A 50,151-nucleotide genomic window follows, 5' to 3' on the forward strand; every position below is an offset into this window, starting at 1 on the left:
CGCGACCGCGGTCCTGCGGCCGATGATCGCGGCGCCGTCGGCGGTGGTTCGCTCCGGGTCCGCGCCGGCGATCACCGGCCTGGCCAATTCCGCCGCGAGGACCTCGGCCACCTCCGCCGGGCGCGCCGCCCCGCCGACCACCAGGACTCGATCGACATCGGCCATGGTGACGTCCGCGACCCGCAAACAGCGGTAGACCACTTCGAGAGACTCCCGGACGTGCCGGGCGCGCAGTTCTCCGGCGATCGTGTCGGCGACCGACTCGGAGACCGAGGACGAGGACAGGCCGGGTCCGGCGTGCTCGGCGATCAAGGCCCCGAACGCGCGTCCGCCGAATTCGGTCGAACGCAACGGAACGCCGACGATCGGATTGCGCGGACATCCCGCGCCCACCCGGACCAAGGTGACGTCGAGTCCGGCGCCGCCCAGGTCGTAGACCAGCGTGAGACCCGGCATCAGCGGACCGCGATCGGCTTCCAGCCAGGCAGCCGCCGCGACGGGTTCGGCGACCAGGGCGACCCGCGTGAGTTCGAGGCCGTCGAGCGCCGCCCGCAACGCGTCCACCTGCTCGTCGGCGTAGCGGGCGGGATAGGTCACCGCGATACCGAGGCCGGATCCACATTCCGGATGGTCCCGCACCGCCTCGTCGATCAGGCACTTGGCCACCGTGGCGACCAGGTCCGCCGGTGCGAGCGCACGGTTGCCCACCCGCGCCCACGTGCTGGAACGCTGCGTGAGATCGGCGAATTCGGTGACCGCGCGCCCGTGCCGGGGAATCATGCCGACTCTGGCCACGCCCGTGCTGTCGAAGGTCAGCGTGGTCCGGCGCGTGATGGGCTGCGCCCGCTGCTTTTTGCGTCGCCCCGGCGGAGCCTTGGCCGAACCTTCCTCCGCGAGAACAGAAACCGTGTTCACCGTACCGATGCTCAACCCGAGACCAACCGCCATCGCAATCCACCCGATCGCCGTGCCGATTTGCTTCGAACGTCGTTTAGGCAACCACCCCGCGATCTTCGTGCCAAGTCCGGACATCCGATTGTCCGCAAGCCGCCTGTGCTCGACCGGGCCGTTTCCGCGTTCGCCGACGCCCTCACCTGGCCGACCAGCGCTACACATTCCGTCCAGTCGGATTTCCTTGCGACACGCCGGGATAGGTCGTGCCCGGCGGAAGTTTGCCGGTTTCCGGTTCCCGCCCCGACCTTCCCCGGCGACACCTCTCCACATGGGGAGACTCCCCTTGACGAGTCCACACAGCGCGGTGCGGGCGATTAGCCGATGGAGTGGACATCGGAACCGCCGCCAGCCGTGGACACCACCATCGCGTGCTGAGCCCGACACACGCTCACCCCGCGACGACCGGCGTCGGGCCGCCCTCGACACCCGGGCGGGCCCACCGTGCCGCGCCCCGCGCGAAGAGAGCCGTCACCAATTGTCAGCGACTGCAGCAACTTCTCAGCACAGGTGACCGAAACCTCAGTGGGTGGGGAGTTCCGGAATCCGAGTGGCGCGAACGTAGACCGTCTCGCCGTCCGAGAGCCGCAGCGCTTCGGCGTCGCCGCGGGTGACCTGAGCGGAGAACAGGTCGCCGGTCGCGGCGTTGCGCAGCTCCACACGTACTTCGAACCCGAGATGGACCACACGCTCGACCGTCGCCCTGGTGACACCCGCCGAGTCCGCGGTGCCCTCGTGCTCGGCGAGCGCCATGCTGGGATCACGGCCGACGCGAATGTCGTGTGGCCGCACCAGATGTCCGTTGAGCCGGGCCACCGCGCCGAGGAACGACATGACGAACTCGTTGGCGGGCCGGTCGTACACGTCCTCCGGAGTGCCGATCTGCTCGATGCGGCCCTTGTTCATCACCGCGATCCGGTCGGCGACGTCGAGCGCCTCCTCCTGGTCGTGGGTGACCAGCACGGTGGTCACATGGACCTCCTCGTGCAGCCGGCGCAGCCAGGTCCGCAGGTCGGCACGGACTTTGGCGTCCAGCGCGCCGAACGGTTCGTCCAGCAGCAGCACCTGCGGATCGACGGCGAGCGCGCGGGCCAGCGCCATGCGCTGCCGCTGCCCGCCCGACAGCTGGGCCGGGTAGCGGTGCTGGAAGCCGTCCAATCCCACGATGCCGAGCAATTCGTCGACCCGCTTGCTGATCTCGTGCTTCGGGCGCTTGCGGATCTTCAGGCCGAACGCCACGTTGTCGCGCACCGTCATGTGCTTGAACGCCGCGTAGTGCTGGAAGACGAAACCGATGTCGCGCTTCTGCGGCGCCACCCGGGTGACGTCGCGTCCGGCGATGCTGACCACACCGGAGTCCAGCGATTCCAGTCCGGCGATCGAGCGCAGCAGCGTCGATTTGCCCGAGCCCGAAGGGCCGAGCAAGGCGGTGAGCTCGCCGGAGGGAATGTCGATGGTGACGTTGTCGAGGGCCGCGAACGTGCCGTAGTTCTTGTTCGCGTTGGTCACGGTGATCACTTGGTGCCCCGCTTACGTTCGAGGATGGTCATCAGCAGAAGGGTGACGAGGGCGATGCCCATCAGCAAAGTCGCGGCGGAGTAAGCGCCGAAGGTGTTGTGGTCGTTGATGTACCGGCCGTGCACGAGCAGCGTCAGCGTCTGCGACTTGCCCGGCAGCGCGGAGGACACCATGATCACGGCGCCGAACTCACCGAGCGCGCGGGCCACGGTGAGCACCACGCCGTAGGTAAGGCCCCACCGGATCGCGGGAAGTGTGATCCGCCAGAACGTCTGCCATTTCGACGCGCCCAGGGTGGCCGCGGCCTGCTCCTGGTCGTCGCCGATCTCGTGCAGCACCGGCTCTACCTCGCGCACCACGAACGGCAGCGTCACGAAGATGGTGGCGATCACCATGCCCGGCAGGTTGAAGATGACCTTGAAGCCCAGTTCTTCCAGGCCGCCGAACCACCCGCCCGCGCCCCACAGCAGGATCAGCGAGACGCCGACCACCACGGGCGAGACCGCGAACGGCAGGTCCACGATGCCCTGGACCAGGTTGCGGCCCGGGAACTTTCCCCGGACCAGCGCGAGCGCCGTCACGATGCCGAAGATCACGTTCACCGGGACGGTGATCGCGACGATCAGGATGGACAGCTGGAACGCCGAGATCGCCGCGGGCGTGCTGATCGAGTCGGCGAACGCGCCGATCCCGCGCTCGAATGTGCGCCACAAGATGATGACCAGCGGCAGCACCAGCAGCACCAATAGGTAGCCGAGCGCCACCGTCCGCAACGAGATGCGGGTCAACGGATGCAGATTCATCGGGCCGCCTGCTCCTTGCGCGCGCTGCGTTCGGCGAGCAGCCGCAGCACGAGCAGCGTCGCGAACGAGATGGCCAGCAGCGCGACCGACACGGCCGCCGCGTTCACCGGCCGATCGATCTCGATCTGCTTCTGGATGTACTGGGAGGCCATCTCGGTCTTGCGCGGGATGGCGCCGCCGATCAGCACCACCGAGCCGTATTCACCGATCGCGCGGGCGAAGGCCAGGCCGCCACCGCTGATGATCGCGGGCGTCAGGGCGGGCAGCACGATACTGCGGAACGTGGTCCAGTTGTTCGCGCCCAGGGAGAGCGCGGCCTGCTCGACCTCGCGGTCGGCCTCGATCAGCACCGGCTGCACCGAACGCACCACGAACGGCAGCGTCACGAACGCCAGCGCGACCACCAGGCCCGGCTGGGTGGCGTTCAGGTGGATGTCGATCGGACTCTGCGGACCGTACAGCGAGAGCAGCACGATGCTGGCCACGATCGTCGGCAGCGCGAACGGCAGGTCGATCAGCGCGTTGACGACACTTTTGCCGGGGAACTCGTCCCGGACCAGCACCCAGGCGATCAGCGTGCCCATCACCACATTGATCACCGCCACCACCACCGAGACCAGCACGGTGATGCGCAGCGAATCCAGCGCGGCAGGCGCGGTGACGGCGTCGTAGAAGCCGGACCACCCGTCCTCGAAGCTCGTCACGGTGAGCGCCGCCAGCGGCAGCAGCACAATGATGCTCAGCCACAGCACCGCGGTGGCGATGCCGAGCGGGCCCACCGAGCCGGTCACGCGCAGCCACGACCAGTGCCTGCCGCGGGCCGGGCGCGCGGGGTCGGAGACGCCGGGACCGGTCTGCGCGGTCCCGGCGTTACTGCTCTCTGTCACAGTCGTCCAGTATCCGGTGTAACGGGGGTCACCTGGTCACTTGGTCGCGTTGTCGTAGATCACGGCGACCGAACCGGTGTTCGGAGTGAACAGCTCCTTGTCCACGGTCTTCCAGCCGCCGAGGTCGGCGATCGTCCACAGCTTCTGCGGGGTCGGGAAGTCCGTGGCGTAGTCGGCGGCGATCTTCGGGTCGACCGGACGGAAACCGGCGGCGGCCCAGGCCTGCTGGCCCTCGGCGGTGAACAGGAAGTCGCGGAAGGCGACGGCCTTCTGCTGGTTCTTGCTGTTCTTCAGCACCGCGACCGGGTTCTCGATCTTGAACGTGACCGGCGGGACGATGTGCTCGATCGGGTCGCCGTTGCGCTCGGCGAAGATCGCCTCGTTCTCGTAGCTCAGCAGCACGTCACCGGTGCCCTGCAGGAAGGTCTCGGTCGCCTCGCGGCCGGACTTGGGCTGCACCTTCACGTGGTCCTTGGAGACCAGCTTGCTCAGGTAGTCCAGGCCCGCCTGCGGGTTCTTGCCGCCGTCACTCTTGGCCGCGTACGGCGCGAGCAGGTTCCACTTGGCCGAACCGGAGCTGAACGGGTTCGGGGTGACCACCTCGATACCCGGCTTCAGCAGATCGTCCCAGTCCTTGATGCCCTTCGGGTTGCCCTTGCGCACGACGATCGTGACCACCGAACCGAACGGGATGCCCTTGGTGGCGTCGGCGTTCCAGCTCGCGTCCACCAGGCCCGCGTCGACCAGACGGGTGACGTCCGGTTCGACCGAGAAGTTGACGACGTCGGCCTCGGCCCCGTCCTTCACCTTGCGGGACTGGTCGCCGGAGGCACCGTAGGACTGCTGGATCTGGACGCCCTTGCCCTGCTCGGTCTTGTTGAACTCGGGGATCACCTTGTCGAAGCCGGGCTTCGGCACGGCGTAGGCATAGAGGTTCAGCGTGCCGCCGCTGCCGTCCGCGCGGTCTCCTCCGGTCGTGTCGCTGGCTCCGCCGCCGCACGCGGTTAGCGCGACCGCCGCGAGTGCGGCGAGGGCAACGGCGCTGTAGCGTCGACGCGGCGAAAGCCAAGATTTGCGAGCCATCGAAGTGGACCTTTCCTGCGGACCGCCAGTTGTCCGGTAATACATCGGTGGCGGCGACCATCTGTTTGATTCAGCAGACCTGCCGATCGGGCGATACGGCAGCGGCGCGACTAGCGGCCACAACGGGCCGTTGGGGAAGGGCAGGCACATCTGCGCAAAGCGCGCCGGTCTACTGGGAAACGAGACGCGGACGTGCCCGGTTGCCGATCAGCGACAGTAGATGTCCGCGACCGCGAGATCACCGACAGCAATCAACGCCAATTCATGGCGGACCTGCGGCACGGCGCTCGAAGACACGGGCGAACTTTATCAGAGCCGACGACGGAGTTCGAATCGAAGAGTCCCAGCAAGAGGGCGGTTTCATCCCATGACCAACCGTCCCCGATCGTGTACGCACCCGGTTCCACGGCATCAGTACCCGCAGGTGGAGCGCCCTGCCGACCGCATCGCGCCGGTTACCTCGGGGTCACCGGGCAGGGTTGGACGTGGTGCTGCGCACACTGCCGGGATTGCGAGCCGACCTTCAGCGGGCGATCAACCAGGCGACGACGATGAGCACCAGCAGGGCGACGAGGGCGAGCTGAACCCGCGACCGAGGCATCAGCGCGCCCCGCTCTGCACCGGGGTGCGCTGCTCGGGCGCCTGCTCGGGTTCGAGCATCACCGGCGCGCCGGCCGGGGCCGGCCGCACCGGCGAAGGGTGGGCGCTGTACCGGCGATCCAGGATGCGCAGGACGGCGCGCAGCACGCGATCGAGCCCGTAGGCGATGGCGAAGCTGATCGGGACCATGCCGACGAGGACCACGAGGAACTGCGGAATGAACGGCAGCCCCGCGACCCACAGCTCGAAGCCGTCCCACCAACCTGCGATGCGATGCACGGCTCCAGCCTAGTCGGTTCGCCTGCCGGCTCCACGAGTCCGTCGGCCACGGCGGAGCGGCCGGGAATCCGCGCGGTGGACGCAGGATGCCCATCGGCCCGAAGATTGGGGTATGGCGTCCTCCGATGACCTCACCCTCAACGACTCCGACGGCTTGCCGACGAGCTTGGCCGAGCCGACGGGCGCGACCTACCCGCACCGCCACGGCGCCTACCCGCCGATCGACGACTACGCCTTCCTGTCCGACTGCGAGACCAGTTGCCTGGTCGCCAGCAACGGCGCGGTGGAATGGATGTGTGTGCCGCGGCCGGATTCGCCGAGCATCTTCGGGGCGATGCTGGACCGCAGCGCGGGTCACTTCCGGGTCGGTCCGTACGGCGTCAACGTGCCCGCCGCCCGCCGCTACCTGCCCGGCGGGATGATCCTGGAGACCACCTGGCAGACCGGCACCGGCTGGCTGGTAGTGCGCGACGCGCTGGTGCTCGGGCGCTGGCACAACAACGATCAGCGCAGCAAGACCCATCGGCGCACCCCGATGGACTGGGATGCCGAGCATCAGCTGCTGCGCACGGTGAAGTGCGTGAACGGCACCGTGGAACTCGAGATGAGTTGCGAGCCCGCGTTCGACTACCACCGGGCCACCGCCCGCTGGGAGTACACCGGCAAGGTGTACGAGGAGGCGACCGCGGTGCGCAGCGACGATCCGAGCGCCGGGCCCACGCTGGTGCTCACCACCGATCTACGCCTCGGACTCGAGGGCAGGGAGGCACGCGCCCGCACCAGGATGAAGGAGGGCGACGAGGTGTTCGTCGCGCTCACCTGGTCGGAGCTGCCCGCGCCGCGCACCTTCGAGGAGGCCGCCAACAAGATGTGGCAGACCACCGAGTGCTGGCGCCAGTGGATCACCCTCGGCAAGTTCCCCGATCACCCGTGGCGCAACTACCTGCAGCGCAGCGCGCTCACCCTCAAGGGCCTCACCTATGCCCCGACCGGCGCCCTGATGGCGGCACCGACCACATCCCTGCCGGAAACGCCTGGCGGAGAACGCAATTGGGATTACCGCTACACCTGGGTGCGGGATTCCAGTTTCGCGCTGTGGGGTCTGTACACCCTCGGTCTGGACCGGGAGGCCGACGACTTCTTCGCGTTCCTCAACGACGCGACCACCGGCGAGAACGGCGAGCCGGTCCCCCTCCAGGTGCTCTACGGCATCGGCGGCGAACGACAGCTCGACGAGATCATCCTCGATCACCTCGGCGGCTACGACCAGTCGCGGCCGGTGCGCATCGGCAACAACGCCTACCGGCAGGATCAGCACGACATCTGGGGCACCATGCTCGACGCGGTGTACCTGCACGTGAAGTCGCGCCAGCAGGTGCCGGAGACCTTGTGGCCGCTGCTGGTCCGGCAGGTGCACGCCGCCATCGAGAACTGGAAGGAGCCCGACCGGGGCATCTGGGAGGTGCGCGGCGAGCCGCAGCACTTCACCTCGTCCAAGGTGATGTGCTGGGTGGCGCTGGATCGCGGCGCGAAACTCGCCGAGCTGCACGGCCAGTACGAGCACGCCGAGGAGTGGTACGCGATCGCGGAGGAGATCAAGGCCGACGTCCTGGCCAACGGCGTCAACTCCGAAGGCGTGTTCACCCAGGTCTACGGCGGTGACACCCTGGACGCCTCGCTGCTGCTCGTGGTGCTCACCCGCTTCCTGCCGCCCGAGGACGACCGCGTGCGCGCCACCGTGCTGGCCATCGCCGACCGGCTCACCGAGAACGGCTTGGTGCTGCGGTACCGGACCGAGACCACCGACGACGGTTTGAGCGGCACCGAAGGAGCGTTCACCATCTGCTCCTTCTGGCTGGTCTCCGCGCTGGTCGAGATCGGGGAGATCCAGCGGGCCCGGCACCTGTGCGAGCGACTGCTCGGCTTCGCCAGCCCGCTGCGGTTGTACGCCGAGGAGATCGATCCGCGCAGCGGCCGTCACCTCGGCAACTTCCCGCAAGCCTTCACCCACCTGGCGCTGATCAACGCCGTCACCCACGTGATCCGCGCCGAGGATTCCCGGCACGCGGGCCGGTTCCAGCCCGCGCACACGCCCCAGGGGCATCCGGTCTGATATCGGGAGGCCTCGATACGACACCACAAGGCCACCCGGTCCCACCCGGCCGGGAACGGCCTACACGGAGACGAGTCCGTCGGCCTCCTCGCGCAGCGCGCGCAGTTTGCCCAGCCGCGCCTCGAGGTCGGCGATCCGTTCCGGCCTGCGGTCGCCGTACTTGCCGTAGTTCTCCTCGGCCGACCGCAGCGCGTCGTCCGCGGCGCGCGAGACCTCGGTCGCGATGTCGGTGAAGTGGTCGCGCAACACCCGCTGCATGGCGCGCAAGCGATTGCGCGACTCCTTGCCGACCTGGAAGATCACGTCGTCCATCAGGCGGGCGACCGCGACCTTCGCCTCGGCGCGGCGACGCAGCTTGCGGTTCTTGCGGTCGTCCCACAGGGCGTTGACGCCCAGCAGCACGCCCGCGCCGGCCGAGTACCAGTTCACCAGCGACATGCCCAGCAGGCTGGTGGCCAGACCGACCATCAGGATGCCGCCGTAGGAGCCGCGCAATCCGGTCAGGAACTGCTGGGTGACACCGGCTTTCGCGCTCTCCAGCGGCTCCAGCGGCTGCACCGCCTCGAGCACTTCCCCCGGGTTGGCCAAGCGCAGGTCCGGTAGCGGAGGGGTCCGGTTGTCGGCCGGGAACTTGGCGGCCACCTGCTCGCACAGCTCCATCGAGCGGTAATGCGCCACGGCGAAGTTCTCCTCGACCGCCTCGCAGATGCGCGCGTCCAGATCGGCGCCGAATTCCTTCCACCGGCGCGCCGGATCGGTCCGGGTGATCTCGGTCTCGGCGTCGCGGATCAGGCTGCGCAGCCGGTGGCGCAGGTCGTGCTCGATGTCGGCCATCAGCTCTGTCGCGCCGTCGACGAGCGCGACCTGCCAGTTCGCGGTGCGCTGGCGCAACTGGTCGGCCTCGTCGCGGGCGCGGGCCAGCTGATCGGTGATCTCGGACCGTCGCCGCGGGTCGCGCAGCGCCTCGGCCTCGGTGCGCAGCGTCAGCGCGAGGTGGTCGCAGACCAGGCGGATGTCCTGGACCGCCGCTTCCAACGCCACCGCGTCCGCGCGGGCCACCACGTAATCGCGTAGGTGATCGATCAGCTGCGGCACCCCGGATTCGATGTCGCGCTGGTAGTCACCGGTCAGCCCGGCCTGCCGGTGCAGCTCGGCGGAGACCGGCGCCACCGCGAAGCCGAGTCCCGCGGAATCCAGCAGTTCGCGGTTGCGCTGCTGGGTGCGCGACCAGTGCGGGAACACGTCGATCTTGTTCAGCACGCAGATCACGGTCGGGCAGATCTGCTGGATGCGCTCCAGTTCGGCGATCTGCTCCATGGTCAGCTCGGTACCGGCGTCGCCGACGTAGAGCACGGCGTCGGCCGCGGCGATCATCGACCAGGTGGTGCGGTTGTCGCCCAGCGCACCCGGTGCGTCCATGACGACGACACCGTCGGCGAGCAACGGGCTCGGCTGGGTGAACTCGGCGCGGACGACGCCCTGGGTGGCCAGCGCCGGACCGGGGTCCAGCGGGTCGACCGACTGGCGTTCGGTGCGGCCGTACTCGGTCTGCCGCACCAGCGTCGCGGTCGGCTCCGGCCCGTATTCGACGATCACCGGGACGCTCAGATCGCTGTTCGTCGCACTGACCGAGGCGCCGACCAGACTGTTGACCAGCGTGCTCATGCCGTTCTTCGGATGACCGACGACCACGAGCCGTACCCGGGGATCGCTCACCCTGGCGTGGACCATGCCCAATCGGCTGCCGAGGTCGTCGCGTCCCGCGGATCGGGCCGTCTCCCGCAGCTCGTCGAGTATTCGGATGAGCGGGGCCATCGCGTCCGGATGTTTCACGGTCGCAGCCTTCAGCCCGGCAGCGGCAGACAACCCTCCTCCTTACTCTCGGTGACTTTCGTTCTGGTACCCCCTGCGGTCCCTCCGCAGTCCTCGGATCCGCTCGCGGCCCGGCTACATCAATGAGATGTCCGACACATCCGACGCGTAGTGATGCGTTTCCGCCATGGCCGATTCCGGCAGCAAGGCGCTCGAGAGGCCGCCGCCCGAGGCCAGTGTCAGCGCGGAGTGATCGTAGGTGTGCTCGGCGACCGGGAAACCGGAATCCGGGTGGTCCACCGTCAGCGGCGCCGAGATGCCGTGCGGCTTCGGGTCGATCACCTGGGGCTTGATCGGCGCCTGGGTGGGCGCGGGAGCGTTGAAGGTCGGCGCCGGAGTGTACGGCTCGACGGTCGGAGCGTGCGCGGGGGCGCTATAGGTCGGCTGGTCCGGCGCGGTGTAGGTGGGCTGGTCCGGGGCCGTATAAGTCGGCTGCGCCGGCCTGCTGACGGTCGGTACGTCGTCGGTCGGCAGGTGGTTGGTCGGCGGGGTGTCGTGCGAGGTGCCGCCGGTGCTGGGGCGGCCGGTTGCACCGCCCGGTGTCGTCACGTCGTCGTCCGGAGTGGTCGGGGCATGCGGCGCCGGGGTCTGGGTGACCGTCGCGCCCGGGGTCTTGGTGGCCGGCCCGTCCGGCGCGGTGGTGATGCCGCCGTGCGGCGCGGTGGTCGCGCCGGGGAGCTTCGTGACGTCGATATCCGGCGTCTTCGGCGCGGACGGGGCGGTGACATCGCCTGGAACGCTGGGCGTCGGCGTGGTCTTCACGATCGTCGTCGGTAGTGTCACGGTCGACGCGGGCGGCTGGGTCGGATGAGTCGAATGGGACGGATGCGGGTCGGTCACCGGGGCGGGCTTCACCGCGGGCGTCGGCCGCACGGCGTCGAACAGCGCGGGGACGGCCGCCGCCGGAGCGGTCAGCACGGAAGGCCCTTCCGGCGCGGCGAACACATTCGCGATCGGGGTCGAGGCGACATCGGGCTGGATCGTGGTCTGCAGCGGAGTGGCCGCGACGACCGGAGCGGCGGCGACCGCGGCGGGCGCGGGCGCCGGGGCGACGGCAGGAGCCACCGACGCGGCAGGCGCGACCGTAGCGGCGGGAGCGACCGGCGCCGAGGCCGCGAGCGGCTGCGCGACGCCCGACGACTGCGCCGTGCCCGCCGAGGAGGACTGCGTGACGCCGGAGGCCGCCGACGACTGCGTCGCGGACGAGCCCGGTGACGTGAGCCCACCGAGCAGCCCGGGATGGCCGGGCCCATTCGGTTCGGTGACCGGGTGATCGATGCCGTCCGGCACGTGGATGCCGTCGGCCAGCCAGTCGGTGTACTCGTCGAGCTGATCGCCGACGTGACCGACCGCCATATCGACCTTCATCTCGGAGGTGAAGTAGATCCCGTTCGGGCCGAGCCCGAAGTCGACCTGCCACTGCGTGCCGACGAACGCCCCCAGATCGCTGCCCGCGCCGACGCCGTCGAACGGATCGGCCGGCGTCGGCGCCGCGCCGACGCCGCTGTTTCCGGGCAGGTCGAAGACGGTGGAGCCGGGCGCGACGAAGCCGTTCGAGCCGGGCAGGCCGAACCCGTGCCCGGCTTGGCCGAGTCCGTGGCCGGGCAGGCCGAACCCATGGCCGCCGGGTGCGTCGACATCGTTCGCTGCCTCGGACCGGACGCCGGGCAACGAGAAGCCGTGGGATGTGTTGCCCTCGGTCCCCGGAATGGTCGATCCGGATCCGGAACCGCCGTCCGTGCCAGGGATGCCGCCGAGCCCGGGGACACCGCCTCCGGAGTGCCCGGGCAGTTGCATCCCGTGTGCGCCGGACTCGCCGCCGGGCAGCGTCGGCAGCGGCATTCCGGCGTCGGTACCGCTGTAGTCGCCGAGCGAGGGCAGCGATCCCGCGGGGCTTGCGCCGGTGCCGGGCAATGTGAACCCGGGGGCCGGGTTGACCGGCCCTGCCGGATTTCCATGGGCGACCGGGCTGTTGGAGCCGTGCGAGGAGAACGGAGCGGGCTCGACGACCGGGTCCGGGAAGGTGATCACCGGGCTCGGCTGATCGGGATCGGGATCGGTGCTGTGTGCCCAGCCGGTGTGCCAGCTGTCGAGGCGGGATTCGCCCGGTTGCGCGGGGACGCCGCCGCCGTTGGCGGCCACCAAGGCGCCGCCGGTGACATAGGCGCCCGCTCGCGCGACCCGTGCGACGCCGGTGGCCACCCGGTAGGCGGTGTCGCCTGCGCGGTCGGCGCCTTCGGTGTCGTCGTCGAAGGGCAGATCACGCGTCATAGAAGCTCCACTCTCGATTGTCCAGCATCCTCACCGCGCCGGTCCGACCGAGTGAAGATCACCCCAACAGTATTTCGGGAATACTCGCCTGTCACATTCTCCAGGACTGGAGAGAATGCCACTGTGGTGAGCAACACCACCTTGCCATCCGAATTACCGGATCGGAAGCCCCATTTCCGATGGCCTTTCCGAACCGCGCGCAGTCTCCGATACGCACTCTCACCAGGGCCGATCGCATCGTTGCCTACGCGGCGGCGGACGCGCCGGAAAAAACTAATGGAACTCTAAGAGTTGCCGAAGGAGTGCTGAAGATCCGCTCCGTACCGTCGAATTCGATGAATCAGCCGTTCGGCAACCCGAACCCGCCATCTCAGACTGTGGGATTAGATTGACACCATGGCCGGACAACGAATCTTGGTCGTGGACGACGAGGTTCGCGTCCTCGCGTCGCTGCGGCGGGGACTGGAGCTCTCCGATTTCGAGGTCGTCACCGCGGCCGACGGCGCCGAGGCGCTGAGTATGGTCCGCGCCACCACGCCCGACGCGATGGTTTTGGACGTCAACATGCCCGAACTCGACGGTGTCGGCGTGGTCACCGCGCTGCGGGCGATGGGCAACGACATCCCGATCTGCGTGCTCAGCGCGCGCACCGCGGTCAGCGACCGGATCGCCTGCCTGGAGCGCGGCGCCGACGACTACCTCACCAAGCCGTTCGATCTGGGCGAGCTCGTCGCCCGGTTGAACGCGCTGCTGCGGCGCAGGCAGAAACCGGCGCCGCGGCCGGAGGGGGTGCGCACGGTCGGGCGGGTACGGATCGACCCGGCCGGGCACCGAGTGCTGGCCGGGGGCAAGCCGGTGGAGCTCACCAAGCGGGAATTCGAGGTGCTCGCTCTGCTCGCCGAGCACATCGGCGTCGTGCTCGGCCGCGAGCAGATCCTGTCCGCCGTGTGGGGATACGACTTCCCCACCGACACCAACGTCGTCGACGTGTTCGTCTCCTATCTGCGGCGCAAGCTGGAGGCGGACGGCGTGCCCCGGGTGCTGCACACCGTGCGCGGCGTCGGCTTCGTCCTCCGGGAGGAACCATGAGTGGGTCACCGTCGCTGCGCACCCGGGTAGCCGTCGTGTCGGGGGTGGTCGCGGCGCTGGTCACGCTCACCTTGACGATCACCTTCGCCACCCTGCTCGGCGCCACCGGCGAACGTCAGCTGGACCAGACCGTCTCGTCGATGGCGGTGCGGATCGCCGCGCCCCTCGAAGCGGCTCCCGCACCGCCGTCCGCGGCCACGCTGTCCCCCGAGCAGGCGCCGGCGGACGCGCGGCGGCCGGGCGTGCCCGCCGACGCCGCGATCACCCGGGTCGACGGGTTGCCCGGCGTGCTGGTCGCGCTCGATCCCGATCGCGACGTCGTGGAGGCGGCCATTCATCGCAGCCAGCGCATCGGGCTCGGCATCGGGGTGGCGGGCGCGTTGCTGGCCGCCCTGCTCGGCTGGTTCCTTGCCGGATTCGCCGCACGCCCGCTGCGCCGTCTGGCCGACGCCACCCACCGCATCGACACCTTGGAGGAACTGCCGCCGCTGTCCGGCCGCGGCGCACGGGAAGCCGAGGAACTCTCCGACGCGATCACCCGCATGCTCGCCCGGCTGGAAGCCGCCCACCGCGCCACCCAGCGAGCGCTGACCGGCGCACGCGACTTCGCCGCCGTCTGCGCGCACGAGTTGCGCACGCCGCTCACGGCTTTGCGCACCGACCTGCAGGTCCTGGCCACCATGGAGATTCCGGACCAGCAGCGCGGCGCGATCATGTCCGAGGTGCTCCTCGCCGAACAGCACATCGAGAACACGCTGACCGACCTGGAACGCCTCGCGGTCGGCGAACTCACCGGACCGGACGTCTTCGAACCGTTCGACCTCTGCGATGTGCTGGACCGGGCGGTGCACGACGCGCGGCGCAGGCACCCGGGGGTGCGGGTAGAGCTCACCGAATGCGCTCCGGTCACGGTGACCGGTTCGCCCGGCGGCGTCGGGCTCATCGTCACGAATGCCGTCGCGAACGCCGTGCAACACGGCCGGGCCGAAACCGTCACCGTCAGCGTCCGATCCGGCCCGGAGGACATCGTGGAGATCCGCGTCGACGACGACGGCCGCGGCATCCCCGAGGCGCTGCGCGCCGACGCCTTCGACCGCTTCGTCAAAGGCCCCGGCTCACCCGGCTCCGGACTCGGCCTGGCCCTGGTCCGTCAGCAAGCCGAATTGCATTCCGGCACTGCCGAACTCGGCGAAAGCCCGCTGGGCGGAGCGCGCCTGCGCGTCCGGCTGCGCGCGGCGGGTTAGCCGCCTACTTCTTGTCCTTCGGCTTGTCCGAAGCGGCGTCGGAGGACAGCGCGGCCACGAAGGCTTCCTGCGGGACCTCGACGCGGCCGATCGTCTTCATCCGCTTCTTGCCCTCCTTCTGCTTCTCCAGCAGCTTGCGCTTACGACTGATGTCACCGCCGTAGCACTTGGCCAGCACGTCCTTGCGGATGGCGCGGATGTTCTCGCGGGCGATGATCTTCGACCCGATCGCGGCCTGGATCGGCACCTCGAACTGCTGGCGGGGGATCAGCTCGCGCAACTTGGTGGTCATCTTGTGGCCGTAGGCCTGCGCCGCGTCGCGGTGCACGATCGCGCTGAACGCGTCCACCGCCTCGCCCTGCAACAGGATGTCCACCTTCACCAGCTGCGACTCCTGCTCGCCCGACTCCTCGTAGTCGAGGCTCGCGTAGCCGCGGGTGCGCGACTTCAACGAGTCGAAGAAGTCGAAGATGATCTCCGCCATCGGCATCGTGTAGCGCAGCTCGACGCGCGTCTCGGAGAGGTAGTCCATGCCGCCGAGCTCGCCGCGGCGGGACTGGCACAGCTCCATGATCGAACCGATGAACTCGCTCGGCGAGATGATGGTGCACTTCACGACCGGCTCGTACACCGTCTTGACCTTGCCCTCCGGCCAGTACGAGGGGTTGGTGACCACGTGCTCGGCGCCGTCCTCCATCTCCACCCGGTACACCACGTTCGGCGCGGTCGAGATGAGGTCCAGATCGAACTCGCGCTGCAGGCGCTCGCGCGTGATCTCCATGTGCAGCAGGCCGAGGAAGCCGCAGCGGAAACCGAAGCCCAGCGCCACCGACGTCTCCGGCGTGTAGGTCAGTGCGGCGTCGTTGAGCTGCAGTTTCTCCAGCGCGTCGCGGAGGTCCGGGTAGTCGGAGCCGTCCACCGGGTAGAGGCCGGAGTACACCATCGGGCGCGGCTCGCGATACCCGGTGAGCGGTTCGCTCGCGCCACCGCGCGCGCCGGTCACCGTGTCGCCGACCTTGGACTGACGCACGTCCTTCACGCCCGTGATCAGATAGCCGACCTCGCCGACGCCGAGACCCTGGGTCGGCTTCGGCTCGGGCGAGACGATGCCGATCTCCAGCAGCTCGTGGGTGGCGCCGGTGGACATCATCTTGATCTTCTCGCGCGGGGTCAGCTTGCCGTCCACCACGCGGACGTAGGTGACCACGCCGCGGTAGGTGTCGTAGACCGAGTCGAAGATCATCGCGCGGGCGGGCGCGTCGGCTTCGCCGACCGGCGGCGGGACCTGCGCGATCACCTGGTCGAGCAGATCGGTCACGCCCTCGCCGGTCTTGCCGGAGACGCGCAACACGTCCGACGGGTCGCAGCCGACGATGTGCGCCAGCTCGGCGGCGTAGCGGTCCGGGTCCGCGGCGGGCAGGTCGATCTTGTTCAGCACCGGGATGACCGTCAGGTCCTTGTCCAGCGCCAGGTACAGGTTGGCCAGCGTCTGCGCCTCGATCCCCTGCGCGGCGTCGACCAGCAGGATCGCGCCCTCACACGCCTCCAGGGCGCGCGACACCTCGTAGGTGAAGTCCACGTGGCCCGGTGTGTCGATGAGGTGCAGCACGAAATCGGTGCCCGCGTGCTCTCCGGTCCGGGGCTTCCAGGGCAGCCGCACGTTCTGGGCCTTGATGGTGATGCCGCGTTCGCGCTCGATATCCATCCGGTCCAGGTACTGCGCACGCATCTGCCGCTCCTCGACCACACCGGTCAGTTGCAGCATCCGGTCGGCCAGCGTCGACTTGCCGTGGTCGATGTGCGCGATGATGCAGAAGTTCCGGATCCGGGCGGGATCGGTGAACGTCGTGTCGGCGAAGCTGGCGGGCACTCCACTCCTCATGGGTATCGGCAAACTGCCGTCCATCGTCCCATGCTGCTGTGTTGGTTTTTGCAGCGCCTGCGGCGCTGCGTGTTCACGGCCCCGGGAAGAATGTGATCGAGCGGCGGGCTCTGCGTCGACCGGCCCGCATGGGAAGAGGCCACCGCCCTCGCCACCGCCGGGCGTTCCGTACTGTTCTCGGCAGCGATCCGCACTCGGCCTCGGCGCAATACTCCTCTTCCCCCGGACGGACGGCGGGCAGGAATTTGTCGACTCGGCCCCGGATCGGCGCCTGTGTCGGACTCCACGCGTGCTCGGTGACGAATGGCCCTGGCGACACAACGGGTCCCACGCGGGTGAGAAGCGGCGGGTGCGCCGTTATTCTCCAGGGATGGCCCGAAGTTGGAACACCCTCGGCAAGCAGATCGGTCTGATCGCCAAACAACAGGGTCCCAGGATCGTCAAGCAGCAGAGGCCCGGGTTGGTCGACCGGCTGGTGGGGTCTCTGGCCCAGCGGCGCGCGACCGGCGTCGCGGTGCGGCCCGCCGCCTCGCGGCCGGTTCCGACCGCGGAGCGGGCCCGGCAGATCGTCTACTCGCCGCAACTGGACGGACGTGCCGATCCCGGCGAGATCGTGTGGACCTGGGTGCCGTTCGAAGAGGATCCCGGCAACGGCAAGGACCGGCCCGTGCTGGTGGTCGGCCGCGACCGTCGCACGCTGCTCGGCCTCATGCTGTCGTCGAATCCGGAACGCGCCTACGACCGCAATTGGATCGGCATCGGCAGCGGGGCGTGGGACCACGACGGCCGCCCCAGTTGGGTGCGGCTCGACCGGGTGCTCGACGTGCCGGAGGCGGGCATCCGCCGGGAGGGCGCCATCTTGCCGCGCAAGACCTTCGACCTGGTCGCCCACCGGCTCTGCGCCGAATACGCCTGGCACTGAGCGCGAGCGACGCCTGCTTCGGCCCGGGTGGGTCAGGAGATCATCTCGCGGGAACGGCCGTACAGCAGGCCGTACAGCAGCGCACCGAGGGCGCCGCCGATCAGCGGGAAGACGATGAACGCCCAGACCTGCCCCATCGCACCGTCCTGATAGGGCGCCACGGCGAGACTGCGGGCCGGGTTGACCGAGGTGTTGTCCACCGGAATCGACACCAGGTGGATCACCGCCAGCGTGACGCCGATGGACAGCCCGGCCAGCGGCACGTCGGAGATCTGGTCGGTGGAGGACAGCACCACGAAGACCAGCAGCGCCGTCAGCATCACCTCCACGATGATCATGGCGGCCACCCCGTACCCGTTCTGCACCACCACCTCGCCGAGCGGTCCCCGGATCGCCGACGGACTGTGCTTGCCCCACCCGTTCGCGCCGAGCCCGTCGACCGGCCGATCGTAGGACGGCAGGTTCTTGGCCAATGCGAACAGCACGAGTCCGGCGAGGAGTCCGCCGATCAGTTGCGAGATCACATATCCCGCCGCGGACACGCCGCTGAGCCGGCCGAGCAGCAGATGCCCCACGGTCACCGCCGGGTTGACGTGGCAGCCGGAGATGGGCCCGATCGAATAGACCAGGAACATCAGCGACAGGCCGAAGCCGAGCGCGACGCCCAGCGGACCGACCTTCTCCCCCGCCAGCACCGCGGTGCCGACGCCACCGATCACCAGGACGAAGGTGCCGAGCGCCTCGGCGCCCCATTTCTTGCTCTCGGGAATCGGTTTGTTCTCGACAGCCTCTTCGACTACTTCCTGGGCCGTTGGAGACATCTGTCCACCTTCCGCGTTCCAGACCTGCGCTCGGACTAGTCGTGGTACCCGCTTCGACAACAGAGCCGCTCGAAGAGCAACGGTTGCTCTGAGGACGCTACGCGAGTCGAGTGATCTCTACAACGACTTCGGGGTCCGCCGAGCCGCCCCCGGAAAAGGGAGCCGTCAACAGCGGAACTTCGGCGTTGGTCGAGGGCGGTCTCAAGGAAAAATACTGGTTGCCAGGGGTGATGCTGCCGGTCGCGCCCGGCCGACACCGAAGTCTTGGCATCGCAGGGAGCGTGCCGGGCAACCGGGGTAGCCAGAAATACACCACGTCAGAGATACCATCTGCGCGGCAGCATGCCGGGCGCACGGCTGCGATACCTTCTGGAGCGCAGGTAGAGGCCTGCAGCACGAACCTGCGCAGAACGGAAACCCGATCGCCCGACCGGCGATTACCCGAGCGGCGGCCGTCCGACCGGTCGAGTGTCGATTTCGTGCGCAGGACGGCGACTGGTAACCTCGATCTTCGGCGCTGCGTTACCCGTCCACCTCGGGCATGTCGCGCGCTCGACGAACTTTCCCAGGACAGACCAACCAGACAGGAACACGAGGAACCGGCGTGGCCAACATCAAGTCCCAGCTGAAGCGGATCCGCACCAACGAGGCGGCGCGCAAGCGCAACCAGTCGGTCAAGTCCGCGTTGCGCACCGCCATCCGCAGCTTCCGCGAGGCCGCGGCCTCCGGCGACAAGGACGCCGCCGCCGAGCGCCTGCAGTTCGCCAGCCGGAAGCTGGACAAGGCCGCTTCGAAGGGCGTCATCCACGCCAACCAGGCCGCCAACAAGAAGTCGGCCCTGTCGCTGGCCTTCAACAAGCTCTGATCCACCCGGTACCGCACGCCGGTACCGCGCTCGTGCTGTGACGCAGCCGCCGTGGCCTCGACGACCACGGCGGCTTTTGTCGTGCCCCGATGGCAACAGCGCTCCCCGCCCTTTCTACCTGGGGTTTCGGGATTCGGCCCGCGCCTTGTCAGAGGTTCCAGCTACCATTCCGCGCATGGTAACCGTGTATGCCAATCAGACGGTCGTTCGCGCCGAGGATCTGCCGGATGTGATCCGCGCGGCCGAGGTGCTCGGCTTCGGACTGAAGATCGAGAATGTGCTCGTTCCCGACGACGACGGCGGTTACTCGTTGGAGTGGATCGTCACCCGCGACGAGGACGTGCCCGCCTACGAGGAGTGGGACGGCCGCTACGAGGACGCGGACGACGACGGTGAACTGATCCTGAGTTCCGCGGAATAGTCCCTGGTCACGGCGCGTCCAGAGCGGCGGCCAGCCGGTCCAGCGCCGCCTGGGAATCGGCGTCGACGGCGCGGTAGATGACGATCCGCTGGTCGGGATCCTGCACGGGCATCAGCACCTCGTAGCTGACGACCAGCGGACCCACCAGCGGATGCCGCAGCGGCTTGTTCCCCCGTCCCTGCACCCGCACGTCGTGGCGGGCCCACGCCTGCTCGAACTCCGGACTGTGCGCGGTGAACTCGGCGATCAGGTCTGCCAATGCGCGGTCGTCCGGGTGCGCGGCCCATGCCGCGCGCAGATCCGCGATGCCCTCACGAATGACGCGTTCGCGCTCGACATAGAAATCCCGCATGCTCGGGTCGAGCAGGCACAACCACATGGAGTTTCGCTGCCGCTCCGGTAGCGCGCCGAAATCGGTGATCAACGCCGCCATCTCCCGATTCCAGGCCAGGATGTCGTAGCGGTGGTTCACCAGCATCGCGGGCAGCGGCGACAGATCACGCACCAGCATGGCCAGGGCGGGCGCCGGGGCGGTGCTCGGCTTGCCGTGGTCCGGCTGCCGCTGGAGCGCCAGATCGAACAGATAGGCGCGCTCGTCGTCGTTCAGGCACAGTGCCCGCGCCAGCGCGTTGAGCACCTCCACCGACGGACGCAGGCCGCGCCCCTGCTCCAGCCGAACGATGTAGTCGGTGCTCACGCCCGCGAGTTCGGCGACCTCTTCCCGGCGCAGCCCCGGTGTCCGGCGGGCCTGCCTGCGCTGCGGCAAACCGAGATCCTCCGGCGTCAACCGCTCCCGGCGTGCCCGCAGGAAGGCGCCCATCTCCTGCACCCGATCCGCGCTGCCGCGACCTGCGCGGTTACCGGGAGTGCCGCCGGAGGCATCGCGGCGCCGAGTCGGATCCGCCGCGCTCTCGGGCTGTCCGTGACCACGTGGGCTGCCGCCGCCGGACCCGAGGTCGCGGCGCTGAGTCGAATCCGCGCCGTTCCCGGGGCCGCCTCGGGTACGCGAGCCTGCGCCGGGCCCGAGCTCGCGGCGCTGGGTGGAGTTCACCGTGCCAGTCATCACCGTCGATCCTACGGCTGCCTAGGACTGGCCTTCCCAGGATGAAGCTTCCCTTACTCGGCTTCGCGCGCCGTTGAAAACTGGCTATCGACAACACGGCATCGCGAACACAAGGAGCTGGACATGTCCGGAGCCCGCACCCTCGACACCTACCGGCTGCTCGGCCGCTCGGGACTTCGAGTTTCTCCGCTGTCCCTGGGAACCATGACCTTCGGCGCCGATTGGGGCTGGGGGGCGGACCGGGACGAAGCCCGCAAGATCTTCGACACCTACGTCGAGCGCGGTGGCAACTTCATCGACACGGCCAACCAGTACACCAACGGCACCTCCGAGCAACTGCTCGGCGAATTCACCGCGGACAATCGCGAAAGCCTGGTGCTGGCCACCAAATACACCATGCTGCGCCGACCGGGCGACCCGAACTCCGGTGGCAACCACCGCAAGAGCATGATCGGCTCGGTCGAGGCCAGCTTGCGCAGGCTGAACACCGACTACATCGACCTGCTCTACTTGCACGCCTGGGACTTCCTGACCCCCGTCGAGGAAATCCTGCGCGGCATGGACGATCTGGTGCGCTCGGGCAAAGTGCTCTACCTCGGCATCTCCGACGCGCCGGCCTGGCAGATCGCGCGGATGCAGACCATCGCGGACCTGCGCGGCTGGTCGCCGCTGATCGCGCTGCAGATCGAGTACAGCCTGATCGAACGGACCGTCGAGCGTGACCTCATCCCGATGGCGCGCGAACTGGGCCTCGGCGTGATCCCGTGGTCGCCGCTGGCCAGCGGCGTGCTCACCGGCAAGTACAGCCGGGCCGATCTCGCCCACGAGGCGGACGGTTCGCCCGAGGGCAGCCGCAAGAACGTGGCCGCCGCCAACGGCTCGCTCACCGAACGCGGGCTCGCCATCGCCGATGTCGTCAAGCAGGTCGCCGACGAAATCGGCAAGACGCCCTCGCAAGTCGCGCTGGCCTGGACGCTGCGCGACCCCGCGGTCACCTCGCCGCTCATCGGCGCCCGCACCGCGGCGCAACTGGAGGACAACCTCGGCGCGCTCGACGTGGAGTTCGACGCCGCCCAGCTCGCCCGGCTCGAACAGGCCAGCGCCGTGGACCTCGGCTTCCCGCACGAGTTCCTGAACCGCCCCATGACCCAGAGCGTCACCTTCGGCGACCTGAAGATCGAAGGGCGCGCCTGATCGTCGACACGTGCGGCGGTGCGGAACTGGACCCGCACCGCCGCACAGGGCTGTGACCTCGGCGTCGCGCAGACCTCGGCGTCGCGCACTTCCCGAGCACGCGTCGGTTTACGGCGCGTCGGTGCTCGTACCCGGGGCCGCTGACCTCATGACCTGCATCGCCCGGCCGAGGGGCAGCCGCGGTGTCTCGGCGTGTGATGGTCCCGGGCGTGTACTGGACGGACGAACGACGCCGCGAGCAGCGCGAACCCGCCCATCTCGCATGTGGATCGCCGCGACCGGGCGATCGTCTTACGTCCCCCGCCACTGGCGCGTCGCGCCCACGGGATTCCGCGCCGAGGCGATGCCGCAGAACCCGACAGCAGGGTCGCAAAGGACCTGTCCCCATCCGGGGAGCCGCGGCACCCCCGCGACCACGGCGACCACGGCGACCACGGCGACCACGGCGACCACGGCGACCACGGCGACCACGGCGACCACGGCGACCACGGCGACCACGGCGCAGTGTGCTCACCGATCCCGCTCAGACGCCCACGTGGCGGCTGATCCGACGGGGGTGACGAGTCTCACAGTCAGATCAGTTCGGGTGCGCCGCACCGTCCACATCGGTGACCGCAACTACCGAGGAGAGTGGCCATGGACCTGGACGAGATCACGATGTGGACGCGCGCCGAACGTCTCGCCATCGCCGACCTCCTCGACGACCTGGACGACCACGAATGGACCGCCGACTCACTGTGCTCCGGCTGGACCGTGCACGACGTCTCGGCTCACCTGACCCTGTCCAATCGGGTCACCCTCGGTGCGACGATCGCGGGAATCCTCCGGGCGCGAGGCGACTGGAACCGGATGACGGAGCGCATGGCACGCGACCGCGCGAGCCGCTACTCACCCGCCGAGCTGATCGCGCAACTGCGCGAAGGCGCCGCCTGGACTCGGCGGGCGCCGGGAGCCGGACCACTGGATCCTTTGATCGACACCATGATTCACGGGCAGGACATCGCCCGCCCTCTCGGCAGGCGACACCCCATGCCCCTCGAGCAGGCCGTCGTCGCAATGGAACACGTACTGCGCAGCCCGTTCTACGGCAGCAAGAAGCGTCTGCACGGTCTGCGCCTGGTTGCCACCGACGCGGAGTGGTCCTCCGGCACCGGCGCGGCGGAGATCGAGGGACCGCTGAGCGATCTGCTGCTCGTGGCGACCGGACGCGCGGCAGGGCTCGCCGGATTGACGGGCGCGGGTGTGGAAAGCCTCACCCGCGCGCTGTAGCGGTCGAGCCGGTCGGATGCTCAGACATGGATCACGAGGCCGTGCGCCGCACATTCCGGTGGTCGTCGGTGGCACCGTGCCTGGCGAATGGCTGACGGCTGGTAATCGCGAACAGCTCACCTGATCAAGACCTGCGGCCTGGTCGACGTGGTCGTTCGCACGTCCTCCGAACTCATGGTCGTCTCGATCCGCCGTGGTCACGACGTCGTCCTCCAACCGGCCGGAGCGAACTGGCACAGTTGTGACCGAGCACGCCCATTCTCAGCAAGCAGGATGCGGCGTGCCTCGCCGCAACTGCCCGCGACGACCACTTCCCGCCTCCGTATGGAGCGGGCCACTCGATCTCACGCGAGGCCGGCCGGATGACCGAACCGGCCCCGATCAGCCCGCGCCGTGCAGATCGAGTATTCGGGTGAGGGCGTGTTCCAGCGCGTAGCCCGCGTCGGCGGCGCCGCCCTTCACGTCGGCGTTGAGGGTCGCGACCACCTGGAGGGCGGAGCCGATGGTCGCGGGAGTCCAGTTGCGGGCCTGAGCTTGCGCCTTCTTCACCTTCCACGGCGGCATGCCGAGTTGCTGGGCCAGTTTGAACGGGTCACCGCGCCCGGCCGAGCCGACGCGCGCGATGGTGTGCACCGAGTCGGCGAGCGCGTCGGCGAGCAGGACGTGCGGCACGCCGCGATCGTTCGCCCAGCGCAGCGCCTCCATCGCGCCGGGGCGATCCCCCGCCACCGCCAGTTCGGCCACGTCGAAGCCGGAGACCTCGGCTTTGCCCGAGTAGTAGCGGCGCACGGCCGCCACATCGATCTTCCCACCGGTGTCCGAGGCCAGCTGCCCGCACGCCGCCGCCAGCTCACGCAGGTCCGAACCCACCGCCTCCAGCATCACTTGGACCACCTCGCCGGACACTCGCACGCCGGCGTTGCGGAACTCACCGCGGACGAATTCGACTCGCTCCGCGGCCTTGGTCAGCTTGGCGCAGTCGTGGGTGACCGCGCCGGCTTTCTGCAAAGCGGGCGCGAGCGCCTTGGCTCGCCCGCCACCGGAATGCACGATGACGAGCACCACACCCTCGGGCGGACTCTGCGCCGCCTCGGTGATCACCGCGACCGCGTCCTTACCCGCTTCGGCCGCGGCCTCGAGGATGATCACCCGGTCCTCGGCGAACAGCGACGGGCTCAGCAGTTCCGCGAGCTCCGCGGTGCTCGCGTCCCCTGCGCGCAAGCGATCGACCGGCACCGCGTCCGGGTCCGGGGCCAACGCCCGCACCTGCGCGGTCAGCGCCCCCAGCGCTCGCTCGATCAGCAGTTCCTCTTCCCCCAGCACCAGGTGCACCGACGCGGGCCGCTCGCTCACGACAGCGCCTCCTCGGTGCCGGAGGGCGTCGTGCCCCGAGGAACCGCCGCATTGCTCCATCCGCCGCGCTCGTCCACAGCCCGATCCTACGGTTCCCAACCGACACCTCGTGAACTCGTCACGCGTAGGTGTCCGCTGCTGCCGGACACCACGATGTCGCCTTCCCGATCCGTTCGGGACACCATGGCGCCGAGGGCGGACAGGTCCGCGAGGACGGCGGGGTTGGGATGGCCGAAGGTGTTGTCGGCGCCGACGCTGACGAGCACCAGGCGGGGCCGTACCGCGTCCAGGAATTCTTTGGTGGTTGTGCGTGATCCGTGGTGCGGGAGTTTGAGGATGTCCGCCTGGATGGGGATCCCGGCATGCATCAGAGCCCGCTGCGCGGACGCTTCGATGTCCCCGGTGAGCAGGATCCGGCCCGCGGGCGTGCGGGCGGTGACGACCACCGAACGGTCGTTGGCATCCTCGGTTTCGGCACCCCGGACGGGTCGCGGACCGCTTCTGGACGGCGCGAGCACTTCGAGTTCGATCGACCCGAAACTCAGCAGGTGCCCGGCCGACAACTCCAGCAGCGGCACTCCCGCGCTTCTGGCGATGACCGCGACCTGCGCGAGCCCCGAGGCAGGAGTACGGGCGTCACCCGATGGGCGCACCGGCCTTTTGCTCTCGAATGCGGCTGCATCACAACCGAGTTGCTCGCGCCTGCTCCCGTAGGAGGAGTGCTCGTAGATGTCCGGCAGCAGCCTTCGCGCGTCTGTCCGGCCGGTCGGAGGGGTGCGATGATTCTCCGCATCGCGCTTCGCGGCACGGATGAGCGCCGGTGCATTCGCGGCCGGTGCAGCGGTCGGCACGGAGCCGCAGCCGGGCTCGATTTCGGAAGTCGGCCGGCCGGGGCCGGGCGGAGTAGGCGGCGCAAGACCGTCGAGCTCGTGGATTCCGACGGCGATCGCGTCGACCGCACGCTCGTGCAGTGCGCCGGTGAGCCCGTCGATGTGGTCCGCGTGCGGATGGGTGAGGATCAGCAGCGGGATGCGCGAGATGCCCAACCGGTCCAGGCAAGTGCGGATCGGGCGGGGATCAGGTCCGACATCGATGACGATGGCGGCGCCGGGACCGACCGACAGGGCGAGGCCGTCGCCTTGGCCGACATCGCATGCCGCGAGAATCCAACCGCTCGGCGGCCAGCCCGGATGCCAGAGCCGCACCGGGACCAGCACCACCGCGACGCCGAGCACCATCGCGGCGGCGATCCGCCGCACGGCTCGGGCACGCACGCCCGCGATCGCGCCCGCCACGACGGCACCCGCGATCAGCCCGCCCGCCACACCACCCGGCACCGCGACGGATGCGCCGGGCAGCGCGGCCGCGTGGCGGGCCACCCACAGCAACCACCACAGCGGCGGCGTAGCGCAACGCAAGACCAGGTCGGCGAGCGGCGACCACAGGCTCGCGAGCACCGCACCACCCGCCCCGACGACGGTGATCGGCGCGATGACCGGGGCGACAAGGACATTCGCGAGCACCGCGACCAGGCTGAGCCGTCCGGTGAGCGCGATCACGATCGGCGTCGTGACCACGAACGCCCCGGCGGACACGGCGACTATCTCGGCGGGCACGCGCCACCATCCCCTGGCACGCAACCAGTCGCCCCAGCTCGGCGCCAGCAGGATGAGGCCACCCGTCGCGATCACCGACAGCGCGAACCCGGCGTTCACGGCGAGCCCGGGCCAGAGGGCGAGCAGCGCGATGATCGCGGCGCACAGCGCGGGCAGCGCCTGCTTACGACGACCCGTGAGCACGGCCAACAGGGTGATCGCGCCCATCGCACCGGCGCGCAGCACGCTCGGATCCGGCCGCGCGACGACGATGAACATGAGCAGCGCCGCCGCGGCGACGGCCACCGCGCCGCGCGGGCCGAGGGTCAGCACGCGCACGACGAACAACACGACGGAGAGCAAAATGGTGAAATTCGCGCCGCTGACCACGGTCAGGTGCTGTAGCCCGGCGATCTCGAAGTCCTCGCGCACCTGTCCGGACAGCGCCGAGGTTTCACCGACGACCAGCGCGGGCAGCAATCCTGCGGCGTCGGGCGGCAGTGCCCGCATGGCCGATGCCGCGAAATCGGTGCGCACCGAATCGGCGATGCGCTGCCACCAGGGCAGTGGCCCCGCGACGACCGGCGCTCCCTGTGCCTGCAGCATCACGACGGTGAGGTCGGGCCGCCGCGGCTGGTCCACCCGGGCCCGGAACTCGACCGGGCCGCCCGGCGACAAGTCGGCCCACTCCGGTCCGGAAGCCAGGACGACCACCGCGCCACCGGCCCGCACCGTCACACCCCCGCGCCGGTATTCGCGCAGATCCGCCCGGACCACCCATTGCCGGTCCGCACCGGCGACCTTGGCACGCAGTGGTTTCGGGTCGTCCGTCGGGGTGACCACCACGCGCAGCGACTGCCCCGCCGCCGCCCGCAACGGATGGCTCGCCACCCGATGTTCCCGCCATGCCGCGGCAGCCGCGAAGCCGGCCCCCAGGACGACAGCCGCGAGGGCCACCACCGCTACCGCTCGCCGGCGTTCGCCACGGTGCGCGATCGCCCACAGCAGCAGCACCCACAACCCGATGGCTGAAACCGTCAACGCGGCCGCAAGTCCCACCCCGGCTCGCCACCCCGCCGTCACAGCCACGATCGTTGCGCCCCAACAGGACAGCGCGGCCGGTAAGAGGCGGGCGTCCAGAACCTGGACAGTGCCGGGATCCTCCGCCGCGACGCCCTGCTGCGAACCTCGAACCCCTTCGCCCGTGCCGGCCACCGGCGACTGCGCAGGAGATCCCAGCCTCCGGCGGACCAGCTCGATCAAACCGCCGGCGGTCATACCCGGACCAGCTCCCGCAGCCGGGCCAGCCGGGCCGGGCCGATGCCGTCGACCTCGCCGAGTTGCTCGACGGACGTGAAGCGTCCGTTGGCCGCACGCCAGCTGACGATGGCGCGGGCGGTGACCGGCCCGACACCGGGAAGAGCGTCGAGGTCGGACTCGGAGGCCGTGTTCAGGTCGATCCGACCCGACGGGCCCGACGGGCGGCTCGGTGTGGCGGCGGATCCGGAGGACGGTCGCCCGCCCGCACCGATCGTGCCGCTGCTCTGCTGCGGCCCGCCGGAGCTCGGAGCGACCGGACCGACGAGCACTTGGTCGCCATCCGACAACCGCTGCGCGAGATTCAGGCCGGTGGTGTCCGCGCCCGCACTCGGGCCGCCCGCAGCGGCGAGCGCGTCGGCGACACGCGACCCTTCGGGGAGGCGGACCAAACCGGTGCGCTGGACCAGGCCGACCACGCTGATGACCAATTCGGCTGTCGGCGGGGGCGGGTCGACGCGCTCCCGTGGTGCCGCGACGGCGCTCGCCGAAGCGGCAGTACCCGGTGTTGCCAAGGCGACGGCCTGCCCGAGCGCCAACGGTGGCACCGGCTGGGCGATCGGGCGCTCGCGGAAAACGATCACGCCGGCGACGACCATCGCGGCGAGCCCGACGAACGCGAGCGCACGCACCCCGCGACGCCCCGGATCGAATCGGATGCCCCGCAATCGTTCGGGCACGAGGCGGTGCCGCCAGTCGGGCCCGGTCACCGGCTCCGCCAGCCAGCCGGGGGACCGAACGCGACCGACATCGTCTTCGGACTCCCGGTCGGGTGCCGGATGGCCGGGCAACCGCAGGAGATTCCATTTCCCCGCCCCAGCGGAGGTATCGTCCGGCCCTGGTTCACCCTGTTGCGTAATACCATCGGCGAAACCTTCTTCGTGTGTCGATCCGCGCCGGTCCTCGTCCTCCTCGGATCCGGTCGCCGGGGTTTCCGCCGCTGTCCCGCCAGAACGAGATGTGGACGGCGCTTCCCCAGCCACCGGCCGCGGGCGATCGACCTGCGGCGTGCGACTCGCCGATCCTGAAACCGCCGCAAGTGAGGAGGTTTCGCGGGAAAACGGCGAACGCGCCCCCGCACCGGACCGCCCCACGCGTTGGGCGGCTGCCCGGGCGGCACTCGACTCGCCCGCACGATCCGGCTGTCCGATCCTCCGTCCGGATTCGCCGCTGTAGGATCGCGCTATCGCCCGAATAGGCCCTGCCCGTTCGGCTTCCGGCGACGTCGTCTCGGCGGCCACACCGGCCGTTCTGCTCGCGCCGACCCGGGCGGTCAGTTCACCCAATCGCCGTCGTACCCGCTCGCGTTCGTCCTGTCGTGACATGGCGGCGACGGTAGTGCCGCCACACGGCCGAAAAATCGTACCGACCAGCGGATTCGACGAACCTGTTGATAACCGGAGCGCTGTGCACAACTCGCCCTCGAGCGGTCGGCGCATTCCTCTAACCCGTCAACGCCCACCATGCGGCGCCGCAACACGGCGAGCAGATGACCGGCCTCGCCGATGCCGACTCGGCCGACGGAGGATCAGAGGAATTCCCGGCTCAGCCCAGATCCTTGGCGAAGCAGTTCGACAAGGGCAGTACCTCGTACGGGGAGAAAATCGGAATACGGTGATAGCCGCTGCGCTCGTAGAAGCGAACGGCTTCCGGTTGCAGGTGACCGGTTTGCAGTATCAGGCGAGGTTGCGCGGCCGTGCGGGCGGCATCCTCGGCGGCGGCGAGCAGCACGGCCGCGGCGCCGGAGCCACGATGCGCGGGACGGACGAACATCCGCTTGACCTCGAGTTCCCCCGCGTTCCACCGCAGGGCGGCATGGCCGACCGGGCCGCCGGAGTAAGCGACGAAGGTGCTGTGCACGGTGGCCGGGTCGACGGCATTCGGATTCGTGGACAGCTGCTTTGCCAGGTGGGCATAGCGCGGCCCGACCTCGGCAGCCATCTCCGCGCGCAATGTCACCGCGTCGGGATGCTCCCAGTCCACCGAGGTCACGGTGAGCGGCGAACGGAGCGGCGGCCTCGACACACTCATGCCCCGACGCTAACCACAGGACGAACAGCCCGCCCCTATTCGGATCACCGAGATTGCTGTGTTCGGCGACGTTCAGTGGCACCCGCCCGGCACCACCAGCACACCCAGCGCCCCCAGCCCCAGGTGCACCGCCAGCGCGGGTCCGAATTCGGCGACGATGAGTTCTCTGATGCCGGGAACGAGTTCGCGCAACTGGCCCGCGACGGTCTGCGCGGCGTCCTCGGCGCCGAGGTGCTGCACGGCCACCGCGGCGCCGTCCTCGCCGGCCGCGTCGACCGCCGCGGCGACGAGTTTCGCGTACGCCTTGGAGCGCGTCCGTACCTTCTCGCGCAGTTCCAGCCGCCCTTCGACGATGTGCAGCAGTGGCTTGGTGACCAGCTCGCTGCCGAAGAACGTGGCCGCCGACGACAGCCTGCCGCCGCGGCGCAGCTGCTCGGTGCGATTGACCAGGATGAACGTGCGGGCACGCGCGGCGGCGGCGACCGCCGCGTCGTAGACCACGTCCAGCGGCGCCCCGCCCGAGGCTCGGCGCGCGGCGGCCAGGGCGGGCAGCCCGGTTGCCAGCCCCGCCCCCAGCGAGTCGACCAGGCGGACGCGGTCGGCGGCGTCCATGTCGCGCACGGCCTGTCGCCCGGCCTCCCAGGTCCCGGACAGCCGACGGGAAAGATGCACCGCGACAACGCCATCGCCGCCGCTGCGCTCCCAGGCCCGCTCGTAGACCTCGCGCAGCTCACCGGGTGAGGGGGCGGAGGTGGTCACGGTGTCGGAGGCATAGTCGATGTCGACGGGATCCACGCCTTCCCGCATCGCCCGGTCGCCGACCAGGACGTGCAGCGGGACAACGGCGATATCCAGTTCGTCGAGGTGTTCGGCAGGGAGGCCGGCGGACGAATCGGTGACGACCACGACTGCCACGGACTACCGAACCTCCTGCAGGGTCTTCACCATCGCGTTGGCCACCGCCGTGTGCCCGTCCCAGCCCCAGTGGATGCCGTCCGGGTTCGCCTCGCCGGAGAAGATGTTGTCGCGCACCGCTTCACCGAGGTCGACCAGCGGCACCGAGGTCCGGCCCGACCAGGCGCGCAGTGCCTCGACGGCCCGAGGCCTACCGGAGTGCACGCGACCGTAGGCCGCGCAGTCGTGCACCGACGGCAGTACCGCGACAACGGGCAGGCCGGGGCGTAACTGTGCCAGCGCCGTGCGGGACTGTTCCAGATAGTCGACGCTCACCTTCGGCGGAAGCGCCACCGGCCTGCCGAGTTTCGACAGTTTGGGCTGCAACCAGTTGTAGGTGGCGCGCACGACGCGGCGCAGAGCAGGCGGGCGCACGTAGCGGATCAGCTCGCGCAGGGCGGTGGGCAGCGGCGAGGGCAGCGTGTCCATACCGCCGACCGCGAAGACCACCGCACCCGCACGCGGCACCGCGGCCCACACCCGGGGATCGCCGATCAGCGCCCAGTAGGCGTCGCGGCAGGTCCAGCCGATCCGCGCGACCAATTCGACGTCCCAATCGAGCTCGGCGGCAACCAGGTTCGGCCAGATGCGCGGATGGTCGGCGGGCAGTCCGCCCTTGGGCCCGAAGTAGGAGAGCGAGTCGGCGATCACCAGCAGCACCGGGCGCGCGGCTTCGCGTGTTTCGGCCGGCTCGGCGGCAAGGGATTCCGCATCGGCAGCAGCCGACTCGGACGCCGCGAGTTCGGCTTCCGCTGACACGGCGGGCCCGGTCGGCGCTGTGGCGGGTTCGATCACGGCGTCGGTGGGCGCGGAGATCGCGTCGGCCGCGGACCCGTCCGCCACCGATTCGCCGAGCACTGCTGCCGGCCCATCCGGCGCGACAGATTCGGCGAGGGCGTCGGCCGCGAGCTTGTCCGCAGCCGAAGCCACCGGTTCACCGGACTCTGCTGCGAATCCGATCGGTGCTGCGGCAACCGATTCCGCGATCGCCGCCACCGCGTTCATAGCAACCGGTTCGCCGGACTCCGCTGATCCATTCGGTGCTGCGGCGAAAGATTCGCCGTCCGCTGCCCCGGCTCCGTCCGCAGCCGAGGCCACCGATTCGCCGAGCGCTTCCGTCAACTCGGCAACCGGTTCCGAGGCGTCGCTCGTGATGGCGACGGGCGAGGTGTCGGCGGCGGCGTGCGGTCGCGGCTCCGCTCCGGCGACGATGCCGCCGGATACGTCGTCCTCCGCGTCGGATTCCCCGACGAACTCGGACCGGCCGTTGTTTTCCACGGCCGAGCCCGAGGCATCCTCGGACGTTGCCTCGGGTTCGCGGGCAGCCGGTGTCGGGCCGCCGAACAACGCGTCCGGCAACTGCCGTTCGGGCTTGGCCGACACCTTACGGAACAGTTCGTCGGGGACCGATCTGATCGGCTCTTCAGAGGACATCCGGTGCTACCTTCGCCGCCGCGTTCCACACATCCAGACGCCAGCCGGGCTGTTCGATGCTCGGGCCGTGACTGCTGAGCTGCACCCAGCTGGTGTTGGCCAGTCCTCCGAGGATCGGCCAGTTCTGCGGCGGCAGGTCGAGCAGCGCGGCCGTGAGGGCGGCGATCAGCCCGCCGTGCGCCACCAGGATGATAGTCCGGCCGGGCCAGTCCTGCCGCTCGACCAGCAACTCCCGTACCACCGGCAGCGACCGCGCACCGACCTCGAGTTTGCTCTCGCCGTTGGGCGGGGTGTAGTCCGCGTTCAGCCGCCACGTCATGCGCGCGCCCGGGTAGTCGGCGTCGACTTCCAGGTGGGTCAGGCCCTCCCAGTCGCCGAGGTTGGTCTCCCGCAACCTGGTGTCGGGCACGACGGTGAGGCCGGTGTGCTCGGCCAGTGCCGTCGCGGTGTCGAAGGCCCTGCGCAGGTCCGAGGAGTGGATTGCGATGGCGTTGCGCGAAACCAGTTCGCGTGCGGCCTCTTTGGCCTGTCTGCGACCGAGTTCGGTGAGATCGGTGTCGATCTGGCCTTGCATCCGGTCGTCGGCGTTCCATTCGGTTTGCCCGTGGCGCAACAGGATCAAGGTGCGCACGCCGGCATGTCTGCTCACGATCGCGCCTCGTCCTCCGTCGCCGCCGAGCGTGTCTCCGGAGGCCCGGTGAGGCCGGTGACCGGCACGACGGGGCAGTCCTTCCACAAACGTTCCAGCGCATAGAAATTGCGCTCGTCGTTGTGCTGGATGTGCACGACGACGTCGACGTAGTCCAGCAGCGCCCAGCGACCTTCGCGGGTGCCCTCGCGCCGGACCGGCTTGTGCCCGGCCGCGCGTAGCTTCTCCTCCACGTTGTCGACGATGGCGTTGACCTGGCGTTCGTTGGGCGCCGACGCGATCACGAAGCAGTCGGTGATCACCAGCTGCTCGGACACGTCGAGCACCACCACGTCCGACGCCAGCTTCTCGTCCGCGGCCAGCGCGGCGACCTGCGCGATCTCCACCGACTCCGTCGACGCCGTCATGCCCGCACCTCGCTGCGCTCGCTCACGCTCAGCTACCTTCCGCTGCTCCGGGCACATACAGGTGCCGCTTCGATATGTACTGCACCACGCCGTCGGGGACGAGGTACCACACCGGCCGGTTCTCGGCGGCGCGGCGACGGCATTCACTCGACGAGATAGCCAGCGCGGGGACCTCGATCATGGTCACCGCATCCGCCGGAAGATCCCGCAGGTGCTCTTGAAGGTGATCGATGTTCAGCTCGTACCCCGGACGGCTCACCCCGACGAACTTCGCCAGGTCGAACAGTTCCGCCCAATCCTGCCATGTCAGGATGCTGGCCAACGCGTCCGCACCGGTGATGAAGTACAGCTCGGCACCGGGATGCGCCGATTGCATCTCCCGCAGGGTGTCGACGGTGTAGGTCATCTTGCCGCGATCGATGTCCGCGCGGCTCACCGAGAACCGCGGATTGGACGCGGTCGCGATGACGGTCATCAGATACCGGTCCTCGGCCGGGCTGACCTGTTTGTGCGATTTCTGCCACGGTTGCCCGGTCGGGACGAAGATCACTTCGTCCAGGTCGAACCGGTGCGCGACCTCGCTGGCGGCGACCAGATGCCCGTGGTGGATGGGGTCGAACGTGCCGCCCATCACCCCGAGCTTGCGGCCGCGCCGACCTCTCTCGTGCATGACTGCCGAGCTTAACGGGTCGCGCACGGCCCGCACGGGCCGGTCAGCGAGGGGCGGGCACCGAACTGTGGACACCCGCCCGCAGTCCGGTCCTCCGCAGGCCTCAGGCGCTGGTTTCCGGTACGCCGCCGATTCTCAGCATGCCAGCCAGTTGTTCGCGGGTGTGCGCGAGTTCCTCCGCCGCCTCGGCCGACCGTTCGGCCAGCACGGTCAGCTCGGCGGTCAGCGTCCGCATGGAGGTGAGCCAGGGTTCGGGATCGGCTCCGGGCGACACCTGGAGCCAGGCCGCCGACCGTAGGCAAGCCGCCCGCGCCGCCACCGCGCCCAGCCGGGCCCACAGCTCGGCGGCGCGATGGTAGGCCGCCACCGCCTCGTCGTCTTGCCCGCAGTGCTCGAGCGCGCCTGCGGCCGACCACGCCAGCTCGGCGTGCAGCTTCGTCCGTTCCCGATCGTGCTCGACCAGACGCGCCCCTTCGAGGAACTGCCGCGCGGCCTCGCGAGGGCGGCCGAGTGCGTCCAGGGAGCGGCCGAACTGCGCGCGCACCACCGCCAGTTCACCGGGCGGATACGGGATGGCGCCGCCGGCCAGCGCCTGTTCGAACAGGGCGACCGCCTCGCCGTGGCGCTCGGCGCGGTGGAACGCGCGCGCGGCGACCACGGTGTGGTGCAGCACGTCCGGTTCGGACAGTCCCTCCCAGCGCGCGGCGGCGCGCACCGCGGCGTCGGCCAGATCGAGCTCGCGGTCCGGCTGGCTGGCGATGGCGATGACCAGCTGCGCGCCGAGCCGGGCGGCCTCCTCCCCGGTCAGCACCGGCGTGCCGAGCGCAAGCGCTTCCCGCAGATGCGCTTCCGCCTCCTCGGGCGTATCGGCGAGCCGGGCGGCGCCGAGTTCGGCCAGCCTGCGCACCTCACCGGCTCGATCGCCGGAGAAGTCGTCGGCCGCCGGACCGCCGTCCGGCATGTGCGCGGCGCGAGGCAGCGTGCTGCGGACACCGAGCGGCAACCGCTCGAGCAGCGGCTCGGCGGCGAGCCGGGCGGCCGCGCGTAGGCTGACCGCGCTGTTGCCGTTGCGGGCGTCGTAGCGGGCGCACAGCGCGCCGATCTCGGTTTCCAGCCTCGCGCGCACCGATTCCACCGTCCCGTCCGCCAGCGGGAGATCGCCCAGTCGCAGCGCGACCAGCCTGCGCAGCAGCACGCACACACCGGTCGCGAACGCGAGCCGCGCGCCCGCGTCGGCGCCGGAATCGGCCAGCCAGCTCGCGTGTTCGGCGAGGATCTCCAGCCCGCGCGCCTCGTTGCCGGTCAGCGCGCAGAATTCCACGTGCAACGCCACCGACGGACGCAGGTCCTCGGTGTGCCGGACCAGTGGGTATCCGGTCAGGTGCGCGCCGCGCGCGGCCGCGACGCGCCCGGTGCGCACCAGCGGGAGCAAGGCCTCGGCCAGCACGCGGTGCGGTTCCTCGGCACACGACCGGTCGCCGTCGAGCACGGGTTTCCACTGCGCGAGCCCGGCCTCGTCGTCGCCGAGGTACACGCTCGTCACACCCCACTCGCTGCGCTCACAGGCGTCGCAGTCGGACATGCTGTCGCGCGCGGCGGCCTTGGCCTGCGCCAGCCACGCGGCGGCGGCCGCGGTGTCACCGATCTCGCGAGCGAGTTCGGAGCGCAGCGCCAGCACCGGGCGAAGGCTGTAGCCGCGCTGCCGGTAGCGGTTGTCCAGCTCGTCGAACCAGCGATCGATCGTGGCCAGCGGTATCGCGGGATTGTCGATCATGCCCCAGGTCATCCATTTCAGGTACCAGTGCACCGAATGCGTCATCGGGCCCAATTCGGCGGGATGATCGTCGTAGACGCGCAGCAACCTGCCGTAGACGACGGGCACCAGATCGCGTTCGCCCGCGTAGGTGTAGGACTGCGCCAGCTCCAGCAGCACCCTGCCTTCGAGCGCGCGATCCGTACCGGTTTTCGCGGCCGCGGCCAGGGTCTCCAGTCGCTCGGTCCGCGTCCGGCCGTGCGGCAGCGCGTAGATGTGCGCCAGTGCGGCGCTGATCTCGGCGGCGTCCATGCTCACTCCGTCTCTTCGCCGCGGTCGGCGGCGCGTTGGGTGGCCCAGCCGAGGAATTCGCCGAAGGCGCGGTTGAGCAACGCCGTGTCGGCCGCGCTCAGCGGACGGTGGGTCATCAGCAGCGCTTGGCCGTAGAGCGATTCGACCGCGGTTCTCAGGAACGCCGGGTCGCCGATGCGGGACAATCTGCGCACGATCGGGCTGTGATGGTTGAGCACGAGCTGAGCACGCGGCGTCGTGACCGCCAACGCGCCGAGGATCTCGGCCCACAATTCGTCGGCGTCCTCGGCGGTCTGCGCCCTGGCGCGTTCGTTGCGGGCGGCGCGGCCGTCGAGGTAGAGCGCGGGCACCGTGACCGGGTGGAAGGCGCGCACGATCACATCGCACGCGAGCGGGTCGAGCACGGTCCGCGCCAGCGCCAGCACCGGGGCCAGCGCCAATTCCTCGCCGGGGTCGACCGGGTCGAGCGCCGCGGTGATCGCGCCGGCGTCCAGGTCCACCACCTCGACGCCGGGTAGCAGCCGGGGCAGCTGCGCGACCAGCTCGCGGTCGTAGGCGTAGCCACCGTTGACGACGCCGATCCCCTGCGCGGCGGCGGTGGCCGCCACCTGACGGAACTCCTCGACGGTCGCGGTCACCCGCACGGTGCGGTGGTTGCGGGTGAACTCGGTGAGCGGCACGCGCCCGTCGGTGGTCTCGAAATGCAGATGCGGCAGCATGATCCGCAGCAGGTCGGCCGAATGCCTGGCCATCGCCTTCACTCCGAGCGCGTGTACGGCCAGGAACGCGGCCAGCCGCTGAGGCTGTTCGGCGGCGATCTCGGTGAGCCAGTCCCGGATCCGATCGCCGAGCACCTCACGCACCACGGCGAGCCGCTCGTCCTCGTAGAGCCCCTCCCGCGACGCGGTGGGCCGCAGCGTGTCGGTGTCGATCACCCCGCGCACGAAGAACGCCCATTCCGGCAGTACGCCGCGCACCGCGTCGCCGAGCAGCATCCCCTTCAGGTACACCCGGTGCGCACTGCTGTCGGACGGGTTTCCAGGCTGGGACAGCACATAGGCGACACCGCCGACCCCGGCCGCACCGGCCTCGAGTTCGATGACGTCGAGCGGGGCGAAGCCCAGCGTCCGGCGCCCGTATTCCAGCAGGGCGGCCCTGCGCTGGTCCGCCGACGCGAACACGCGCCGCCAGACCGGGACACCCTCGGTGACCGTCGTCGCCCCTGCGTCCGACTCCACCGTCACCTCGTAGGGCAGCAGCGACCCGAACTCACGCGCCAGATCGGTCACCCGCCGCGGCTGGAACCACTCCCGCGCTCCCCCACGCGCGGTGAGCCATACGGAGGTGCCCGGCTCGGCGTAGTCCGCCGGGTCGAGCGCGCGCACCGAATAGGTACCGTCGGCCGAGGCCAGCCACTCGACGGGCGGCGCCGTCGGGTCGGTGGCCGATCGGCTGACCACTCGGATGGACTCGGTGACGGTGAAGCAGGCCAGCAGGCCGATCCCGAACTGCCCGAGGAATTCCCGTCGTGCGCCTTCGATGTCGTCGCGCTTGGACGAGCGGCCGATGGTGGCGAGGAACCGGTGGACGTCGGTCTCGGTCAAGCCGATGCCGGGATCGCTGATCCGCAGGGTGGTTTCGCCTACGGTGAGCCGAATCGCGGTGGGTGCCAGCGGATCCAGTCGGTTGCGAGCGGTGACCGCGTCCACAGCGTTCTGCAACAGCTCGCGGAGGTAGACCCGCGGGCTGGAGTAGAGGTGATGCGAGAGCAGATCGACTATGCCGCGCAGGTCGACCTGGAACGAATAGTTGTTGTGCACCGCCGCCGGATCGTGCGGCGTTCTGTTCACCATGGCCGCCGATCTTGTCGGCGCACGCCAAAGGTTCGCTTAACGAACCCTTTCGATCAGTGGCTCAGCAGCGCGGCATCGTCCATGCCGGTCTTTTACACCGGCAGCAGCCGCGAGACAACCGAGGTGAGCTGTTTGGCCGAGCGGCATTCGTGCATCTCGATCACGTCGCGATATTTGTCGGCGGCGGAGTCGCCGGAGCCCCACTGGCTGCGCGGTTCCGGATTGAGCCAGTGCGCGTGTTTGGCGACCTCGACCAGCGACCGTAGCGTGTTCAACTCGGGGTCACGATAGTTCGTGCGGGCGTCGCCGAGGATCAGCAGCGAGCTGCGGCTGGTGACGGCATCCGGGTAATCCCTGGCGAACCCGGCAAGCGCGTTGCCGTAGTCGGAGTGCCCGTCCAGCCCGACGACGCTCGCCTCACCGAAGATCCGGGCCATCGACCGATCCAGTTGGGTGTGCGGGTCGAAGAATCGGGTCACCTCGTCGATCTGGTCGACGAACGCGAAGATGCGCACCCGGGAGAACTGTTCGCGCAGCGCGCTCACCAGCAGCAGCGTGAAGTTGCTGAAGCCGGCCACCGAACCGGAGACGTCGCACAGCAGCACCAGTTCCGGGCGGCCCGGTCGCGGCTTGCGGTGCACCAGATCGATGGGCACCCCGCCGGTGGACATGGATGCGCGCAGGGTCCGGCGCAGGTCGATGGCACCGCGGCGGGCGTGCCTGCGGCGCGCGGCGAGGCGCGCGGCCAAGATGCGAGCCAAACGCTGGGTGCTGCGTTTGAGTTCGGAGAGTTCGGCTTCGGAGGCGCGCAGGAAATCGACTTCTTCGGCCTGGCGGGCCACGCCGTAGCTCGCCACACGTTCGCGGCCGATCCGCTCGGCGACCCGCCGCCTGGTCTCGGCCTCGACGGTCGCGCGGAAACCGGTGATGCGCTGGCGGACCGCGCGGCGGGCGATCTCGGCGTCGAACTCGCTCGCGTCCGGCCCGAGGGCCATACCCGCGAGGATCTTCGCCAGCAACGTCTGCGGCTGCACTTCTTTCAGCGCCTGATACGACGAGAAAGACGGGCCGCGGGCGGATTGGTACTGGCCCAGCTGCTCGACCAGCTGCGCGGCCAGCGCCTCCAACTGCGAGGTCGCCGACTCCTGCGCCAGCAGTTGCGCGAGCAGTTCGCGCAGGGCGGGGATGTCCACATCACCCGAGCGGGTGTGCGGGATCTCGATCTCGTCCTCCGCCGCGGCGCGTTCCCCGACGGCGACCGGGAACCACAGGTCGAACAGACCGTCGAAGGTCGCCCGGTGGGTGGTGCGCCGCAGCAACGAGCACGCCAGCCCTTCGCGCAGGACCTCGCGGTCCATCAGGTCGAGCACGGTCACCACACGGCCCGCGTCGACCGTCTCCGAGGGGCCGACCGGTATGCCGCGCGCCCGCAGCGCCTCCACGAAGCCGACCAGATGGCCCGGAATACCGTGCGGCGCGCGCAGCGACGCGACCTCGGCGGGGACCGACCCGGCCGCCACGGCTCAGGCCAGCTTCAGTTCGGCCAGCGCGCGCTGGTGGTCGCTCTGGTGTTTGAGGACCACACCGAGAGTGGCGCGAACGGTCGTGTCGTCCAGGTCACGCAGGCCCAGCGCCAGCAGCGTGCGGCCCCAGTCGATCGATTCGGCGACCGAGGGCAGCTTCTTCAACTGCATGCCGCGCAGTACGTGCACGATCCGCACCAGCTGCGCGGCGACGGCCGCCGACAGCTCCGGGACCCGGCTGGCCAGGATTCGCCGCTCCAGCTCCTCGTCCGGGAAGTCCAGGTGCAGATACAGGCAGCGGCGCTTGAGCGCCTCGGACAGCTCCCGCGTGGCGTTCGAGGTGAGTACCACGAACGGCTTGCGGCTGGCGGTGATCGTGCCCAGCTCCGGCACCGTCACCGCGAAATCGCTGAGCACCTCGAGCAACAGGCCCTCGATCTCGACGTCGGCCTTGTCGGTCTCGTCGATCAGCAGCACCGTGGGATCGGTGCGCCGGATCGCGGTCAGCAGCGGGCGCGACAGCAGGAATTCCTCGGTGAAGACGTCGGCCTTCGTCTCCTGCCAGTCGTTCTCACTGGAGGCCTGGATGCGCAGGATCTGCTTGGCGTGATTCCACTCGTACAGCGCGCGGGCCTCGTCGACGCCCTCGTAGCACTGCAACCGCACCAGCTCCGCGCCCGAGGTCTGCGCGACAGCGCGCGCCAGCTCGGTCTTGCCCACACCCGCCGGTCCCTCGATCAGCAGCGGCTTGCCCAGGCGATCGGCCAGGAACACCGAGGTGGCGGTGGCCTTGTCCGCCAGGTAGCCCGTGCTCGCCAACCGTTCGAGCACGTCTTCCACCGACGAGAAGACCGGCTCCTGTACTGCGCTCTCCGACACCACCCGGCACCTTTCTTCCGAACCATCCCCCACGCTACGGCAGCGCGGCGCGGACACCGACTCGGCATCGTCCGCGGCCGCCGCGCACACCGGTCAGACCGGCCACCGGTCAGACCGGCCGGATCTGCCCCTCGCCCCAGACGATCCACTTCGTCGAGGTCAGTTCCGGCAGGGCCATCGGACCGCGCGCGTGCAGTTTCTGGGTGGAGATGCCGATCTCGGCGCCGAAGCCGAACTGCTCGCCGTCGGTGAAGGCGGTGGAGGCGTTCACCATCACGGCGGCGGCGTCGACCCGGCCGGTGAACTCGCGCGCCGCGGCGAGGTCGCCGGTGACGATGGCCTCGGTGTGGCCGGTGCCCCAGGTGTTGATGTGCTCCACCGCCGCATCCAGGCCGTCGACGACCTTGAGCGCGATGTCCAGGGTGAGGTACTCCTCGCCCCAGTCCGCGTCGGTGGCCGGAACCTGGCCGGGGAGGTCACCGTGGATGGTGACCCCGGCCCGCTCCAGCGCGTCGGTGAGCCGCGGCAGCGCGGTGTCCGCGATGGCGGCGTCGATCAGCACGGTCTCGGCCGCGTTGCACACGCTGGGACGGCGGGTCTTGGCGTTGATCAGGATCCGCTCGGCCATGGCCAGATCGGCGGCGGCGTGCACGTAGACGTGGCAGTTGCCGGTGCCGGTCTCGATGGTGGGCACCTGCGCGTCGCGGACGACCGCGTTGATCAACCCGGCGCCGCCGCGCGGAATGACGACGTCGACCAGGCCGCGGGCCTGGATCAGATGGGTGACGCTGGACCGGTCCTCGCTCGGCAGCAGCTGCACGGCGTCGGCCGGGATATCTTGCGTGACAAGCGATTCGCGCAGCACCGTGACGAGCGCGGCGTTGGACCTCGCCGCCGAGGACGAGCCGCGCAGCAGGGCGGCGTTACCGGACTTGAGCGCGAGCCCGAACGCGTCGACGGTGACGTTCGGCCGGGCCTCGTACACCATGCCGACCACGCCGAGCGGCACGCGCACCTGCCTGATCTCCAGCCCGTTCGGCAGGGTCGAGCCGCGCACCACCACACCGACCGGATCGGGCAGCCCGGCCACCTGCCGCAACCCCGAGGCGATGCCGTCGATGCGCGGCTTGGTCAGCCGCAGCCGGTCCAGCAGCGACTCCTCGGTGCCCGCGGCCCGCGCCGCGGCGATGTCCTCGGCGTTGGCGGCCAGCACCCGATCGGCGGCGGCGAGCAGCGCGTCGGCGGCGGCGTGCAGTGCGTCGTTCTTCTGCGCGGTCGTCAGCTGGGCCAACGCCCGCGACGCGACCCTGGCCTTGCGCGCGGCCTCGTGCACCACCGCACGGACATCCGGTTGGGTGGTCGTTCCTACCGTCATGGGTACAGCCTACGCAAGGGGCGCAGTGCCGATCCCACCCGCTGGGCCGCGCCGACGCGGGCGCGCGGTCTGGTGCGCGGCCCGGGCCGGGCGACTACCGTCCGGCGATATGACGGTCGAACCGGACGCTCCCGCGATCGTGGTGCTCGGCAGCGTCAACATGGATCTGGTGACCACGACGGCGCGCAGGCCCGTGCCCGGCGAGACGGTCCTCGGCAGCGGCTTCGCCATGGTGCCGGGCGGGAAAGGCGCCAATCAGGCCATTGCCGCGCAGCGAGCGGGTGGCGCGGTCCGCTTCCTCGGAGCGGTCGGCGACGACGTCTTCGCGGGCGAACTGCGCGGCGCACTCACCGCCGCGGGGGTGTCGGCCGACCGGCTGCGCACCGTCGCCGGGCCGAGCGGCATCGCCACCATCGTGGTGGACGACGACGGCGAGAACAGCATCATCGTCGTCGGGGGCGCCAACGCGCGGATGACCGAGCTGACCGAGGACGACCTGACGGCGATCGCGGCCGCCGATATCTTGCTGTGCCAGTTGGAGATTCCGGTCGAAACGGTCGCGGCCGCCGCCCGCCACGCCCGTGCGCACGACACGACGGTGCTGCTGAACCCTTCGCCGGTGCGCCCCTCACCCGCCGAGCTGTGGTCGAATGTCGATGTCGCCGTGCTGAATTCGGTCGAGGCCGAACAACTGGGCGCGGCTCTCGACGCCGTCGCGCAGGTGGTCGTCACCCGCGGGGCGGCGGGCGCGGACTATCGCGGACCGGATGGCGCCCGCCTGTCCCGACCGAGCCCGCGGGTGGAGGTCGTCGACACCACCGGGGCGGGCGACGCGTTCACCGGTGCGTTGGCCGCGGCCTGGCATCGCGGCCCCGAATGGGCGCTGACCTGGGCGTGCGCAGCCGGAGCGCTGGCGACGACCCGGTTGGGCGCGAGCAGTTCGATCCCCGCCCGCGAGGAGATCACCGCCGCCCTGGCCGCGGAGTAACGGCGCGCGCCACGACGGCTCCCGCTGCGCCCGAGCCGATATCGTGAGGGCATGGCCACCACGCCGGATCGCATCCCCGCCGACGGCGACACCGCTCCGATTCACGGGGTCGACGCGTCCATGGTCGCCCTGAGCTTCGTGGACAACGCGGGCATCACGCGCGTGAAAGCCGTCCCGGCGAAGCGGCTGGATCGCGCGTCCCGGTACGGCGTCGGGGTGTCGCCGTGCTTCGAGACCTTCGCCTTCGACGACGTGATGGCGGTCGGGCGCTATCTCGGCGGCCCCGACGGCGATCTGCGGCTCATCCCGGATCTGGCCGGGCTGACCGAACTGGCCTGCCAGCCCGGCTGGGCGTGGGCGCCCACCGACAAATACACCCAGGACGGCACCCGTTTCGTCGCCTGCCAGCGCCACTTCGCGACACGCCAGACGGCTGCGGCGCAGGCCGCCGGACTGCGGTTGGCCATGGCCTTCGAGACCGAATGGGCAGTGGGCCGCGCCGACGGCACCGAGGGCTTCACACCGGCGATCCACGGCCCCGCTTACGGCATCGTGCGGCTCGGGCAGGTCGCCGAATACGCCGCCGACCTGGTCGCCGCGCTCGAACGGCAAGGTGTGGCGGTGGCGCAGTTCCATCCGGAATACGCGCTCGCGCAATTGGAGTTGTCGGTCGAACCGTCCGAGCCGGTCGCCGCCGCGGACCAGGCGGTGCTGGTCCGGCACACGATCCGTCAGATGAGCGCGCGGCACGGCTGGCGGGCGCTGCTCGCACCATGTATCGAGCCGGGCGGCGCCGGTTCCGGAGCGCACCTGCACCTGTCGGTGACCGACGAGGAGGGCCCCCTGTTCGCGGGCGGCGACGGCCCGCACGGCATGCGGCGGACCGGTGAGGCGTTCCTGGCGGGAGTATTGCGGGAACTGCCCGCGCTGGTCGCGGTCGGTGCGGGCAACCCGGCGAGCTTCCTGCGGCTGGCGCCGTCGCGCTGGGCGGGGGTCTGGCAGTGCTGGGGCCGCGAGACCAGAGAGGCCGCCCTGCGCTTCGTCACCGGAGTTCGCGGCACCGAGGGGTGGGCCGCCAACGCCGAGATCAAATGTCTCGACGCGACCGGTAATCCATACCTGATCGTCGGGTCGGTGATCGCGGCCGGGCTCGCCGGTGTGGCCGAACGCTTACGCCTTCCGGCCGAGATCACCGGGGATCCCGCGACTTTCGACGCTGAAGCACGCATGATGTCGGATGTGCGCCGCCTACCCACCACACCGGCCGAAGCCGCCGACCACCTCGCCGCGTCCGAGGTACTGGCCGACGCCATGGGCGCCGAACTGCACGACGCGCTGCTCACCGTGCGCCGCGCGGAGGCCGAGCGGTACGCCGCCGCGAGCGCCGAAGAGCTGGTCGCCTCGACTCGTTGGCGGTTCTGACAATGCTCACCGACGGGGTGCGGCTCACCGATCACCACTGCCACGGCGTCCACACCGGGAACCTGGACCGGCGCGGCTTCGAGCGCCTGCTCGGCGAGGGCGCGCACGGAAGTTTCGATTCCGCGATCGGGCTCGCGGTGCGCCGCTGGTGCGCTCCCGCGCTCGACTTGCCCGCCCATGTCAGCCCGGATGTCTACCTGCGTCATCGCGCCCGGCTCGGCGCCAGGGAGGTCGCCGCGCGACTGCTGCGTGCCACCGGCGTGACCCGGTGGTACCTGGACACCGGAATCGGCGGCGGCACGGCGGATTTCGCCGCCTTGGTGGACGGCGAGGTACGCGAGGTGATCCGGTTGGAGGAGGTGGCCGAGCGGGTCGTTGCCCAGGTCGGCGCGGTGTCCGGGGTCTACGAGCGGATCGAGGCGGAACTGCGCGCACGGGCCGCCCATGCCGTTGGATTGAAGACGATCGTCGCCTACCGGTGCGGTCTGGACTTCCCGGTGCGGGATCACCCGCCGACCAGCTTCGCGCCCGAACACCGGCTCACCGATCCGCACGTGCTCGGCTGGCTGGTCGGTCTCGGGGCGCGGATCGGCGCCGAGTTCGGTCTGCCCCTGCAATTCCACACCGGGTTCGGCGACCCCGATCTGCGCCTCCGGCACAGTGACCCGCTGCTGCTCACCGATTTCCTGCGCCGGACCGCGGGCACCGGGCTGTCGGTGATGCTGCTGCACTGCTGGCCCTTCCATCGCCATGCCGCCTACCTCGCGCACGTCTTCGATCACGTCCACATGGATCTCGGCCTGACCATTCCCTACGTCGGACAGCGGGCCGGAGCCGTGCTCGCCGAGACGCTGGAACTCGCCCCGTTCCGCGCGCTGTGCTACTCCTCGGACGGCTACGGGCTCCCGGAATTGCACTACCTCGGCGCCCTGCTCTGGCGGCGCGGGCTGGGCAAGCTCATCGACGAGTGGATCGCCGACGACGCGATCACCACCGCCGACGCCGAAGTGCTGGTCAACGCCATCGCCCACGGGAATGCCGAGCGCGTCTACCGGGCACGATTCGAACACCCCGTGGGCTGACCCTCCACCGTCCCGGTCGGTCGGATATTCGGGTGCGCCGGGTGCCGCCGATACCTACCGTTGACAGTGAAGACCAACGGAAGGATCGAGACCATGTTTCCCGTCGAGCTGCGCGGCACCAAGGCGCAGACGCTCATGTGGGCCCACGAGCACGAGGTCGAGCAGTCCGCGCTCCGGCAACTGCGCAACATCGCCGCGCTGAAATGGGTCCACGGCGTCCGCGTGATGCCTGACGTGCACCTCGGCAAGGGGGCCACGGTCGGATCGGTGATCGCGATGAAGGACGCGGTGTCGCCCGCCGCGGTCGGCGTGGACATCGGCTGCGGCATGGAGAGCGTGCGCACCGACCTCACCGCCGCGGATCTGCCCGACAACCTGCGGTCGCTGCGGTCGCGGATCGAGGCGGCGGTGCCCGTCGGCTTCCAGGCCCATCACGACGCCGTGGACGTCACCCGGCTCGGCTCCCAGGTCGCCGGGCTCGGCGCGAGCACTGCGACGCTGCGGGCGGGTTGGGAGCGTTTCTGGGGTTCGTTCGGCACGCTGGACGCCCGGGTACAGCCGCGCGAGTCCAAGGCGCGCAAGCAGATGGGCACGCTCGGCGGCGGCAACCACTTCATCGAGGTCTGCCTGGATCAGGAGCAGCGGGTGTGGATCCTGCTGCACTCCGGCAGCCGCAACATCGGCAAGGAACTCGCCGAGCGGCACATGGCGATCGCGCGCACGCTGCCGCACAACATCGATCTGCCCGACCGCGACCTGGCGGTCTTCGTCTCCGGCACGCCGGAGATGGAGGCCTACCGCCGCGACCTCACCTGGGCGCAGGAGTACGCGGCGCGCAACCGCGCGGTGATGCTCGCCCTGGTCTGCCGTGCGGTCGCCGCCGAATTCGCCGAGCGGGGAGTGCGTTTCGAACAGCCCATCAGCTGCCACCACAATTATGTGGCGGAGGAGCTGATCGACGGCGTGCCGATGCTGGTCACCCGCAAGGGCGCCGTGCGCGCGGGCGCAGGTGATCTCGCGCTGATCCCCGGCTCGATGGGTACTCGCTCCTACGTGGTGCGCGGCAAGGGGAATCCGGCCTCGTTCCAGTCGGCTTCGCACGGCGCGGGACGGCGGATGAGCCGCAACGCGGCCAAGAAGCAGTTCACCGTGGCCGATCTCATCGCCCAGACCGAGGGCGTCGAGTCACGCAAGGACGCGGGCGTGGTGGACGAGATCCCGGCCGCGTACAAGGACATCGACGCGGTCATCGAGGCACAGCGCGACCTGGTCGACGTGGTCGCGACGCTGCGTCAGGTGCTCTGCGTGAAGGGCTGACCGTCGCGGTCTGGATCCGCCGGCCGCTTCCTGGATACCATCGGGTATGCCTTGGCGGCCGTCCTTCTTCGCCCCCGCTCCGGGTTCCGACCCGGCAGCGGGGCCGCCGGAGATTCCCGGCGTGCGCCGGTCGGAGGTGACCGCCCGCGGCGTGCGTTTTCACGTCACCGAGGCGGGTCCGGCGGACGGACGCCCGGTGCTCGCGCTGCACGGCTGGCCCGAGCATCATTACGCCTACCGTCACCTGCTCGCCGATCCACCGGACGGGTTGCGGATCATCGCGCCCGATCTGCCCGGGTACGGCTGGTCGGGTCCCGCCCCACACCGGTGGGCCAAGGACGACGTCGCCTCCGACCTGCTCGCGTTGCTGGACGCGCTCGGCCTGGACCACGTCCTGCTGGCCGGCCACGACTGGGGCGGCTACATCGCCCACCTGCTCGTGCTGCGCGAGCCGGAGCGCTTCGACGCGCTGCTGGCGCTCAACATCGCCCACCCTTGGCAGACGCCGCGCGATTTCCTCCCGCACGCGTGGCGGTTCCTGCTCTACCAGCCCGCCGTCGCGGCGTTCGGCACCTACCTGCACCGGCATACCCGCTTCTTGGAGCAGTTCGTCTTCGCCGGCGCCGTACGCCATCGCGAGGCGTTCGGACCCGAGGTGATCCGGGCCTACGCGGACCGCTTCCGCGACCCCGTCTGTGCCCGCACGGCGACCGACACCTACCGCACCTTCCTGCTGCGCGAAGTCCCCCGATCGGCCGGGCGCGGCGAACAACGCCGAGCGCGGGTGCCGATCCTGGCCCTGTTCGGCGTCGAGGACGCGGCGATCCATCCGTCGCTCGCCTCCGCCGAAACCGCCCGCGCCGACGACTACCGGCTCGAACTGGTCCGCGACTGCGGCCACTTCATCATCGAGGAACGCCCGGACCTGGTCCGGGCCCGGCTGGCCGAGCTGGCGGCGGCGACCGCGCGTCCCGCTTGAGGTGCGACCGGCGGCGAGCCGGGCGCCGCGACCGCGTGGGAAGGATGCTCCCCCGGCGACTATGTGAAACTCGTGACAGAGCTGCGAGACCGCAGGTGACGACGGCATAGGAGAAACCTGCATGGTGCGCATCGGGGTCACCGGGCATACGAACTTCACGCCTGCCACCGAGCCGCTGGTGTCCGCCGTGATCGGCGAACTTCTCGCCGCGTATGCCGCCCCCGACCTGGTCGGCGTGAGCTGCCTCGCCCGCGGCGCCGACTCGATGTTCGCGAAAGCCGTCCTGGATGCCGGCGGACAGCTGGAAGTGGTGTTGCCGTCGCGGAACTACCGGGAAGCGCAGGTGCGGCCCGACCAGGCCGACCTTTTCGACGAACTGGTCGATCGCGCGGCGGCGGTACGGGTGATGGACTTCGACGACGCGGGGCTCGAGGCCTACGAAGCGGCGAACGAGACGATGCTGGCATCGTGTGATCGGCTGATCGCGGTGTGGGACGGCGCGGCCGGGCAGAGCGGCGGCACCGGATCCGTGGTCGCGCTCGCTCGCCGGCGTGACGTGCCGGTCGAGATCGTGTGGCCGGAAGGCGCCGCCCGGCTGACCCGGTAGTCGGCTAGCCCGGTGTGGCGGCGGTCGGGCGCGCGGCCACCTGTCGGAGTCGTCGGGCACGATGGAGCGCATGACCACGGCCACCGGCGCGTCTTCGATCGACCTCACCGCCCCCGACCTGCGCGAGCACGCCGAACAGCTGCTGCGCGAGCTGGCCGGTGCGGGCGCTCGGCTGCGGGAGGACCAGTGGACCGCGATCGAGGCGCTCGTCGTACAGCGGCGCAGGGCGCTGGTCGTGCAGCGCACCGGCTGGGGAAAGTCGGCGGTGTACTTCATCGCCGCGAAGCTGCTGCGCAGGGCGGGGCGCGGGCCGACGGTGATCGTGTCGCCGCTGCTCGCGCTGATGCGCAACCAGGTGGCGGCGGCGCAGCGCGCGGGGGTGGTCGCGGCGACCATCAACTCCGGCAACGTCACCGAGTGGGACGAGATCCACGCCGACGTCGCCGCGGGCGCGGTCGACGTGCTGCTGGTCAGCCCGGAGCGGTTGAACAACCCGGACTTCCGCGATCAGGTCCTGCCCCGGCTCGCCGCCGACGCCGGGCTGGTGGTGATCGACGAAGCGCACTGCGTCTCGGACTGGGGCCACGACTTCCGGCCGGATTACCGGCGCATCCGGACGCTGATCGCCGACCTCGGCTCCGACGTCCCGGTACTCGCGACCACCGCGACCGCCAACGATCGTGTGGTCACCGACGTCGCCACCCAGATCGGCACCGACACGCTGGTGCTGCGCGGCACGCTGGATCGCGAATCGCTCCACCTGTCGGTGGTCCGCTTCGACGACGCCGTGGAACGCACCGCCTGGCTCAGCGGCCATCTGCACCGGCTGCCCGGCTCCGGCATCGTCTACACGCTCACCGTCGCCGCCGCGCACGATCTCGCCGACGTCCTGAACTCGCACGGTCACACCGTCGCCGCCTACACCGGGCAGACCGACCCCGCAGAACGCGAGGCTCTGGAGGCGGCGCTGCTGAACAACGAGGTGAAGGCGCTCATCGCCACCTCCGCGCTGGGCATGGGCTTCGACAAACCCGACCTCGGGTTCGTGGTGCACGTCGGCGCGCCGTCCTCACCCATCGCCTACTACCAGCAGGTAGGACGCGCCGGGCGCGGTACCGACCGGGCCGAGGTGATCCTGCTCCCCGGCCCCGAGGACGCGCGCATCTGGAGTTACTTCGCCTCCGTCGCCTTCCCCCGTGAGCACATCGTGCGCGCCGTGCTCGACGCGCTGGACTCCGACCGCGCGTTGTCCACCGCGGCATTGGAGCCGCTGGTGGAGCTGAATCGCTCCCGGCTGGAGATGGTGCTGAAGGTGCTCGACGTGGACGGTGCGGTGCGCCGCGTGCGCGGCGGCTGGATCGCCACCGGCCGTCCGTGGACCTACGACACCGAGCGCTACGAGCGCCTGTCCATCGCCCGCGAGGCCGAACAGCGGGCCATGATCGACTACCAATCCACCACCGATTGCCGGATGGAATTCCTGCGCCGCCAGCTCGACGACCCGGGACTGTCCGCCGACGCGGCGGATTCGCCCGGCTGCGGCCGCTGCGACAACTGCACCGGCAGCCGCCCCGACCGCACCGTCGCCGCCGACGCGGTGGCCGCCACCAAGGCCCGGCTCGACCGCCCAGGCATCGATCTCGCGCCCCGCAAACAGTGGCCCACCGGCATGGCCAAGCTGGGAATCCCGTTGTCCGGCAAGATCGCCGGCGGCGCCGAGACCGGCCGCGTCCTCGGCAGGCTGACCGACCTGGGCTGGGGGCAGCGACTGCGCGCGCTGCTCGACGGCCCGGACGATCCGGTCCCCGACGCGGTCTTCGACGCCTGCGTCGCCGTGCTGCGCGAATGGGATTGGGCCACCCGCCCGAGGTCGGTGCTCGCCCTGGAATCCCCGCGCTATCCCGTGCTCACCGCCACCCTCGCCGCCCGGCTGGCCGAGGTCGGCCGCCTGCGGGACCTCGGCACCCTGCCCACCCGCCCCGACCGCCCACCCGTCTCGGCGGCCAACTCAGCACACCGCGTAGCCGGACTGTTCGACTCCTGGGAGATCCCCGACCTCACCGACGTGCCGGGCCCGATCCTGCTGGTCGACACCATCACCGACACCGGCTGGACCTTCACCGTCGCCGCTCACGCACTCCGAGCGGCCGGCGCCGACGCCATCCTCCCGTTCGCCCTGGCCACGCCGACATAGTCTGCGGACTTGGGCCGGTCTCCTACCTCCCCCACAGAGAGGGTCGCCCGCGCCGTCGAATTGTTCGCCACATATACGCTACGAAGCCCAGCGGCAATCCCACCGACGTAACGGCGGCACATCGAGGTGGCACGGCTACCGTCCTACGCGCCCCGCACCGGGGTGCTGTCCATCGTGGTCGGCGTCTTCTGCTTCCGCACGGCTACCGTCCTACGCGCCCCGCTCACCCCGACTCCCGGTTTCGAGCGAAGCGAGACCGAGCATTGCGCCGTTCGCGGCCCGGCTCGCGTTTGCGCGGCCGTCGCGTAGG

The 50,151-nt window shown here is 70.1% G+C and carries 43 protein-coding genes; 16 read left to right on the plus strand and 27 right to left on the minus strand.

Features of this window, described 5'->3' with window-relative positions; all coding sequences use genetic code 11:
* The 7 genes from NG1_RS30270 to NG1_RS30295 all read right to left on the minus strand — a co-directional run.
* A partial coding sequence (locus NG1_RS30270; protein ID WP_245660126.1) for an Hsp70 family protein occupies positions 1-915 on the minus strand: 915 nt, incomplete at its 3' end.
* Positions 916-1,473: 558 nt separating this feature from the next.
* Positions 1,474-2,469 (minus strand): sulfate/molybdate ABC transporter ATP-binding protein, encoded by a 996-nt coding sequence (locus tag NG1_RS30275; protein WP_040865543.1) that lies wholly within the window; start codon positions 2,467-2,469, stop codon positions 1,474-1,476.
* Positions 2,466-3,272 carry a sulfate ABC transporter permease subunit CysW gene (cysW, locus tag NG1_RS30280; RefSeq protein ID WP_062976531.1) on the minus strand — a complete coding sequence of 269 codons (807 nt, stop codon included), beginning with the start codon at positions 3,270-3,272 and terminating at the stop codon, positions 2,466-2,468. The genes NG1_RS30275 and cysW overlap by 4 nt, the downstream gene beginning before the upstream one ends.
* Complete coding sequence (cysT, locus tag NG1_RS30285) at positions 3,269-4,069, minus strand: sulfate ABC transporter permease subunit CysT (RefSeq protein ID WP_174315480.1); 801 nt, start codon at positions 4,067-4,069, stop codon at positions 3,269-3,271. The genes cysW and cysT overlap by 4 nt, the downstream gene beginning before the upstream one ends.
* Before the next feature lie 126 nt (positions 4,070-4,195).
* Entirely contained in the window at positions 4,196-5,242 is a 1,047-nt protein-coding gene (locus NG1_RS30290) for a sulfate ABC transporter substrate-binding protein (protein ID WP_062976534.1), read from the minus strand.
* Between the two features lie 207 nt (positions 5,243-5,449).
* A complete protein-coding gene (locus NG1_RS39145; protein WP_312038717.1) occupies positions 5,450-5,539 on the minus strand; it encodes an Ms4533A family Cys-rich leader peptide in 90 nt (29 codons plus the stop codon).
* Between the two features lie 303 nt (positions 5,540-5,842).
* Positions 5,843-6,121 (minus strand): hypothetical protein, encoded by a 279-nt coding sequence (locus NG1_RS30295; RefSeq protein ID WP_062976535.1) that lies wholly within the window; start codon positions 6,119-6,121, stop codon positions 5,843-5,845.
* Between the two features lie 112 nt (positions 6,122-6,233).
* Between NG1_RS30295 and NG1_RS30300 the strand changes: the two genes are divergently transcribed.
* Entirely contained in the window at positions 6,234-8,234 is a 2,001-nt protein-coding gene (locus NG1_RS30300) for a glycoside hydrolase family 15 protein (protein ID WP_084499308.1), read from the plus strand.
* Between the two features lie 60 nt (positions 8,235-8,294).
* Here the strand turns inward: NG1_RS30300 and NG1_RS30305 are convergent, their stop codons facing one another.
* A complete protein-coding gene (locus NG1_RS30305; RefSeq protein ID WP_062976537.1) occupies positions 8,295-10,100 on the minus strand; it encodes a dynamin family protein in 1,806 nt (601 codons plus the stop codon).
* Positions 10,101-10,181: 81 nt separating this feature from the next.
* Positions 10,182-12,377: a hypothetical protein gene (locus tag NG1_RS30310; RefSeq protein ID WP_062976539.1), complete on the minus strand. Its 2,196-nt coding sequence runs from the start codon at positions 12,375-12,377 to the stop codon at positions 10,182-10,184.
* Positions 12,378-12,773: 396 nt separating this feature from the next.
* Here NG1_RS30310 and NG1_RS30315 point away from each other — a divergent pair, with 396 nt between their 5' ends.
* Positions 12,774-13,466, plus strand: a complete 693-nt coding sequence (locus NG1_RS30315; protein ID WP_062976541.1) for a response regulator transcription factor — start codon at positions 12,774-12,776, stop codon at positions 13,464-13,466.
* A complete protein-coding gene (locus tag NG1_RS30320) occupies positions 13,463-14,710 on the plus strand; it encodes a sensor histidine kinase (RefSeq protein WP_062976543.1) in 1,248 nt (415 codons plus the stop codon). Before NG1_RS30315 ends, NG1_RS30320 begins: the two co-directional genes overlap by 4 nt.
* Before the next feature lie 4 nt (positions 14,711-14,714).
* Here the strand turns inward: NG1_RS30320 and lepA are convergent, their stop codons facing one another.
* Positions 14,715-16,616, minus strand: a complete 1,902-nt coding sequence (lepA, locus tag NG1_RS30325) for a translation elongation factor 4 (protein WP_281218358.1) — start codon at positions 16,614-16,616, stop codon at positions 14,715-14,717.
* Positions 16,617-16,962: 346 nt separating this feature from the next.
* Here lepA and NG1_RS30330 point away from each other — a divergent pair, with 346 nt between their 5' ends.
* Complete coding sequence (locus NG1_RS30330; RefSeq protein WP_062976547.1) at positions 16,963-17,514, plus strand: type II toxin-antitoxin system PemK/MazF family toxin; 552 nt, start codon at positions 16,963-16,965, stop codon at positions 17,512-17,514.
* A 32-nt stretch (positions 17,515-17,546) separates the two neighbouring features.
* On the opposite strand, the gene NG1_RS30335 is transcribed toward NG1_RS30330, so the two are convergent.
* Positions 17,547-18,335, minus strand: coding sequence for an aquaporin (locus NG1_RS30335; RefSeq protein ID WP_040865531.1), 789 nt, complete (start codon positions 18,333-18,335; stop codon positions 17,547-17,549).
* 604 nt (positions 18,336-18,939) lie between these two features.
* Between NG1_RS30335 and rpsT the strand changes: the two genes are divergently transcribed.
* Complete coding sequence (gene rpsT, locus NG1_RS30340; protein WP_040865530.1) at positions 18,940-19,200, plus strand: 30S ribosomal protein S20; 261 nt, start codon at positions 18,940-18,942, stop codon at positions 19,198-19,200.
* 175 nt (positions 19,201-19,375) lie between these two features.
* Positions 19,376-19,621 (plus strand): hypothetical protein, encoded by a 246-nt coding sequence (locus tag NG1_RS30345; RefSeq protein ID WP_040865529.1) that lies wholly within the window; start codon positions 19,376-19,378, stop codon positions 19,619-19,621.
* Positions 19,622-19,628: 7 nt separating this feature from the next.
* Here the strand turns inward: NG1_RS30345 and NG1_RS30350 are convergent, their stop codons facing one another.
* On the minus strand, positions 19,629-20,684 hold the full coding sequence (locus NG1_RS30350) for a helix-turn-helix transcriptional regulator (RefSeq protein ID WP_245660127.1): 1,056 nt from the start codon (positions 20,682-20,684) through the stop codon (positions 19,629-19,631).
* Positions 20,685-20,807: 123 nt separating this feature from the next.
* Between NG1_RS30350 and NG1_RS30355 the strand changes: the two genes are divergently transcribed.
* A complete protein-coding gene (locus NG1_RS30355) occupies positions 20,808-21,878 on the plus strand; it encodes an aldo/keto reductase (RefSeq protein WP_062976549.1) in 1,071 nt (356 codons plus the stop codon).
* 291 nt (positions 21,879-22,169) lie between these two features.
* Here the strand turns inward: NG1_RS30355 and NG1_RS37620 are convergent, their stop codons facing one another.
* Complete coding sequence (locus tag NG1_RS37620) at positions 22,170-22,376, minus strand: hypothetical protein (RefSeq protein ID WP_062976551.1); 207 nt, start codon at positions 22,374-22,376, stop codon at positions 22,170-22,172.
* Between the two features lie 138 nt (positions 22,377-22,514).
* Between NG1_RS37620 and NG1_RS30365 the strand changes: the two genes are divergently transcribed.
* Positions 22,515-23,147 (plus strand): maleylpyruvate isomerase family mycothiol-dependent enzyme, encoded by a 633-nt coding sequence (locus NG1_RS30365; protein WP_062976552.1) that lies wholly within the window; start codon positions 22,515-22,517, stop codon positions 23,145-23,147.
* A 381-nt stretch (positions 23,148-23,528) separates the two neighbouring features.
* On the opposite strand, the gene holA is transcribed toward NG1_RS30365, so the two are convergent.
* From holA to NG1_RS30435, 14 genes are all read right to left on the minus strand, one after another.
* Positions 23,529-24,500, minus strand: coding sequence for a DNA polymerase III subunit delta (holA, locus tag NG1_RS30370; protein WP_062976553.1), 972 nt, complete (start codon positions 24,498-24,500; stop codon positions 23,529-23,531).
* A gap of 86 nt (positions 24,501-24,586) precedes the next feature.
* Entirely contained in the window at positions 24,587-27,136 is a 2,550-nt protein-coding gene (locus NG1_RS30375) for a ComEC/Rec2 family competence protein (protein ID WP_245660128.1), read from the minus strand.
* A 233-nt stretch (positions 27,137-27,369) separates the two neighbouring features.
* The gene (locus NG1_RS38585) at positions 27,370-28,122 is read right to left on the minus strand and encodes a ComEA family DNA-binding protein (protein WP_062976584.1); all 753 of its coding nucleotides are present in this window, start codon (positions 28,120-28,122) and stop codon (positions 27,370-27,372) included.
* 835 nt (positions 28,123-28,957) lie between these two features.
* The gene (locus tag NG1_RS30385; RefSeq protein ID WP_062976555.1) at positions 28,958-29,443 is read right to left on the minus strand and encodes a GNAT family N-acetyltransferase; all 486 of its coding nucleotides are present in this window, start codon (positions 29,441-29,443) and stop codon (positions 28,958-28,960) included.
* A gap of 72 nt (positions 29,444-29,515) precedes the next feature.
* On the minus strand, positions 29,516-30,358 hold the full coding sequence (locus NG1_RS30390; RefSeq protein ID WP_062976556.1) for a DegV family protein: 843 nt from the start codon (positions 30,356-30,358) through the stop codon (positions 29,516-29,518).
* 3 nt (positions 30,359-30,361) lie between these two features.
* Positions 30,362-31,057 carry a diglucosylglycerate octanoyltransferase gene (octT, locus tag NG1_RS30395; protein ID WP_062976586.1) on the minus strand — a complete coding sequence of 232 codons (696 nt, stop codon included), beginning with the start codon at positions 31,055-31,057 and terminating at the stop codon, positions 30,362-30,364.
* A 763-nt stretch (positions 31,058-31,820) separates the two neighbouring features.
* The gene (locus tag NG1_RS30400; protein WP_373686184.1) at positions 31,821-32,480 is read right to left on the minus strand and encodes a histidine phosphatase family protein; all 660 of its coding nucleotides are present in this window, start codon (positions 32,478-32,480) and stop codon (positions 31,821-31,823) included.
* Complete coding sequence (gene rsfS / locus NG1_RS30405; RefSeq protein WP_040865522.1) at positions 32,477-32,887, minus strand: ribosome silencing factor; 411 nt, start codon at positions 32,885-32,887, stop codon at positions 32,477-32,479. Before rsfS ends, NG1_RS30400 begins: the two co-directional genes overlap by 4 nt.
* Positions 32,888-32,915: 28 nt before the next feature.
* The gene (nadD, locus tag NG1_RS30410; protein WP_084499312.1) at positions 32,916-33,557 is read right to left on the minus strand and encodes a nicotinate-nucleotide adenylyltransferase; all 642 of its coding nucleotides are present in this window, start codon (positions 33,555-33,557) and stop codon (positions 32,916-32,918) included.
* 103 nt (positions 33,558-33,660) lie between these two features.
* On the minus strand, positions 33,661-35,622 hold the full coding sequence (locus tag NG1_RS30415; RefSeq protein ID WP_062976560.1) for a hypothetical protein: 1,962 nt from the start codon (positions 35,620-35,622) through the stop codon (positions 33,661-33,663).
* Positions 35,623-35,624: 2 nt separating this feature from the next.
* On the minus strand, positions 35,625-37,475 hold the full coding sequence (locus NG1_RS30420; protein WP_062976569.1) for an HSP90 family protein: 1,851 nt from the start codon (positions 37,473-37,475) through the stop codon (positions 35,625-35,627).
* 92 nt (positions 37,476-37,567) lie between these two features.
* A complete protein-coding gene (locus tag NG1_RS30425) occupies positions 37,568-38,995 on the minus strand; it encodes a vWA domain-containing protein (RefSeq protein ID WP_062976571.1) in 1,428 nt (475 codons plus the stop codon).
* A 3-nt stretch (positions 38,996-38,998) separates the two neighbouring features.
* Entirely contained in the window at positions 38,999-39,880 is an 882-nt protein-coding gene (locus NG1_RS30430) for an AAA family ATPase (protein WP_040865516.1), read from the minus strand.
* Between the two features lie 106 nt (positions 39,881-39,986).
* Positions 39,987-41,252: a glutamate-5-semialdehyde dehydrogenase gene (locus NG1_RS30435; protein WP_062976573.1), complete on the minus strand. Its 1,266-nt coding sequence runs from the start codon at positions 41,250-41,252 to the stop codon at positions 39,987-39,989.
* A gap of 109 nt (positions 41,253-41,361) precedes the next feature.
* Between NG1_RS30435 and NG1_RS30440 the strand changes: the two genes are divergently transcribed.
* The 8 genes from NG1_RS30440 to NG1_RS30475 all read left to right on the plus strand — a co-directional run bounded on the left by NG1_RS30440 (position 41,362) and on the right by NG1_RS30475 (position 50,150).
* A complete protein-coding gene (locus tag NG1_RS30440; protein ID WP_062976574.1) occupies positions 41,362-42,240 on the plus strand; it encodes a ribokinase in 879 nt (292 codons plus the stop codon).
* A gap of 51 nt (positions 42,241-42,291) precedes the next feature.
* Complete coding sequence (locus NG1_RS30445; RefSeq protein WP_062976576.1) at positions 42,292-43,662, plus strand: type I glutamate--ammonia ligase; 1,371 nt, start codon at positions 42,292-42,294, stop codon at positions 43,660-43,662.
* Positions 43,650-44,744: an amidohydrolase family protein gene (locus NG1_RS30450; protein ID WP_245660129.1), complete on the plus strand. Its 1,095-nt coding sequence runs from the start codon at positions 43,650-43,652 to the stop codon at positions 44,742-44,744. Before NG1_RS30445 ends, NG1_RS30450 begins: the two co-directional genes overlap by 13 nt.
* Positions 44,745-44,837: 93 nt before the next feature.
* Positions 44,838-46,061, plus strand: a complete 1,224-nt coding sequence (locus NG1_RS30455) for an RtcB family protein (RefSeq protein ID WP_062976591.1) — start codon at positions 44,838-44,840, stop codon at positions 46,059-46,061.
* Positions 46,062-46,107: 46 nt separating this feature from the next.
* The gene (locus tag NG1_RS30460) at positions 46,108-47,040 is read left to right on the plus strand and encodes an alpha/beta fold hydrolase (protein ID WP_062976578.1); all 933 of its coding nucleotides are present in this window, start codon (positions 46,108-46,110) and stop codon (positions 47,038-47,040) included.
* 121 nt (positions 47,041-47,161) lie between these two features.
* Positions 47,162-47,647 (plus strand): hypothetical protein, encoded by a 486-nt coding sequence (locus tag NG1_RS30465; RefSeq protein WP_174315478.1) that lies wholly within the window; start codon positions 47,162-47,164, stop codon positions 47,645-47,647.
* A gap of 70 nt (positions 47,648-47,717) precedes the next feature.
* Positions 47,718-49,841 carry a RecQ family ATP-dependent DNA helicase gene (locus tag NG1_RS30470; protein ID WP_062976594.1) on the plus strand — a complete coding sequence of 708 codons (2,124 nt, stop codon included), beginning with the start codon at positions 47,718-47,720 and terminating at the stop codon, positions 49,839-49,841.
* Between the two features lie 126 nt (positions 49,842-49,967).
* Positions 49,968-50,150, plus strand: a complete 183-nt coding sequence (locus tag NG1_RS30475; RefSeq protein ID WP_062976579.1) for a hypothetical protein — start codon at positions 49,968-49,970, stop codon at positions 50,148-50,150.
* The last annotated feature ends 1 nt before the right edge of the window (position 50,151 follow it).

Source organism: Nocardia gamkensis NBRC 108242 (assembly GCF_001612985.1).
Classification (GTDB): Bacteria; Actinomycetota; Actinomycetes; order Mycobacteriales; family Mycobacteriaceae; genus Nocardia; species Nocardia gamkensis.

Excerpts from the sequence above, each read along its gene's own strand:
- cysW (WP_062976531.1), bottom strand. The coding sequence starts at position 3,272 with ATGAATCTGCATCCGTTGACCCGCATCTCGTTGCGGACGGTGGCGCTC.
- NG1_RS30290 (WP_062976534.1), bottom strand. The coding sequence starts at position 5,242 with ATGGCTCGCAAATCTTGGCTTTCGCCGCGTCGACGCTACAGCGCCGTT.
- NG1_RS30300 (WP_084499308.1), top strand. The coding sequence starts at position 6,234 with ATGGCGTCCTCCGATGACCTCACCCTCAACGACTCCGACGGCTTGCCG.
- NG1_RS30310 (WP_062976539.1), bottom strand. The coding sequence starts at position 12,377 with ATGACGCGTGATCTGCCCTTCGACGACGACACCGAAGGCGCCGACCGC.
- NG1_RS30315 (WP_062976541.1), top strand. The coding sequence starts at position 12,774 with ATGGCCGGACAACGAATCTTGGTCGTGGACGACGAGGTTCGCGTCCTC.
- NG1_RS30320 (WP_062976543.1), top strand. The coding sequence starts at position 13,463 with ATGAGTGGGTCACCGTCGCTGCGCACCCGGGTAGCCGTCGTGTCGGGG.
- lepA (WP_281218358.1), bottom strand. The coding sequence starts at position 16,616 with ATGGACGGCAGTTTGCCGATACCCATGAGGAGTGGAGTGCCCGCCAGC.
- NG1_RS30330 (WP_062976547.1), top strand. The coding sequence starts at position 16,963 with ATGGCCCGAAGTTGGAACACCCTCGGCAAGCAGATCGGTCTGATCGCC.
- NG1_RS30335 (WP_040865531.1), bottom strand. The coding sequence starts at position 18,335 with ATGTCTCCAACGGCCCAGGAAGTAGTCGAAGAGGCTGTCGAGAACAAA.
- NG1_RS30345 (WP_040865529.1), top strand. The coding sequence starts at position 19,376 with ATGGTAACCGTGTATGCCAATCAGACGGTCGTTCGCGCCGAGGATCTG.
- NG1_RS30350 (WP_245660127.1), bottom strand. The coding sequence starts at position 20,684 with ATGACTGGCACGGTGAACTCCACCCAGCGCCGCGAGCTCGGGCCCGGC.
- NG1_RS30355 (WP_062976549.1), top strand. The coding sequence starts at position 20,808 with ATGTCCGGAGCCCGCACCCTCGACACCTACCGGCTGCTCGGCCGCTCG.
- NG1_RS30365 (WP_062976552.1), top strand. The coding sequence starts at position 22,515 with ATGGACCTGGACGAGATCACGATGTGGACGCGCGCCGAACGTCTCGCC.
- NG1_RS30385 (WP_062976555.1), bottom strand. The coding sequence starts at position 29,443 with ATGAGTGTGTCGAGGCCGCCGCTCCGTTCGCCGCTCACCGTGACCTCG.
- rsfS (WP_040865522.1), bottom strand. The coding sequence starts at position 32,887 with ATGACGGCGTCGACGGAGTCGGTGGAGATCGCGCAGGTCGCCGCGCTG.
- nadD (WP_084499312.1), bottom strand. The coding sequence starts at position 33,557 with ATGCACGAGAGAGGTCGGCGCGGCCGCAAGCTCGGGGTGATGGGCGGC.
- NG1_RS30415 (WP_062976560.1), bottom strand. The coding sequence starts at position 35,622 with ATGGACGCCGCCGAGATCAGCGCCGCACTGGCGCACATCTACGCGCTG.
- NG1_RS30420 (WP_062976569.1), bottom strand. The coding sequence starts at position 37,475 with ATGGTGAACAGAACGCCGCACGATCCGGCGGCGGTGCACAACAACTAT.
- NG1_RS30435 (WP_062976573.1), bottom strand. The coding sequence starts at position 41,252 with ATGACGGTAGGAACGACCACCCAACCGGATGTCCGTGCGGTGGTGCAC.
- NG1_RS30440 (WP_062976574.1), top strand. The coding sequence starts at position 41,362 with ATGACGGTCGAACCGGACGCTCCCGCGATCGTGGTGCTCGGCAGCGTC.
- NG1_RS30445 (WP_062976576.1), top strand. The coding sequence starts at position 42,292 with ATGGCCACCACGCCGGATCGCATCCCCGCCGACGGCGACACCGCTCCG.
- NG1_RS30455 (WP_062976591.1), top strand. The coding sequence starts at position 44,838 with ATGTTTCCCGTCGAGCTGCGCGGCACCAAGGCGCAGACGCTCATGTGG.
- NG1_RS30460 (WP_062976578.1), top strand. The coding sequence starts at position 46,108 with ATGCCTTGGCGGCCGTCCTTCTTCGCCCCCGCTCCGGGTTCCGACCCG.
- NG1_RS30465 (WP_174315478.1), top strand. The coding sequence starts at position 47,162 with ATGGTGCGCATCGGGGTCACCGGGCATACGAACTTCACGCCTGCCACC.
- NG1_RS30470 (WP_062976594.1), top strand. The coding sequence starts at position 47,718 with ATGACCACGGCCACCGGCGCGTCTTCGATCGACCTCACCGCCCCCGAC.